This window comes from Silanimonas sp., assembly GCF_044377035.1.
GTDB lineage: Bacteria > Pseudomonadota > Gammaproteobacteria > Xanthomonadales > Xanthomonadaceae > Silanimonas.
Genome location: NZ_JBILJW010000012.1, coordinates 56,086 through 106,182, shown reverse-complemented (window position 1 = coordinate 106,182; position 50,097 = coordinate 56,086). Strand labels below are relative to the sequence as shown.

The 50,097-nt window shown below is 68.7% G+C and carries 35 protein-coding genes, 1 tRNA gene and 1 pseudogene (1 of these 37 only partly in view); 22 read left to right on the top strand and 15 right to left on the bottom strand.

Annotated elements, in window-relative coordinates:
- The 6 genes and pseudogenes from gidA to ACIQ6S_RS08650 all read left to right on the top strand — a co-directional run.
- A pseudogene (gene gidA, locus ACIQ6S_RS08675) lies at positions 1–736 on the top strand (tRNA uridine-5-carboxymethylaminomethyl(34) synthesis enzyme MnmG); the annotation flags it as partial.
- A 127-nt stretch (positions 737–863) separates the two neighbouring features.
- Positions 864–1,958 carry an HD domain-containing phosphohydrolase gene (locus ACIQ6S_RS08670; protein ID WP_397608012.1) on the top strand — a complete coding sequence of 365 codons (1,095 nt, stop codon included), beginning with the start codon at positions 864–866 and terminating at the stop codon, positions 1,956–1,958.
- Positions 1,955–3,337: a sensor histidine kinase gene (locus ACIQ6S_RS08665; protein ID WP_397608011.1), complete on the top strand. Its 1,383-nt coding sequence runs from the start codon at positions 1,955–1,957 to the stop codon at positions 3,335–3,337. Before ACIQ6S_RS08670 ends, ACIQ6S_RS08665 begins: the two co-directional genes overlap by 4 nt.
- Positions 3,338–3,451: 114 nt before the next feature.
- Positions 3,452–3,700, top strand: a complete 249-nt coding sequence (locus ACIQ6S_RS08660) for a hypothetical protein (protein ID WP_397608010.1) — start codon at positions 3,452–3,454, stop codon at positions 3,698–3,700.
- On the top strand, positions 3,697–5,613 hold the full coding sequence (locus ACIQ6S_RS08655) for a putative bifunctional diguanylate cyclase/phosphodiesterase (RefSeq protein ID WP_397608009.1): 1,917 nt from the start codon (positions 3,697–3,699) through the stop codon (positions 5,611–5,613). Before ACIQ6S_RS08660 ends, ACIQ6S_RS08655 begins: the two co-directional genes overlap by 4 nt.
- Before the next feature lie 27 nt (positions 5,614–5,640).
- The gene (locus ACIQ6S_RS08650) at positions 5,641–7,053 is read left to right on the top strand and encodes an alpha-amylase family glycosyl hydrolase (protein WP_397608008.1); all 1,413 of its coding nucleotides are present in this window, start codon (positions 5,641–5,643) and stop codon (positions 7,051–7,053) included.
- Here ACIQ6S_RS08650 and ACIQ6S_RS08645 read toward each other — a convergent pair.
- Entirely contained in the window at positions 7,016–10,636 is a 3,621-nt protein-coding gene (locus ACIQ6S_RS08645) for a hypothetical protein (RefSeq protein WP_397608007.1), read from the bottom strand. The genes ACIQ6S_RS08650 and ACIQ6S_RS08645 overlap by 38 nt on opposite strands.
- Before the next feature lie 179 nt (positions 10,637–10,815).
- Here ACIQ6S_RS08645 and ACIQ6S_RS08640 point away from each other — a divergent pair, with 179 nt between their 5' ends.
- The 3 genes from ACIQ6S_RS08640 (at position 10,816) to ACIQ6S_RS08630 (ending at position 13,359) form a co-directional block, all read left to right on the top strand.
- Complete coding sequence (locus ACIQ6S_RS08640; protein WP_397608006.1) at positions 10,816–11,982, top strand: FG-GAP-like repeat-containing protein; 1,167 nt, start codon at positions 10,816–10,818, stop codon at positions 11,980–11,982.
- A 31-nt stretch (positions 11,983–12,013) separates the two neighbouring features.
- A complete protein-coding gene (locus ACIQ6S_RS08635; protein ID WP_397608005.1) occupies positions 12,014–13,204 on the top strand; it encodes a serine hydrolase domain-containing protein in 1,191 nt (396 codons plus the stop codon).
- Positions 13,205–13,282: 78 nt separating this feature from the next.
- Positions 13,283–13,359: transfer RNA gene (locus ACIQ6S_RS08630), tRNA-Arg, on the top strand.
- A gap of 126 nt (positions 13,360–13,485) precedes the next feature.
- On the opposite strand, the gene ACIQ6S_RS08625 is transcribed toward ACIQ6S_RS08630, so the two are convergent.
- The gene (locus ACIQ6S_RS08625) at positions 13,486–14,271 is read right to left on the bottom strand and encodes a DODA-type extradiol aromatic ring-opening family dioxygenase (protein ID WP_397608004.1); all 786 of its coding nucleotides are present in this window, start codon (positions 14,269–14,271) and stop codon (positions 13,486–13,488) included.
- Between the two features lie 134 nt (positions 14,272–14,405).
- Here ACIQ6S_RS08625 and ACIQ6S_RS08620 point away from each other — a divergent pair, with 134 nt between their 5' ends.
- From ACIQ6S_RS08620 to ACIQ6S_RS08605, 4 genes are read left to right on the top strand one after another with little or no spacing between them, the layout of a single operon-like run.
- Positions 14,406–15,167: a hypothetical protein gene (locus tag ACIQ6S_RS08620; RefSeq protein WP_397608003.1), complete on the top strand. Its 762-nt coding sequence runs from the start codon at positions 14,406–14,408 to the stop codon at positions 15,165–15,167.
- 2 nt (positions 15,168–15,169) lie between these two features.
- Entirely contained in the window at positions 15,170–16,024 is an 855-nt protein-coding gene (locus ACIQ6S_RS08615; protein WP_397608002.1) for a hypothetical protein, read from the top strand.
- The gene (locus ACIQ6S_RS08610; RefSeq protein WP_397608001.1) at positions 16,021–17,256 is read left to right on the top strand and encodes an MFS transporter; all 1,236 of its coding nucleotides are present in this window, start codon (positions 16,021–16,023) and stop codon (positions 17,254–17,256) included. The genes ACIQ6S_RS08615 and ACIQ6S_RS08610 overlap by 4 nt, the downstream gene beginning before the upstream one ends.
- Before the next feature lie 25 nt (positions 17,257–17,281).
- Complete coding sequence (locus ACIQ6S_RS08605) at positions 17,282–17,959, top strand: class I SAM-dependent methyltransferase (RefSeq protein WP_397608000.1); 678 nt, start codon at positions 17,282–17,284, stop codon at positions 17,957–17,959.
- Positions 17,960–18,049: 90 nt separating this feature from the next.
- Here the strand turns inward: ACIQ6S_RS08605 and ACIQ6S_RS08600 are convergent, their stop codons facing one another.
- The 3 genes from ACIQ6S_RS08600 to ACIQ6S_RS08590 all read right to left on the bottom strand — a co-directional run bounded on the left by ACIQ6S_RS08600 (position 18,050) and on the right by ACIQ6S_RS08590 (position 20,630).
- Complete coding sequence (locus ACIQ6S_RS08600; RefSeq protein ID WP_397607999.1) at positions 18,050–18,694, bottom strand: LPXTG cell wall anchor domain-containing protein; 645 nt, start codon at positions 18,692–18,694, stop codon at positions 18,050–18,052.
- A gap of 91 nt (positions 18,695–18,785) precedes the next feature.
- A complete protein-coding gene (locus ACIQ6S_RS08595; RefSeq protein ID WP_397607998.1) occupies positions 18,786–19,511 on the bottom strand; it encodes a class D sortase in 726 nt (241 codons plus the stop codon).
- 513 nt (positions 19,512–20,024) lie between these two features.
- Positions 20,025–20,630: a TetR/AcrR family transcriptional regulator gene (locus ACIQ6S_RS08590; protein WP_397607997.1), complete on the bottom strand. Its 606-nt coding sequence runs from the start codon at positions 20,628–20,630 to the stop codon at positions 20,025–20,027.
- A 179-nt stretch (positions 20,631–20,809) separates the two neighbouring features.
- Here ACIQ6S_RS08590 and ACIQ6S_RS08585 point away from each other — a divergent pair, with 179 nt between their 5' ends.
- The 6 genes from ACIQ6S_RS08585 (at position 20,810) to ACIQ6S_RS08560 (ending at position 30,761) form a co-directional block, all read left to right on the top strand.
- Complete coding sequence (locus ACIQ6S_RS08585) at positions 20,810–22,150, top strand: flavin monoamine oxidase family protein (protein WP_397607996.1); 1,341 nt, start codon at positions 20,810–20,812, stop codon at positions 22,148–22,150.
- Positions 22,151–22,788: 638 nt separating this feature from the next.
- Complete coding sequence (locus tag ACIQ6S_RS08580) at positions 22,789–23,502, top strand: response regulator transcription factor (RefSeq protein ID WP_397607995.1); 714 nt, start codon at positions 22,789–22,791, stop codon at positions 23,500–23,502.
- Positions 23,499–25,100, top strand: coding sequence for an ATP-binding protein (locus tag ACIQ6S_RS08575; protein WP_397607994.1), 1,602 nt, complete (start codon positions 23,499–23,501; stop codon positions 25,098–25,100). The genes ACIQ6S_RS08580 and ACIQ6S_RS08575 overlap by 4 nt, the downstream gene beginning before the upstream one ends.
- Positions 25,101–25,175: 75 nt before the next feature.
- Positions 25,176–26,219, top strand: coding sequence for an efflux RND transporter periplasmic adaptor subunit (locus ACIQ6S_RS08570; protein ID WP_397607993.1), 1,044 nt, complete (start codon positions 25,176–25,178; stop codon positions 26,217–26,219).
- An 11-nt stretch (positions 26,220–26,230) separates the two neighbouring features.
- Positions 26,231–29,278: an efflux RND transporter permease subunit gene (locus ACIQ6S_RS08565; RefSeq protein ID WP_397607992.1), complete on the top strand. Its 3,048-nt coding sequence runs from the start codon at positions 26,231–26,233 to the stop codon at positions 29,276–29,278.
- 13 nt (positions 29,279–29,291) lie between these two features.
- The gene (locus tag ACIQ6S_RS08560) at positions 29,292–30,761 is read left to right on the top strand and encodes a TolC family protein (RefSeq protein WP_397607991.1); all 1,470 of its coding nucleotides are present in this window, start codon (positions 29,292–29,294) and stop codon (positions 30,759–30,761) included.
- A 326-nt stretch (positions 30,762–31,087) separates the two neighbouring features.
- On the opposite strand, the gene ACIQ6S_RS08555 is transcribed toward ACIQ6S_RS08560, so the two are convergent.
- From ACIQ6S_RS08555 to ACIQ6S_RS08540, 4 genes are read right to left on the bottom strand one after another with little or no spacing between them, the layout of a single operon-like run.
- On the bottom strand, positions 31,088–33,064 hold the full coding sequence (locus ACIQ6S_RS08555) for a SpoIIE family protein phosphatase (RefSeq protein ID WP_397607990.1): 1,977 nt from the start codon (positions 33,062–33,064) through the stop codon (positions 31,088–31,090).
- Complete coding sequence (locus ACIQ6S_RS08550; protein ID WP_297866479.1) at positions 33,064–33,399, bottom strand: STAS domain-containing protein; 336 nt, start codon at positions 33,397–33,399, stop codon at positions 33,064–33,066. Before ACIQ6S_RS08550 ends, ACIQ6S_RS08555 begins: the two co-directional genes overlap by 1 nt.
- Before the next feature lie 7 nt (positions 33,400–33,406).
- Positions 33,407–33,829, bottom strand: coding sequence for an ATP-binding protein (locus tag ACIQ6S_RS08545; protein WP_397607989.1), 423 nt, complete (start codon positions 33,827–33,829; stop codon positions 33,407–33,409).
- 58 nt (positions 33,830–33,887) lie between these two features.
- On the bottom strand, positions 33,888–34,304 hold the full coding sequence (locus ACIQ6S_RS08540; protein ID WP_397607988.1) for an NUDIX domain-containing protein: 417 nt from the start codon (positions 34,302–34,304) through the stop codon (positions 33,888–33,890).
- A gap of 93 nt (positions 34,305–34,397) precedes the next feature.
- Between ACIQ6S_RS08540 and ACIQ6S_RS08535 the strand changes: the two genes are divergently transcribed.
- Complete coding sequence (locus ACIQ6S_RS08535) at positions 34,398–36,116, top strand: cation:proton antiporter (protein ID WP_297866483.1); 1,719 nt, start codon at positions 34,398–34,400, stop codon at positions 36,114–36,116.
- Here the strand turns inward: ACIQ6S_RS08535 and recD are convergent.
- The 6 genes from recD to ACIQ6S_RS08505 form a co-directional block, all read right to left on the bottom strand.
- Positions 36,102–37,877, bottom strand: a complete 1,776-nt coding sequence (gene recD, locus ACIQ6S_RS08530) for an exodeoxyribonuclease V subunit alpha (protein WP_397607987.1) — start codon at positions 37,875–37,877, stop codon at positions 36,102–36,104. The two genes, ACIQ6S_RS08535 and recD, sit on opposite strands and share 15 nt — an antisense overlap.
- A complete protein-coding gene (locus ACIQ6S_RS08525) occupies positions 37,874–41,446 on the bottom strand; it encodes a UvrD-helicase domain-containing protein (protein ID WP_397607986.1) in 3,573 nt (1,190 codons plus the stop codon). Before ACIQ6S_RS08525 ends, recD begins: the two co-directional genes overlap by 4 nt.
- Positions 41,443–44,811 (bottom strand): exodeoxyribonuclease V subunit gamma, encoded by a 3,369-nt coding sequence (locus ACIQ6S_RS08520; protein WP_397607985.1) that lies wholly within the window; start codon positions 44,809–44,811, stop codon positions 41,443–41,445. The genes ACIQ6S_RS08525 and ACIQ6S_RS08520 overlap by 4 nt, the downstream gene beginning before the upstream one ends.
- A gap of 51 nt (positions 44,812–44,862) precedes the next feature.
- Positions 44,863–46,272 (bottom strand): HDOD domain-containing protein, encoded by a 1,410-nt coding sequence (locus tag ACIQ6S_RS08515; RefSeq protein ID WP_397607984.1) that lies wholly within the window; start codon positions 46,270–46,272, stop codon positions 44,863–44,865.
- A 134-nt stretch (positions 46,273–46,406) separates the two neighbouring features.
- Entirely contained in the window at positions 46,407–48,569 is a 2,163-nt protein-coding gene (locus tag ACIQ6S_RS08510) for a prolyl oligopeptidase family serine peptidase (protein WP_397607983.1), read from the bottom strand.
- A 45-nt stretch (positions 48,570–48,614) separates the two neighbouring features.
- Positions 48,615–48,845 (bottom strand): hypothetical protein, encoded by a 231-nt coding sequence (locus tag ACIQ6S_RS08505; RefSeq protein WP_297866489.1) that lies wholly within the window; start codon positions 48,843–48,845, stop codon positions 48,615–48,617.
- A gap of 97 nt (positions 48,846–48,942) precedes the next feature.
- Between ACIQ6S_RS08505 and ACIQ6S_RS08500 the strand changes: the two genes are divergently transcribed.
- Together ACIQ6S_RS08500 and ACIQ6S_RS08495 are read left to right on the top strand one after the other, a co-directional pair.
- Positions 48,943–49,311 carry a YkgJ family cysteine cluster protein gene (locus tag ACIQ6S_RS08500; RefSeq protein WP_397607982.1) on the top strand — a complete coding sequence of 123 codons (369 nt, stop codon included), beginning with the start codon at positions 48,943–48,945 and terminating at the stop codon, positions 49,309–49,311.
- Positions 49,312–49,358: 47 nt separating this feature from the next.
- A protein-coding gene (locus tag ACIQ6S_RS08495) for a patatin-like phospholipase family protein (RefSeq protein WP_397607981.1) crosses the window boundary here: on the top strand, positions 49,359–50,097 show its 5' portion. It continues 512 nt past the right edge of the window; the window shows 739 of its 1,251 coding nt (coding positions 1–739); its start codon is at positions 49,359–49,361; the stop codon falls past the right edge of the window.

The window sequence follows — 50,097 nt, the reverse complement described above, 5'->3', positions numbered from 1 at the left end:
GCAGGGCCTTCTGGCCGGCCTCAACGCCGCGCGTTTCGTGCAGCAGAAGGAGGCGTGGACGCCGCGCCGCGACGAGGCCTATCTCGGCGTGCTGGTCGACGACCTGATCACCCACGGCACCACCGAGCCGTACCGCATGTTCACCTCGCGCGCCGAGTACCGCCTGCAGCTGCGCGAGGACAACGCCGACTTGCGCCTCACGCCCACCGGCCGCGAGCTCGGTCTGGTCGACGACGCGCGCTGGGCAGCCTTCGAAGCCAAGCGCGAGGCCATCGAAACCGAGACCGCGCGTCTGCGTGGCATCTGGGCGGCACCGAACAACGCCCTCGGCCGCGCCTTCGAGGCCGCCACCGGCCAGCCCATCTCTCGCGAGACCCACGCCCTCGACCTGCTCAAGCGCCCCGAGATCGACTACGCCGCACTCGTGGCCGTCGACGGCCTGGGGCCGGGCGTGGCCGACGCGAAGGTCGCCGAGCAGGTGCAGATCACGGCGAAGTACGCAGGCTACCTCGACCGCCAGCGCGAAGACATCGAGCGCCAGCGCCGCCACGAGACCACCGCCATCCCGACGGGCTTCGAGTACCGGGGCATCAGCGGCCTGTCCGCCGAGGTGGTGGCCAAGCTCAGCGCCGTGCGGCCGGAGACCATCGGCCAAGCCCAGCGCATCCCCGGCATCACGCCGGCCGCAATCTCGCTCCTGCTGGTCCACCTCAAGCGGGACGGCCGGGCCGCGTAGGGCGTCTCCCCGGGCCTCGGTCGCGCACGGTCCGGGGCGGGGGTGTGACGGAAATTCGCAGGTCCCTCATTCCAATCCAACGGGGCCGTGGCATCCTCGGCATTCCCCCCTCGGTTGGGAGTGCGCCATGTCCATGCACGACGAACTGCAGTTCGCGGCGGAAGGTCCGGACGACGACCGGGACCTCGCGCCCGTCACGCCTTGGAAAGTCGCTGTCGTCGACGACGACGAATCGGTCCGCGCCATCACCCGCCTCGCGCTCGGCCAGCTGAAGGTCGACGGCCGCCCGCTCGACCTGCTCGAAGCGTCGAGCGCCGAGGAGGGCATCGCGCTCTTCGCCACCCATCCCGACATCGCGCTCGGCCTCATCGACATGGTGATGGAAGAGCCCAGCGCCGGCCTGCGCGTGATCAGCGCGGTGCGCGAGCAGCAGGGCAACCATCGCACCCGCCTCGTCGTGCGCACCGGCCAGCCGGGCCATCTGCCCGAAGACCGCGTCATCCGCGACTACGACATCAACGATTACCGCGAGAAGACCGAGCTTTCCGCGCAGAAGCTGCGCACGGTTGCGCACAGCGCCATCCGAAGCTTCCGCGACATCGTCGACGTCGAAGGCGCCTTCCACGGCATGGTCGAGCTGCTGTCGCGCGTGGTGGATGAATCGCTGGCGGAATACTTCCCGCATGCCATGGCCTCGGCGGAAGTGGCGGCCGAGCTCGGTCGGCTGGCGGGCCTGCCGGCCACGCGGGTCGAAGCCGTCCGGCACGCCGCCGTGCTCCGCGACGTCGGCCTGATGCGCCTGCCGCAAGGTGTCCGAAACGCCTTGCTGCAGTACGAATCCCTGGACGGCGAGGGTCGCCAGGCGGTGCTCGAGCACCCGCAGGTCGGATCGGGCCTGCTGGACCGCCTTGCCACCGTCGAAGGCCGCCTGGCCGCGCAGCTGGCGCGCGAGCACCACGAGCGCTGGGACGGGCAGGGCTTTCCGAAGGGCTTGCAGGGCGAGGCCATCGGCCTGGAAAGCCGCGTGCTCGCCATCGCCAACTTTTTCGACGCCCACCTGCTGCCGCAGCCGGAACGCGAGGCCCTGACGCCCGACGCCCTGCGCGCCGCGTTGCTCGCCGCAGCCGGGCAGGCCCTCGACCCCGCGCTGGTCGAACGGGCGCTGGCGAACTTCGAAGCCCTCTTGTCCGTCCGGGCGAAGGCCCGCGCCCTGGCCAAATGAGGAACGCGCGGGACGGCCTGCTGCTGGCGCTCAGCGAGGCCACGTACATCGACGACGGTGACGTGGCCCAAAGCGCGCGCGCCATCACCGCCGCCGCCCTCGAGGGTCTCGGTATCGACCGCTGCGGCGTGTGGATGCGCGCCGGCGACGGCCGGTCCATGCGCTGCCTGCACCTGTGCGACCTCGCCGACGGTGGCCACCGGGAAGGCCCGGAGATCGAACTCACGGCCACGCAGTACCCGCGCTACTTCGAGGCGCTGGGCCGCGAACGCGCCATCGTCGCCGACCACGCGGCGACCCATCCCGACACGGCCGAGTTCGCCCATGGCTACCTCGACGTGCTGGGCATCCATTCGATGCTCGACTGCCCGGTGCGCCAGCACGGCCGCATGGTCGGCATCCTGTGCGCCGAGCACCGGGGGGCGCCGCGCGCCTGGACGGACGACGAGGTGGGGTTCCTCGGCAGCCTCTCCGACCTGTTCGGCCGCGTGCTCACCGCGGCCGAGCGCCGCGACTACCAGCAGCGGCTGGAGGCACTGAACGCTTCGCTGGAGGAGCGCGTCGCCGAGCGCACGGCCGAGTTGCGCGCCGCGCTCGACTACCTCGAGAAGGCCCGCAGCCACCTCGTCGAGCGCGAGAAGATGGCCGCCCTGGGCCAGCTCGTGGCCGGGGTCGCGCACGAGATCAACACCCCGGTGGGCGTCATCGTCACCGCGGTCAGCCACTGCGCGGGGCTTCTGGCGCAGCTGCGCGAAGCGCAGGCCGGCGGCACGCTGACGCGTTCCAAGTTCGAAGCCGGCCTCGCCGAGGTCGGCGCCGGCCTCGACATGGCCCAGCGCAACGCGGTACGCGCGGCCGGGCTGGTGGAGAGCTTCAAGCGCACCGCCGCCGACCAGACGCACGACGTGCGCAGCCGTTTCGAGCTCGGCAAGACGCTGGCCGATGTCCTCACGACGCTGTCGCCGATGCTGCGCCGGCGTGGCGTCCACGCCCACCTTGCCGAGGTGGCGGCGGTCGAGTGCGACAGCTATGCCGGCAGCCTTGCGCAGGTCGTCACCAACCTCGTGGTGAATGCCTGCCTCCATGGCTACGGCGAAACGCCGCCGGCCGACGCCCGCATCGACCTCGAGGCCGGGCAGGACGGCGGCATGGCTTGGCTTCGCGTGACCGACGCCGGCGCAGGCATGCCCCCGGACGTTCTGCAGAAGGCGTTCGAGCCGTTCTACACGACGGCGCGGATGCGCGGCGGTACGGGCCTCGGCCTCAGCATCGTCCGCACGCTGGTGGAGCGCACGCTGGGCGGCGAAATCCGCATCGAGACCTCGGCGGGGGGCGGTTGCCGGGTCGACGTGCGCTTCCCCTGCCAAGCGCCGGCCTGAGCCTCCTGTGAGCCGATGCTGCGCCGCACCGCGCCGTAGTGCGGCTCGGTGCGCTTGCGCGGCGCTTCGAAGGGCCGCACCCTGCGCGCTGGACCCCTCCTCCAGGAGCCTGCAATGAGTGAAACCACCGCCACCGGACGCGGCAGCACCGGCAACGTCATCGCCGCCGTCTGCAGCTTCTTCATCCCCGGCCTGGGGCAGCTGGTGCAAGGGCGCATTTTCTGGGCGCTGGTCTGGTTCGCCTCGGCCTGTGCCATGGCCGTTCTGACCTTCATCTTCACCCTCGGGATGGCGCCGTTCGGCTGGGGCCTCGTCAGCATCCTCTCCTGCGTCCACGCGGCTCTCTACAAGCCCGCGGCGTGATCCCCCGTTCCACCCACGCTGGCGCCGTGCGCGATTCGCTGCTCGCGCTGCAGTCGCGGCGCGTGCGCCAGCTGATCCTGCTGCTGATGGCGGCGCTGGGCGTGTTCGCCGTCATCAACCTGACGCTGCTCGAGGCGCGTGTGCAGGCGCCGCTGGTGGCCGGTATCTCGCTGCTCGGCGTGGCGCTGTGGATGCAGCAGCGGGGCCGCGTCGAGCAGTCCCTGATGATGGTGCTGTGGGTGATGACCTTCGTTGCCACCGCGATGATCTGGATGCGCGGCGGCATCCGCGACCTCGTGGTGCTGGCCTATCCCTGCATCCTGGTGCTGGCGGCGATGGCGCTCAGCCCGCGGCGGCTGATGGTGCTGGGTGGCACGATGGTGCTGTCCCTCGCCCTGCTGGTGTGGAGCGAGATCAGCGGCTGGTACCAGCCCAACGTGCCGCCGGTCGGGCCGTGGAGCTTCATCAACCGTGCCTTGATCCTCGTGGTCGTCGCCGTGATCGGCCGGACCATGGCCCGCGACCTGCAGGCCGCGGTGTCGCGCGCCGAATCGGAAAGCAGTCGCGCCAAGGACAGCGCCGTGCGCCTCGCCTTCCTCGTTCAGCACGATGCGTTGACGGGCCTGCCGAACCGCCTGCTCGTGCAGGACCGCTTCGCGCAGGCGCTGGCGCGCGCGCGCCGCGACGGCAGCCCGCTGGCGATGCTGGTGATCGACCTCGACGATTTCCGCCGCGTCAACGATTCGCTGGGCCACGGCGTCGGCGACGCCGTGCTGCAGCGCATGGCCGAGCGCCTGCGCGTGCTCGCCGCCGATACCGACACCCTCGGCCGCCTTGGCGCCGACGAGTTCGTGGTGGTGAGCACCGAGCTGGCCGATGCCGAGGCGCTGGCCGTGTTCGCGCAGCGGCTGCTCGACGGCCTCGCCGAGCCCTTCGAACGCGACGGCCTGTGCATCGCCTGCGGCAGCTCGATCGGCATCGCTCGCTTCCCACACGACGGCGACACCTTCGAGACCCTGCTCAACCGCGCCGAGGCGGCGATGGCGCGTGCCAAGGCCGACGGCCGCAACGCCTTCCGCTTCGCCGACGCGGAAGTGGACCTCGACGTCGGCGAGCACCTGCGGCTCGTCTCCGAGTTGCGCGCCGGCATCGATCGCGGCGAACTCGAGCTGCACTACCAGCCCATCGTGCACCTCGCCAGCGGCCGCGTCGGCGCGGTCGAGGCGCTGATGCGTTGGCGCCATCCGGAGCGCGGGCTGGTCTCGCCGGGAGCCTTCATTCCCTTGGCCGAGCGCAGCGGCCTGATCCACCCGCTCGGCGCCTGGGCGCTCGAAGAGGCCGCGGCCCAAGCCCGTCGCTGGGAAGCGCGCGGCCTGCCGCCACTGGTGGTTTCGGTGAACGTCTCGCCGGTGCAGCTGGCGCAGGGCGAGCTCGATGTCGTGGTGCAGCGCGTGCTCGCGGCCAACGCGCTGCCGGCCAAGCAATTGCTTCTTGAACTCACCGAATCCAGCCTCGTCGGCGATGCCGAGCCGCTGCGCAACCGCATCGCCCGTCTTCGCGCGATCGGCGTCGGCCTGTCGATCGACGACTTCGGCACCGGCTATTCCAATCTCGGCTACCTGCAGCGCTTCGACGTGCAGGCGCTGAAGATCGACCAGCGCTTCGTGCGCGGCCTGGCCGACGGCCCGCAGGGCGAGGCCATCGTCCGCGCGATCGCACAGCTCGCCGCCAGCCTCGCTATCCGAACGGTTGCCGAAGGCATCGAAACCGCCGACGAGGCGCAGCGGCTGCAGGCCCTGGGTTGCGATGCCGGCCAGGGCCACTGGTGGGGCGATGCGATGCCCGCCGCCGTCTTCACCCGCTGGTATGCGGAGCGCTTCCCGGGCCACGCCGCGCAAGTCGCGCAGCGCTGAGGCCGGCACTCCTCGCACGCGCAAGCCATGGCCGACGAGCCGCTGCCCTTCGCGCCCACTGACGCGCACCGCGCGGCCAGCGCGGCGGCGGCCGATGCCGCACGCCATGCGCCGTCGCCCGCGCCGGGGCCGGCCACGCCCGAGTGGGCGAAGGATGCGGTGATCTACCAGATCAACACCCGCCAGTTCACGCCCGAAGGCACTTTCACCGCCGCACAGGGGCAGTTGCCCCGGCTGAAGGCCCTCGGCGTCGACATCCTGTGGCTGATGCCGATCCATCCCATCGGCGTCGAGCATCGCAAGGGCCCGCTCGGGAGCCCGTATTCGGTGCGCGACTACTTCGGCGTGAACCCGGAGTTCGGGACCGAGGCCGACCTGCGCGCCTTCGTCGCCGCGGCGCACGCGGAGGGCATGAAGGTGATCCTCGACTGGGTGCCCAACCACAGCGCCTGGGACAACCCGCTCCGCACCGAGCATCCCGACTGGTACAAGCGCGACTGGAAGGGCGATTTCCGCCCCACGCCGTGGTGGGACTGGAGCGACATCATCGAGCTCGACTATTCGCAGCCCGGCCTGCGCGCCTACATGCAGGCGGCGCTGCGGCACTGGGTAGTCGATGTCGGCATCGACGGCTTCCGCATGGACGTCGCCGGTTTCGTGCCGCTCGATTTCTGGGAGCAGGTGCGTCGCGAACTCGACGCCGTTCGCTCGGCGGCGCAGGGCGGTGTGTTCCTGCTCGCTGAATGGGAATCGCGCGATCTGCACGACCATGCCTTCGACGCCAGCTATGCGTGGAGCTGGTACGACGCCGTGCACCGCATTGCCCACGGCAAGGCCGACACCAACGCCCTGCACGTCTACTACTCGTGGAACGAGAACTTCTGGCCGGCGCATGCGCTGCGCATGACCTTCACCAGCAACCACGACAAGAACAGCTGGGAAGGCACCGAGTTCGAGGCCTTCGGCGAGGCGCTGCCGGCGGCAATGGTGCTGAGCTTCGTCGGCGAGGGCATCCCGCTGGTCTACAACGGGCAGGAAGCGGCCTACGACAAGCGCATCGAGTTCTTCGAGCGCGATCCGATCGTCTGGCGCGAGCATCCGATGGCGGACTTCTATCGGCGCCTGATCGACCTCCGCACGGCGAACACCGCGCTGCACGCCGGGCGTTGGGGCGCGCGCATGGTGCACGTGCCTAGCGACCGCCAGGGCAAGGTGCTGTCCTTCGTGCGGCAGAACGGCCGCGACAAGGTGTTCGCCGTCTTCAACTTCAGCGCCGAGGCGCAGACGGTGCACTTCCACGACGGCCCGCAGGCGGGCGATTACACCGACTGGGAATCCGGCAAGCGCATCACCGTGCGCGAGGGTGAACCGATGACGCTGCCGGCTTGGGGCTGGAAGGTCTTCATCGGCACTCGGCCGGCGCCGGCCCAACGCGGCTGAGCGGGATGTCGCCGGTGCGGCCGGCGAGTTCGCCGACGGTGAAGCGGTAACTCAACGTGCCGGTGGTGCAGCCGGTGAACTCGATCGTCGCTTCGCCGACCTGCCGGATGCTTGTGGCCTCGTTGCGGTCGAAGCGGCCGCCGGTCGTCTCGAAGATCGGCGCGGCGTCGATGCGAGTGGCCGCCGGATTGATGTTGCCCAGTTGCAGCGTGTACCAGCGGTAGTCCGCCGGGCCGCTGGCCGCGAAGGTGTACCAGGCGCCGAACAGCTGGCGATCCGTCGGGTTCAGTTCGAACAGCAGGCCTTGGCCGGCCGTCGCCGGCTCGTACCACGCGCCCGAGTTCAGGAAGCCGCGCGGGGCGTTCGCCACCGGCGTGGTCTCGTCGCAGGACACGTTCGAGAGCAGGCGCTGCAGCACCACCTGGCCGCTGCGCAAGCCGCCCGCCGCGTTGAATTGGTAGTCAAGCACGGCCTCGGTGCAGGAGCTGAACGTCAGCGTCGCCGTGCCGAGCTGGACAGGCGCACCGGCGGCCGCACCGTTGTCGAAGACATTAGCGTTCGGCCTGCCGATCGTGAGTGGGAACACCCGGCCGTCGACCGTGCCGGTGCCTTCCAGCGCGTACCAGTCGTGTTCCGCCACGCCGCCGATGGTGCCGGTGTAGGTGAACCAGCCGGCGAACAGGTAAGGCGCCGCGCCGCCGCGTGCGGCGCTGGTGTACATCTCCACCATCAGGCCCTGGCCGGCGGTGGCCGGTTCGAACCACGCGCCCGAAAGGTCGAACTGGTCGGCCGTCTGCGGCCGCGGGCTGGCGGCCGTGGTGGATTTGAACTCGGCGCTGACGCCACCAATGCTGAGCGTGGTCGTCGTGGTAACGCTGGCGCGCGAAGCACTGGTGTGGCGCAGGCACACGGTCTGCCCGTTGGTGATGCTGGCCGCCGCGCTGGTATAGGTGCCGGTACAGCCCACCGAATGCGTGCCCTCGCTGATGCTCAGCGGTGCTGGAACCGTAAGGCCGCTGATCGCCACCGGCGCCGAGGTCACCGTGCTCGCAGGCGGCACGCCGGCCTGCGCCGCGAAGGCGAAGGCGTCGGGAACCGTGTCGCCACCGTCGTTGCTGGCGCCGCCGGACGCCGTGGTCGAGGTGAAGGGTACGGCCAGCGTGCCGACGACCAGAGTGGTCGTGACGCTGGTGTTTCCGGTCTTCGCGCTGGTGTGGCGCACGCAGATCGCGGTGCCGTTCACCAGCGTGCCGGCCGTGGCGGTGAAGCTGCCATCGCAGCCCAGCGAGTATTCGCCGCTCTCGACGCTCACCGGCGTGGCCGTGTTGATGCCGCCGATCCGCGCGGCGCCGGAGACCACGGGCACGCCAAAGCCGATGTCGGTAACCGACGACGGTGATGAACCCCCCGGAAGCTGGAAGGCGTCCGGCGTGGTGTCGGGGATCAACGTGCCATGGTTGGTGAGGTGGAACGTGATCTCGCCGAAGGCGCCCCTCGCCGTGGCGCGAACGAGGTAGCTGCCCGGCGTGGTGCGCGCCGTCGCCGTGATGCTGCATTCGCCGTTCGCATCGGTGGTGCATTGGCCGCCATTGCCGAGCGTGGCCGACACCGTGCCCGGGGCCGCGGTGAAGGTGATCGTCTGGTTGGCGAGGGCGGCGCCGGCAGCAGCGCGCGCACGCACGCGCAGTGGTTGCGCGAAGGTGACGCCGCCGTCGGCACCCTGGTTGTCGCCCGACACGCGCTCGAGGCGCAGCGTCGGAACGGCGAAGATCCTGAACGGGCGAGCCTTCAGCAGCGGGCGCGCCGCGTTCGCGACATCGAGGTAGAACCTCAGGCTGCCGTCGGTGAAATTGGCCGGCAGCGCGAACACCAGTTCGGTGCTGGCGCTGCCACCCGGGGCCACCGACACCTCGGCGGCGGGCGACCACGACATGGCCGGCAGGCTGGTTCCGTCCAACGGTTCGACAAGCAGACGGAAAAGCGTGGCCGCGGCGCACTGCGCCGGGTCGTCAGCGTTGCTCACGTCGATGCGCAGACGCTTGCTTTGCCCGGCCATCGCGTTCGGCGTGAGGTCGGTCACCTGCACCAGCGGTCGCGTGCGGCCGCAGGGGTCCAGGTCGATGCGCACGCGCGCCTTGGCCGCGTCGGCCGACAGCAGCTGCACGCGGATGCCGGTACCGGTTTCGTCGTAGGTGTCGCCCAAGCCCAGCGAGGCGTCGTCCCAGGTGGTCGTGGCCGGCGTCAGGTCGATGAGGGTGTTGGTGTCGGTGGTCAGCTGCACGCGCGGGCCCACTCGGCTGCCCAGAGAGGCGTCGAAGCCGAACGCGGTGCGGTACTCCACGTACATTCGGCCGCTGCCGAGGCGCGGGATGCCCAGCGCCTTCACCTGCGTGGCGGCGGTGGCGTAGGGGAACACGTCGTACTCGCCGCTGTGCGTCACGGTCTGCAGGCCCTGCGTGCCGGTGCGTTCCTCGATGTAGTCGAGGTAGGTCTTCGCCCCCGGATGGAAGTGGCCCGAGCTGGCCACCCCCATCACGTCGAAGGGGCTGCCATATTCCTTGCGCTCGCAGCCGGTGGTGTCGGCGTACTGGCCGTTGGTGCAGCGGAACCCCACGGCGTGGCCGATGCCCAACACATGCCCGACTTCATGCGCGACCACCCACAGGCCGTTGTCGCCGTTGAGCCAGAAGTTGCCGCCACCCCCAAGGCCAACCCAGGCGCAGTCGATGCCCGGGAAGGCGAAGGCGACGATGTTGTAGCCCGAGAGATCGACACCCGCGGCCGTCGCCGCGGCGATGGCCTCGTTCTGGATGCGGGTGTAGGGGCAACCGGCCTTCGGGCTCGGCATGGTGTACCAGCCGAACACTTGGAACGTGGTCGTTTGCTTGCCGTGGCTCACCTCGTTGTACCAGCGCGTGTTGTCCTCCATCGCCGATTCCATCTGCGCCTTTGTCCACGGCGTGCGAGTGTCATCGCTGAAGTTCACCATCAGCAGGGCGATGCGCGCACTGGCGTAGAGGTTCGGCGCCTTGGCCTGGGCGCGCGGCAGCACTTCGACGGCGTCGAGCGCGAGGATGGCGTCATCGATGCGCACCGCATTGGCGATGCGAACGCGGCGGTTGTTGGGCAGTCCGCGAAGGACCGTCATGCCGAAAAGGTCGTAGCGCTTGCCGTCGACGGTGAGCACGTGCTCGTCCCAACTGCGGCCGCGTTCGAAAGCGTCGAAGTGGTAGACCGCGAGCTCGCCTTCGACGTCCGTCATGCGGGCCTCGACCGCGTCGCCGACCACTGCGCGTGCAGCGTCGGCCCGTGCATCGTCGAGAAGCAGAGCAGCGGCCTGCGATGGCTTCACTTCCAGCAGTGCGCGCAGGGCGCCGAGGCGCTCCAAGGCCGCTGCGCGGGCGCTGGGGTCGTCCTTCGCGGCCAGCGCGGCATCCAGTGCCGCGCCGGCCTCGCGGACTTCGATCGCGAGGGCGGCGATCGGACGGGTAGGCGCGGACGCAGGGTTCGCGCTGGCGGCGGCCGCGAGCCACAGGGCGAAGGCCGGCAGCAGGGCGGCGGCGGGTCGGAAGGTGCGGGCCATAGGGGGGGCTCCGGACAGCGAGGCGGGCAGTGGAACACACGTTTTGACAGTTCACACGGTTGGGGCGCGCTCGGGCTCTGCGGAGCGTGGTGCCGATCACAGTCCGCCGGGGCGCGCCGGTGCGCGCGAGCCTCACGGTCCGGCGCCGACACTGCGGCGTCGCTCTGCCGGAAACCGCCATGCGCCCCACCGACCCCCGCAACGCCGTTCTCGTGACCTTGCTGCTCGGCGCCAGCGTGCCCACCCTTGCGTCCCCTTGGACCCCGCGCTCGGATGCGCTGCCGCCCGGCCTGCTTGCGGGCCTGTCGATGGACGCCAAGGCCGGCGATGTCGACGGCGACGGCGATGCCGACCTGGTGGTGGCGATGGAGTGGGCCCCGGTGCAGGTGCTGTTGAACGACGGCCGCGGCCGCTTCAGCGTCGACCCCACGCGCGTGCCGCAGACCACGCACGACCACGAGGAGGCCGCACTCGCCGACCTCGACGGCGACGACGACCTCGATCTCGCCATCGTCAGCGAGGACGACCGCGCCGCCGAGCTCTGGCTCAACGATGGACGCGGCCGCTTCACCATCGCTGCCTTCGACGCGGCTTCCGGAGCCGTCGGCAACGGGATCATCGCCGTGGACGTCGATGCCGATGGCGACCGCGACCTCGTCACCGCCAATGCCGACGGCGACCGCCTGCTGCGCAACGACGGCCGTGCGGGGTTCACGCATGACCGCGATGCGCTGCCGCCTGTCGACGGCATCTCGCAGGACGTGATCGCCGGCGACGTCGACGGCGATGGCGACGCCGACCTGGTATTCGGCAAGGAGAACGGCGCACGCCTGTTGCTCAACGACGGCAACGGCCGCTTCGCGCTCGCGCCGGTGGCGCAGTGGCCCGCACTGGCGGACGAAACGCGCAAGGTGGGCCTGGGCGATGTGGATGCCGATGGTGACCTCGACGTCTACCTCGCCAACACCCGCTTCAGCCGCCCGCAGGCCGACGCGCAGGACCGCCTGCTGCTCAACGATGGCCGCGGCCGCTTCAGCGACGTCACCGCGACGCAGCTGCCCACCGACACGCAGAACGGCTTCCACGGCGACCTGCACGACCTGGACGGCGATGGCGACCTCGACCTGCTGAGCGCCGACGTGGTGTTCGGTGCGCCGCAGCCCTCGCCGGTGCGTGCGCTGCTCAATGACGGCACGGGGCGTTTCGCCGCGGCCCCCGCCAGCCTGTGGCCGACGACGATCCGCGGCCCGCTGTTCGACAGCGTGATGCTCGACGTGGATGGCGACGGCCGTGCCGAACTTTTCCTCGCGATGCGCGCCGCGCCGGACGTGTTGCTGGCACGCTGAAGCGTCCTGCGCTCCGAACCCGAGACCCTCGATGCTCCGATTGCTCTCTGCCCTGACCCTCGGCCTCGCGCTGTGGCTTCCGTCCGACGTTCGCGCCGAAGCGCCGCCCCTCGATGCCGCCTACGTGCCGCCGCGCGGCGCTTGGGCCGAGTGCCCGCCGAGTGAGTGCGGCTTCGATGCGGCGAAGCTCGCCGAGGCCGTGGCGTGGGTGCAGACGCAGGAGAACCCCGCGCCGCGCGACCAGACCGCCGCGTGGGTTCGAAGCTTCGGCCAGCGCGAGCCCTGGTTCGGCGGCATCCTCGGGCCGATGGCGCCGCGCGGGCCGGTCAGTGGCGTGGTGATCCATCGTGGCCGCGTGCTCGCGCAGTTCGGCGAGCCGGGCCGCGTCGACATGTCGCACAGCATCACCAAGAGCGCGCTCTCCGCCGTGGTGGGCTTGGCCTGGCAGGACGGCCGTATCGACCCCGACGCGCCGGTGGCCGCAGCGATGCCGCCGGGTGTCGACCTGTTCGCCGATGCGAAGAACGCGTCGATCACCTGGGAGCACCTGCTTCGGCAGACCAGCGACTGGCAGGGCACGCTGTGGGGCAGGCCGGATTGGGCCGACCGCCCGGTGGGCGACACCCCGGAAGACTGGCCGAAGGCACCGCGCGCCGCGCCGGGCACGGTGTACGAGTACAACGACGTGCGCATCAACGTGCTGGCGTTGGCGGCGCTGCACGTGCACCGCGAGCCGCTGCCGGTGGTCTTCCGCGAGCGGATCATGGACCCGATCGGCGCGTCCTCGCGCTGGCGTTGGGAGGGCTACCGCAATTCCTGGCTCGCGCTCGACGGCCAGCGGATGCAATCGGTGTCCGGCGGCGGCCACTGGGGTGGTGGGTTGTTCATCGACAGCTGGGACCTCGCGCGCTTCGGCCTGCTCTACCTTCGCGAAGGCCGCTGGGGTGAGCGGCAGCTCATCGATCCGGCGTGGATCGCGCGCTCGCGCACGCCCGGCACCGCGAACCCCGCCTATGGCTACGCCAACTGGTTCATCAACACCGGGCGCAAAACCCTGCCGTCGATGCCCGAGAGCACGGTCTACTTCGTCGGCAACGGGATGAACGCGGTGGTGATCGACCGCGAGCACGACCTCGTGGTGGTGGCGCGCTGGATCGACGGCGACCCGGCGCTCGACGGCTTCCTGAAGCGCCTGCTCGCGGCTCGAAACCCTGCGCCCTGAGGCCCGGCGGCCGGCCGGGGCCGGCCTCGGCTATACTGCGCGCCTGCCGTGGGTCGCCCGGCAGTCGCTGCACACCACGCGCCCGTAGCTCAGCCGGATAGAGTAGTGGCTTCCGAAGCCATTGGTCGGGGGTTCGAATCCCTCCGGGCGCGCCACTTCGTGGCACCCCCTTCGTGATTTCCCGCCCGCGCCAGCAGCGCGGGCGTTCGGAACCGCGCGACGCTGTGCGTCGCAAGCCGCGGTTCCTCACCCCTCCGGGCGCGCCACTTGGTGGCACCCCCTTACGCGAACACGAAGGCGTGCATCGACAGCGCGCCGTAGCGATACCCGCCCTCCAGCCGCGTGACCGTTATCGACTCGCCCGCTGCCGCGCGGGCGAAGGGCAGCGGCAGCAGGTGCTCGACGGTGGGATGGGCGCGAGCGAGGCCCGGCGTGGTCATCAACCCTTTCGCGAAGGCGGCCGCATCGCTGCCGCCCGCCAGCGCCGCGCTCACTGATTCGACGAAAGCCTGCGCTTCGGGCGATGGCCGTTCGCCGGCCGCGGGATCGAGTTCGTAAAGGTTGTGCGTGAGGCTGCCGGAGCCGATCACCAGCACGCCGTCCTCGCGCAGCGGTCGAAGCGCGGCGCCCAGCGCGGCGGCGGTGCGCGCATCGAGGTTGGCGGGCATCGAGAGCTGCACCATCGGCACGTCGGCCTGCGGGTAGAGATGCCGCATCGGCACCCAGGCGCCGTGGTCGAAGCCGCGCTGCGGGTCGATCGTCGCGGCCATCCCGTGGTCCGCCAGCAGGGCCTGCACGCGCGCGGCCAGTGCCGGCTCGCCGGGGGCGGGGTACTGCAGGGCGTACAGCGGCGCGGGGAAGCCGCCGAAATCGTGGATCGTGCGCGGGGCATCCGCACCGGTGAGCCACAGGCCGCGCGTCATCCAGTGCGGCGAGAGCAGCAGCACCGCGCGCGGCGTGGGCAGGCGAATGGCGAAATCACGCAGCGCCGCGCCGGCGGCGCCGGGCTCGAGCGCGAAGGTCGGCGCACCGTGCGAGAGGAAGAGGGTGGGGAGTCGTGTGGCCATGCGGGCAGTGTCGGTGGCCGGCCCCCGCCCCGCGAGCGCGGCAGGGCAACGCTCCGTTGCAAGCCTCCGGGGCATCGCGCAATGTGGCGGGCGCGTCGCGCACCGCCTGCCGTCGCATCCTTTGGGGGGATTCCATGCTGCTTTCCAGTGTCGATGGCACGCTGCTCTTCCTGTCGGTCGACGTGGTCGGCTCGACGCCCTTCAAGCAGGCGCACGCGGCCGATTCCGGCTGGATCCCGCCCTTCGCCCGCCTGTTCCGCGAGTTCCCGCTCGTGTTCACCGGCGAGATCGGCATGGCCTTCGCCGATGCGGAGGAGTTGGTGCCCTTCGGCGTGTGGAAGGTGATCGGCGACGAGATCGTCTTCGTGGCTGCGCCGCGCACGCGGCAGGACGCCCAGCGCGTGCTGCGCGGTTTCGCCGCCGCCGTGGCGCGCTACAGCGGCACGCTCGAAGCCGACTACGGCCTGAAGCTGCGCGGCATCGCTTGGAGCGCCGATCTCTCCGGCCGCAACATGAAGGTGGAGATCCCCGAGATGTCCGGCGGCCCCGAGGGCGGCGTGTACGTCGACGTGCTCGGCCCCGACATCGATTTCGGCTTTCGCCTCGGCAGCCATGCCGAAGGGGCCGAAGTGGCGCTCTCGTACCCGCTGGCCTTGCTGATGCTGGAGCTCGGCGACACCGAGGCCGTGCGCTGGCTGGGCCTCGGCGTGCTGAAAGGCGTGCTCGGCGGCCGCGCGCTGCCGCTCTTCCTGCTGCGCCACGACCGCGCGCCGCGCGGGCTGGCCGTGACCGCCGCGCAGATGAACGCGCATGTCGATGAATTCCTCGCCGACCTCGGCGAATTGCGCCCGCAGGCGCCGCCGCGGGTGACCCTGCCCGACGAAGCGGGCGCCTGAGCATGGCGCATCGTTCGCCGCGCGAGGGCGCCACGCCGGCCCTCGACCGCGCCACCTTGGCCGCGCTGCTGGCCAAGCACGCGCCGGGCCGCTACCGCATCCGTCCGCTGTTCGAGGCCGTGGTGGTGTTCGTGGCGGTGATGCTGGCCACCTTCATCACCGTCAGCTTCATCCACCTGCGCGCGCTCGAGGCGCAGAAGCAGGAAATCCGCCAGGGCCTGCTGCGCACCGCGAACGTGCTTTCCACGCTGGTGGACGTGGAAGCGCATCGCGGCTTCGACCGCGCCGACATCGAAACCACGCCGGGCTTCATCGCCGCCGAGCAGCAGCTCATCCGCGCCAAGCAGGCCGACCCGCAGATCGCCTTCCTCTACACCGCCGTGCTCGACGGCGACACCGTGCGCTTCGTGCTCGATGCCACGCTGCCGCCGCTCGCCGGCGAAGAGGACACGCGCGTGGCCCTGCTGCAGGCCTACGACGACCCGCCCGCGGAAATCGTCGAAGCCCTGCGCAGCGGCGAAACCCGCGCGAGTGCGGAGCCCTACACCGACGAGTGGGGCAGCTTCGTCAGCGCCTACGTGCCGCTGCGCGACGCGAACGGCCAGGCCATCGGCGTGCTCGGCCTCGACCTTGAAGTGTCGGCGTACCTGGCTCGGCTCGAACCCATCGAGCGCGCCACCCGGCGCGCGCTGGTCACCGCCTTCTTCATCGCCTTCCTGATGGGCTCGGCGGTGTGGTTCCTGCGCCGCTTCATCCTCGTGCTGCACCACCGGCGCAACGCGCTCTACGACGACCTGCGGGCCATGCAGGCGCGGCTCGACGCCGGCCACGACGACGCCACGGGCCCCTCGGCATGAGCGACGCCTCGCAGCGGGCGGCGATCGCGGCGGCGCTGATCGTCCTCGCCAGCCTGCTGCAGGCCATCTCCGTCGGCATCAATGCGGTGATCTTCCCGACCGCGCTGGAAGGCTATGGCATCGACAAGAGCGTGATCGGCGTGGTGATGGCGGTCGAGTTCGTCTCGGTCTTCATCGTCAGCGGGGCGCTGGGCCGCTTGCTGGGCCTCGCCAGCCTGTACAGCTGGCTGCTCGTTTCCACCGCCATCCGCCTGCCGGCCCTGCTGCTGCTCACGTATGTGGTCGATGTGCCGCACTGGCTGCTGTTCGTGGCGCTGCACGGCTTGGGCAACGTGCTGTTCGCCACCCTGCTGCAGACCTGGATCAACAGCATTCCCTTCGAACGCGCGCGCGGCCTGTCGATTGCGATGTACGGCACCGCCATCTCGGTGGGCCTGGCGCTGGGCCCGGTGCTGGTGAACCAGCTCGACACCGTCGGCGCGCTGCTGGTGCCCAGCGTGCAAGCCATCGATGCGCTGGCCGACACCCACCTCGGCCTGCACCCCGACGAACTGGTGACCGAAACGACGCGCATCGCGCTGATGCTGAGCGCGATGCTGAGCACGCTCGCCGCGCTGCCGCTGCTGCTGGGCCGCGTGTTCGCGCCGCGTTTCGAGCGGCCCGGCCAAGGCCGGCTGCTGCCCACGTTGCGGCAGGCGCCGGCCGCGATGTTCGCGCTGGCGCTCACCGGCGCCACCATCCTCGGCCTGCAGGGCTTCATCACCCTGTACGGCATGAACAACGGCCTCGCCTTCGAGCAGGCGGCCCTGCTGCTCTCAGCCTTCATGCTCGGCGCCATCGCGCTGGAGATGCCGGTGGCCTGGGTGTCGGACCACTTCGACCGCCGCTACGTGATGATGGCCCTCGTGCTGCTCTCGCTGGTGGCCGCCGTGGGCCTGCCCATGGCCATCTACGACCTGTGGCTGGCGCGCGGCCTGCTGTTCGTGTGGGGCGGCGTGATGGGCGGGCTGTATTCGATCTGCCTGACGGTGATCGCCGAGCGCTTCGAGGGCGACGCGCAGGTGGCCGCCAACGGCATGGCCTCGATCATGGAGGCGCTGGGCGGCATCTTCGGCATCCTCGCCATCGGCGTGGCCATGCAGGCCTTCCAGGTGGATGGTTTGCCCTATGTGCTGATGTTCGCCTGCGTGCTGTATTTCACCTTCGCGCTCACGCGCTACCCCATCCGCTGAAACCCCACTCCCGCCGAGGCCCCCGATGATCAAGCCGCAAGACGCCGTCGGCGAGAACCCGCACTACCAGACGATGCTGGACATCGGCTTTCCCGCGAAGCGCGAGGACTGGCGCGACGAGCAGGCCGTGTACAAGGACGGCAAGCTCACCATCGCCGGCCACCCGGTGATGGAGGACTGGGAAGACAACTACATGAAGGCCCTGGCCGACGTGGCCGCGCGCGGCGGCGGCCGCGTGCTGGAGCTGGGCTTCGGCATGGGCATCTCGGCCGGCCACGTGCAGGCGCACCCGCTGCGCGAGCACGTGATCATCGAAGCGAATGCCGGTGTGTTCGAGCGCCTGCAGGCCTTCGCTGCCGAGCACCCGAACGTCACCCCGATGTTCGGCTTCTGGCAGGAGGTGACCGCGCAACTGGAGCCCGGCAGCTTCGACGGCATCCTGTTCGACACCTACCCCACGCAGGGCGAGGAGGTGGCCGCGCACTGGTTCTTCTTCGCCGAGGCGCACCGCCTGCTCAAGCCCGGCGGCGTGTTCACCTACTTCTCGGATGAAGTGCGGGAGTTGTCACCGCGGCATCGGCAGGCGCTGGCGGATGCGGGTTTCACCGACGTCGTCGCGGAAGTCTGCGAGGTGGATACGCCGGAGGAGTGCTTGTACTGGAAGGACAAGACCATCGTGGTGCCGATCTGCAGGAAGCGCTGAAGGTTCGACGCCGCGCCAAGCGGCGCCATCCCGGATCCGAGCGCGGCGATGCCGGCCCGGATCGGGATAACGAAGCGCCTACTTCACACATCAGCCACGCTTGCGAAGACGCAGGCCAAGGCCGCCCAGCAACGCGCCGAAGCCAGCGACAGCGAACCACGGCAACGGTCCTGCGGTGTTCGGCAGTTGCGCGGCGTAGTAGTTCGGCGTCGGTGCGGGGTCGGCCATGCGGGGCTCTTGCGGCAATTCCTCGTAGCGAACGAAGCGGCCGTAGCGCTCGGGCGGCAGACCGATCTGGGTCGTCAGCGCGGCGGCGCCTTCCGGCACGTACAGGTTGATCCGCTGGCCGCTGCTCAGGGCCGAGAAGGGGTACTTGCGCCCGTCCAGCGTCACCTGGTCGCCCGGGTCGTTGAGTACGGTGTAGCGCCCCATCTTCGCGCCGCTGGGCCCATAGAAATCAGCGACCACCGAGCCGTCGCGGTCGAGTCGAACGAAGTCGGCCTCGAAACGGGCCCACTTGATGTCGTTGTTGGTGATCACCTCGAAGCAGGCCTCGGGGATGCGCGGGTACTGGGTGATCAGCTCGACATTCCAAGCCATGTCGACCTGGCCGCAGCTCAGCACGCGGGTCTCGGTCGGTGCGAGTTGGCGCGTCTTGAGGTCCTGTGCGGGAAGGCCGCTGGCGCAGGCCAGGCCGACCATGAGCGCGATAAGGCGGGGGGTCATCGTTTTCATTTTCACTCTCCTGTGGCGGAACAAACCTCGGCTCCCGCCGGCGGCGGGGGGCCGTCTTCGCGCACACCGCCGGGGGGCGAGAGGGCGCGCGTTACTGCATGGCCACGGCGCGCACGATGAAGCGTTGCGGCGCGTTGCCGACAAACCAGAACGGGTAGCAGGTGATCAGGGTCAGGACGGGGCCCGTGCTGGATTGCAGCGGGGAGAGGTCGTGCGGATCGACGATCGACAGCGCATCGATGCGGTAGCGGCGCTTCTGCGAGGCGCTTTCGAGCTCGATCACGTCACCGACTTCGACCCGGCGGAGCGCTCGGAAGTAGCCGTCACGATGCGCGGCGATGGCGATGTTCCCGTTGCTGTCGGGGCCGGCACCGGTATCGACCAGGCCGGCACCGCGATTGAGGTTGCGCTCGCCGACATCCGGAAACACCGGAACCTCCAGCGCAACGCGCGGGATCCGCAACAAAGCGACGGGCAGGGACGTGTCTTCGACCCTACTCTCGGCATGGTCGCGGACACGGGCGGTTGACCACTCGCTCCGATCTGGATCACCGGGTGCTGACGGCAGCGCGGCCCACCCCGATGGCGTGGCCGGCGCCATCGCCGGCGATGTGCCGACGTCGAAGCCTCCGCGGTTGCCGACCGCTGCAGTGATCGCGGCGGGCTTCGATGCCGTGAAGGCGTGGATGGCTTGGCGCCGCTCGATCTCGCCGAGGGCACGACCCCCAGCAAAGACGAGCAGCAGCAAAGCGCCCAGCGTCCACAAGGTGTATTCGATCGCAAGCCGCAGCGACACGATGCGAAAGGGTGATGGCATGCAACGCTCCAGGCGCTTCGGAGCGTGCACAGAGGGGGGATGGCCGTGACGCCGTGCGTCGACGGTGCGCTGCTTGCGCGGGTAGTGCGTTGCACGATCCGTCGCCGAAGCTAGACCTCTCGCGCCGCGCCATCTGTTCGATGACGCACCCATCGCGGAAACGAGGACGTGGCCGCGCACGGGTTCTTCTTCGCCGAGGCGCACCGCCTGCTCAAGACCGGCGGCGTGATCACTTACTTCGCGGATGGACTGTGTGGGTTCGACGTGCCGGAGTAGTGCTCGCATCTGAAATGCAAGGCGATCCTGGTGCCGAATTCCACAACGCTGTGAGGTCAGGTGAAGTGGTCAGGAGCGGGTCGGCTCATCGTCGGCTTCCGACCCAAAGCAGTCCTTCGGCTAGCGGATCAAGACAACGATGGGATTGAAGCCAAGGGGGCGCCGATAGGTCCTCATCCGTTTGCGCTCTTCAGTGTCGTCGTTTGAAGCTAGGGACCCTACCGCCGTGGTTAGCGATCAGGCCCCTTTTTGAATGGCAGAAGGGATGCCTGCGGCGATCATGACCGCATCGCTGATGACTGATTCTTCAGTCTTTCCCATCGTATCCGCGGCGAAGACAGCAGCAGGAAGGCCCTCAAGCACACTGCAGATCATGACGGCTGCTCGCTGCGCATCGGAACTGCTGATCGATGGGAATCGTCGTTCAATCGCTTCTTGCAGCATCCGAAGGTAAGCACTCATCAGATTGCGATAGCAGTCGCGCGCGACTTCATCACGGTCAATTCTCGCCTCGATCATCGAAAGGACGCCGCCCCTTGCGACGGCCATGGTCTCGTAAGCTGCAAACTGGAGACTAGATTCGAACGAGCCCGATGCTCCTCGGTCTTCCTCCAGGCGCGTTACTCGCTCTCGGTAGATTGCGACTGCGCGGTCTACAAACGCCGTGAACAACGATGCCTTTGTCGGAAAGTAGCGTTGCAGCGACGCCAATGAGATCTCAGAACGTCGAGCAACCTCACGCATCGACAGCCCGTCGATTCCCTTCTCGCTAGCCAGTTCCTCAAGGCATCGGAAGATGATTTCGACGGTTGCTGCGCCGGATTCCGATCTTCTTCTTCTCACGGATTTGCGTGCCCTTAAGGTTTTTCACAGACAGTCACTTGACAGTTAAACGGTCGCAAGGTCAAGATGCCACTTGACAGCTAAGTCCGTGAAGATCTCCTCAAGCAGGCAAGACTCAGATTCCGGGACTGCCTGAGAAGCAGGTTGAGCGCGACCACACCTAAGGCCTTGGAGCGCTTATGAGCAATAGCCGCAGCTTCGATGTGATTATCGTCGGTGCAGGGATATCGGGCCTCTCGGCCGCCGCTGCCCTGAAGCACCGCGGGCTCTCGGTTCTGGTTTTGGAAGCGCGCAGCCGATTGGGTGGGCGAATTCAGTCCACGAGGGCAGCTAACGGACTGACCATAGACCTTGGTGCACAGTTGATTGGCGACGGTCAATCACGCATCTCACGCATGGTTGATCGGTTTGGCCTAACGAGGGTGCCACTGCCTTCAAGTGGGTGGGCTGCCTACATGAATGCCAAAACCAAGCAGGTGGTCTACGACAAGGACGACGCTCTTCCGCTGTCTGCACTTGGGAAACTTGATGCGCTGCAGATGATGTGGCGTGTCGACTCTCGTCTTCGAAGCTTTCGAAATGACCTCGATACGCTGGATCGCGTATCGGCAGCCGCATTCATCGAGGACGTCGGATTCACCGACGAGGCAATTGAGGCATTCCTAGGGTATGCGGAATCAGAAATGTGTTCTTCACCGGATTTGTTCTCCGCCTACGAATTGCTCGATCAGCTCACGTCGGTCGGTGGCACAGATGGAGAGGCGGATAGCGCACAGTGGTGCCTCAAGGAGGGTATGTCTGCGGTAATCGATGGACTTGCCATCCCGGTGCTGGCGAATGTGAAGCTGAATTCACCCGTCAATGCCATCAACGCCTCGCCCGATGGCTACGTCGTCTCGACTGCGGGTGATGATTTCCGAGCAAAGCGCTTGCTGGTCACGGTGCCGCCGCAGCTCTACGGCCGTTTGGGAATGAAACACCTGCTGTCGGCTGAGCGTCGTTCAGCTATCGAAGGCTACGTCCAAGGATCGGTGGTGAAGACGATACTCGTCTTTCAGGAGCCTTGGTGGCGGGAGCGCGGCGCCTCCGGTCGTGGTCTCAGTCAGGGGGGGATGTTTGGATCAGTGATTGATGCATCGCCCGCCGACGGAAGTGCCGGCATTCTTGTGATCTTCTCGACCGCATCGTGGGCCAAACGCCTTCAAAAGATCGAGGACACGAAATCACGAGTGGAAGCCGCACTTCGCTGGCTTGCCGATCTTGCCGGCCAGGAAGTTCCGCGACCCATAGATGCCTTTTCGGTGGACTGGAGTGCCGATCCTTGGGCGCTAGGTGGCTATGCCAGCCGGCGTGGCGTCGGTGGTTGGTTGAACTCCCCTGAACTCTTCCACCCTCACAATGGCATTCACTTTGCTGGGTCAGAAACCGCCGACGAATGGCGCTCGTTTGCCGAAGGCGCGCTTCAGTCTGCCGAGCGCGCCACTCTCGAGATCGAGGGGTCCGGAGTCTTACGTGGGTGAACGAATGAGGTGAGCCCGTCTTGATCCGACGACGGCCATCCATCATCGATTCGCGCAGATCAGCCGTCATTGCTCAGGACTAGACATGCACCCAGTTCCACAGCTCGCTTTGCGCGCTTCACCTCACGAAGGAAAAGCGAAGGGAGAAAGGCAGGGTCACGTCACTGCCGCATGCGCTTCTCGGTGCTGCGGTCAGCGGGGGGATTCTCTGTCTCGCGATTCGCCAAATGTGCGGCGACTTAGCACTCGGAGCGCTCCTGTTTTTCGCCGCCCTCGCAGTGCTTGTCTGACGTCATGTCGTTCCATACGAGCTCATCAATACTGTTGCCGGTCTGCCTGATGCGGCGTCCCTCGCGATGCTCAAGGGATGGCCTTGCCAGAGCTGCCGTTCGCTCTGGACGGCCGACGCCAAGCCAAAAAGACGACGCGACTAGTCCGTGTTCTCAGTCGTTAGTGCTCCTGAGTACTGCGTGGTTCTTCAGGATCGCCAAGTGAACTTGCAATCTCAACCACAACGAAGCTTGTTGCGACACCGACCGATCTCCCAGGACCGGACCACACTCTAAGTTCTTGCGCAGCCCACTCCTTCGCGCGGGGGGTGATGAACGAAGCCATATAGCAAGGCAGTTCCACGGACAATGGCCAGAATCCTTCTCATCGATGACGACGAAGCGATCGCAGAAGCGGTTTCGAAGACGCTTTCGATGGCTTCGCATACGGTTGAAAAGGCGTTTGATGGGCAGCAGGGTATTGAGCTTTTCTCGAAGAGCGCGTTTGACCTCGTCTTGCTCGACGTCATGATGCCGAAGGTCGACGGATTCGATGTGTGTCGGTGGATTCGTTCGAAAAGCACTGTGCCCATCCTGATGCTCACCGCACGAGACGACGAGATCGACCGAGTCCTCGGTCTCGAGATCGGAGCAGACGACTATGTGGTGAAGCCATTCAGTATTCGTGAGCTAAGTGCAAGGGTAAAAGCACTGCTTCGTCGGCGGGAAATCGAATCGATCCCGGAAGCGATCTCCTCGCCGTCAAACGCTGGGAACCTTGCGATTCTGGACGCGCGGATCGATCGGTGGGCTAGAGAGGTGAGCGTGAACAATCGCCCTGTTGATCTTTCGCGCAGAGAGTTTGACCTTCTCGTTGCCTTGGTGGTGCATCCGAGGCGAGTCATGACTCGCGACTGGCTTATGAACCACGTATGGGGTCGGGATTTCGATGGCAGTGACAGGACCATCGATGTGCACGTCATGCGACTTCGAGACAAACTTGGGAGGGATTCGGAGATTTCGCGCGCGATCGTCGCGCTCAGGGGGATCGGATACCGGTTTGGCCAGGGCGCGGCAGAATGAACCTGCCGAGCGTCCATCAGCTCCTGCGCCGATCGTTTCTTCGTTTGGTGTTCGTTATCGGCGTGGTGGTGATCACACTCTTCTCCATCGGTACGGTGGCTTTGATCAACCAGATGGAGACGCCGACGCAGAATGCGCGCTTGCTCTCGAGCATCGCGATGCATGAAGACACCCTTCGGCCGATGCTGGCAAACGCCGACCCCGGGCTATTGAAGGCAGTGCTGGCAATCCTTCGCGACTCTGCATTCGTGACTCTTGCGCGGTTTGGCGGAGACGCACGATCTGGCGAATTGGTTGGATACGGGTTCTCCCTACAACTGCTGCAAAACACCCCTCCGGATCTGGTCGAGTGGATCGATGATGGCCTTCGCTACAACTCGGCAACACTGTCGAGAATCGGTCCTGTCCCACGCCACTGGCGCGAGGCACTCCGTGGCCGAACACGCTCGATCATCTTCACGGAGCCTGAGCACAGTCCGCTTTTGCGGGGATCACTCGCGGATTCCGGCCTTGAGACCCTTCTAATACCGATCACTGATCGGCGAGCAGTGGCAGTGATGAGCCCGACGCGGGCACTTGGGCATTGGTACGGAATCGGTAGCTTCGGCTGGACACTATTGATTGGCGCAGCCCTGGTGACGATGGCGTTGCTTCTCCCGGCGATGCTTCTAGCGGGTCTCGTTGTTCGCATGGACTCCGGTCGAATCGAGCAGCCGATGGCGGAGGTGGCCGCTGTGGCAGAGCGTTACCTTCGTGGCGATTTCGATGCGCGCGTTGTCGACCCTGGCGGCATGAGAGAGACCGAGGTCTTGGGGCGGGTTTTGAATGATCTCGGCGAGCGACTGGCACGAACACTCGGTGATCTTGAACAAAGAAATCAGGCCCTCGATGGATTGCTAAAGGCTCAGCAGCAGCTTTTCGCCGATGTGTCGCATGACCTTCGAACACCTCTGGCCGCGCTTCTCATCAATGCGGAGCTCGGCCAGAGCCTGCATCCATCAAGCAGGGAGCTCGAGGTTGTCGTCTCCGAAGCCATGAACTTAAGGCGGTTGGTAGGAGACATATTCTCGATTGCACGACTGGGTAGTGGACAATTACGGCTCGAGACACAGTCGCTGGACGCCGCCGCATTAGTCGAAGGGGTGGTTGTTGCAAGTCATGCTGCCGCGGAGTTTCGGGGTATCAAGGTCGCATCGTCCATCGCCGAGGGTTATTCGCCCGTGGTGTTGGCCGACCCTCATCGATTGGGGCAGATCCTAAGGAACTTGATCGGCAACGCAATTCGGCACACCAGTCAGGACGGTCAGATCAACGTGATCGTCGAGCGCACCGTCAATGCATCACTCGTTCTCTTCTCAGTGACGGACACAGGTGAGGGGATCACGGAGGAAGATCTACCGAAAGTCTTTGATCGGTTTTGGAGGGGTGAATCCTCCAGGCTTAGCATCGATGGAGAACGTCCCTCCGGCCTTGGTCTATCCATTGTGAAGATGCTTGTCGAAGCAATGGGCGGCTCTGTGGGCATCGAATCTGCGATTGGTAAGGGAACCCGGGTGTGGTTCACGTTGCCCAGTGCGTCGGTGGACGTCAGCGCGTAACCGTCCGTTTACCGTCAGAGAATTCCCGCGTTACTGCACGCATCGAAACTGACAGTGTCTCTATGGAGAACTGCCATGCGTGCAATCCTCATCCCGGCCCTCATCGGCCTCGCTGCTTGCTCGGCGGATCCGGCTGCCGAGCAGACTATCGCCCGAAACGTTGTGCTTGCGAGCACCGAACGGGGTGCGGTCATCGCGCCGACCTTTCTCGGGCGCGTGCAAGCTGCCCGCCGTGCGGAGCTAAGCTTTCAGGTCGCGGGGCGTGTTGTTGATGTGAAGGTATTGCCGGGCCATCCGGTGCGGCGTGGAGACGTTCTCGCCACGATCGACACAACGTCCTTTTCAATGCAGCTCAGCGAAGCCGAGTCCCGCCTTGCCGAGGCTGTCGCCGTGGGCAAGGAGGCATCGAGCCGGGTGGGCCGTCTACGCGGACTGGTAGAGATCGGTGCAGCGCCTGAGTCCGAGTGGGAAGCTGCCATCGCTGCCGCAGAGGCAGCGAGCGCGAGCGTCCAGGCAATGACAGCGACGCGTGATGCGCTGGCATGGCAACGGCAGCAGGGCGAATTGCGTGCACCTTTCGACGGCTTCGTCGCTGTGCGTGCGATTGAGCCTGGGCAATCCGTTTCGCCCGGTGTGCCTGCGATCATGCTGGATGGCAGTGGACGTGAAATCCGCGTTCCTGTTCCCGTAGCCCATGCTCAAGGCCTTCGGGTCGGCCACGCGGCCGTTACACACGATGGATCGCAGCAGAGTGAGGCGCGGGTTCTTCGTGTTGGACAGCGCCAAGCCGCCGGTGGCCTGGTCGAGGTCACCCTCGAGCTGCTGGAGGGGGGGGCGCCAGGGCAAGTGATGCCGCTGCGTTTCGCCAGTCCGGCGGACGCCGCGCTATGGGTGCCTGCCCGCGCCGTCGTTCCGACGGGCCGAAAGGGCGAGGGCTATGTGATGCGGTACCAGCCAGAGATCGGTCGGGTCATTCGGATTGAGGTTGCCTATGGCGATACGAAGGGAGGGTTGATCCAAGTGGTCTCCGGCCTTGAGGCCGGTGATCTTGTCGTTGCCCGAGGAACCGGCTTCGTTGAGGACGGAGCGCCCGTGAAGCCGCTCAAAGGCACGATTTAAGGCACGAACTCATGGCTTCTCTGACCCGTTCTGCTCTTCAGCGGCCCCGCTTCAGCTTGGTCGCCGCGCTCCTCCTAATGTTGGCGGGCATCGGCATCGCACTTGATTTTCCTTCGACAGAAGAGCCAGGGATCACGATTCGCGTCGCAACCGTAGTCGCGAGCTTGCCTGGTGCATCAGCCGAGCGGATGGAGACCCTTATCGCTCGCCCGATCGAGGAGCGGATTCGTGAGCTCCCGGAGGTGGACGACGTCGCGACGACCGTGCGCCCTGGCTTCCTGTTCACCTATGTGGTGCTTTACGACCGCGTGGATCCTGACCAGCTTCCAAGCGTCTGGCAACGGATGCGTGCAAAGCTTGATGGACTGCAGGGCCAGCTTCCGGACGGGACCCTCGGACCGATTGTCGATGACGAGTTTGGTCGAGTCTCTGTCCTCACTTTGGGGCTTACCGGAGAGGACTACAGCGCCGGTGAGCTGCGTGGCCAGGCGCGATTGCTTCGCGACCGCTTGAATGACGTTCCGCGCGTGGAACGCGTCTCGCTTCATGGCGTTCGTGACGAGCAAGTGTCTATTGTCTTGGACCTCCCAGCGCTCCTTGCCGCCGGGCTCCCACCCTCGGCGATCGCAGGCGCACTATCAGAGAGGAACATCGTCGCGCCCGCCGGCCAGATCGAGGCCGACGGTGCATCCTTGGCGGTTACTGTCACCGGGGACGCGCGCGAGCTGGACGAGCTTGCCCTCATCCCGATCGCGTTGCCGAACGGTGGAATGATTCCGCTTGGCAGGCTTGCCGAGATTCGACGTGAACCCGTGGATCCCGCCCAGTCCGCTGCATTCCTCAATGGGCAGCCCGGCATCGTGCTTGCCGTCTCGATGGATGCTGGTGGCAATGTGCTGAGCTTCGCGGAGACCCTCCGCGAGGAGATTAAGGTGCTCAGCTCGACGCTTCCGCCGGGAATGCAGCTCGTCCCGATCACTGATCAGGCAAAGATCGTCGGCGATCAGCTCTGGAAAGTCAGCCAAGTCTTCGTTGAGACCACGGTGATCGTACTGGGTGTCGTCGTGCTCTTCCTTGGGTGGCGCACGGGACTCATCGTAGGTGCGATTGTCCCGACAACGGTCTTGGGCACGCTACTGGTGATGCGCCTGCTGGGCATCGAACTTCATTTGATTTCGATCGGCGCGATCATCATCGCGCTGGGGCTATTCGTCGACAACGGTATTGTCGTGGCCGAGGACATGGAACGCCGCTTGGCCAACGGGGAAGATCGGGATGCTGCGGCGGAGGCAGCCGGGAGAACGATGTTTGTTCCCCTCCTCGTATCGTCGTTCGCCATCATCCTGACGTTCATGCCGCTGGTCCTTAGTCAGACAGACACGGGCGAGTACCTTCGGAGCCTTGGAATTGTCGTTGCCGTCGCCTTGCTGCTGTCGCTTGTTCTCGCCGTCACCGTTACGCCTCTGCTCTGCAAATTGTTTGCTCACCAGCATCATGAGCTGACGGCATTCGCGAAGCGCATTGAATCCCTGACCGGCTGGTATCGCGGGAAAGTGCGATGGATCATCTCGCAACCTGGAACCTACGTCGGGGCAATGCTGTTCCTGCTTGTCGGCGCGATGGGATTGTTCTCCGTTGTTCCCAGCGAGCTCATGCCGCCTTCAGAGCGACGCCAGCTCCAAATGGCGATTGAACTTCCCCCTGACAACGCTCCTGGTGAGACGATCCGTGAGGCTGAGATCCTAAGCCGTTTGCTATCCGACAACTCACGTCTCCCGGAGATCGCCTCCCATGCCTTGTATGTCGGCGAGGGTGGGCCTCGCTTCATCCTAGCGTTGGATCCTCCCGTTCCTGCTGCGCATCGGATGTACGCTGTTCTGACATTGGCTGACGGATACAGCCATGAGCAAGGAATACGTGCGCTGAGGCGCGCCGTGTCGGAGGCACTCCCCCATGCACGCGTAGAGCCGAAGCGATTCTCGATGGGGGCCTCAGAGGCAGGAGCGGCCGTTTTCCGCCTGATCGGTCCAGACCATGATGCGCTTCGTCGCGCGGCCGATGTTCTGATGGCAGAACTCGGAAAGGAGCCGGGAATGGAAGACGTCATCGACGACGCCGAGCAGCCGGTGTTCGAAGTTGAAGTTGACGTCGATGCGCCCCGTGCGGCCGCTTCTGGAACGAGCTCGGCGGGTATCGCCGAGGCTTTGGAGGCGACGCTCGTAGGAACCGCCATCAGTGCGTATCGCGATGGAGATAGCTCGCTTCCTATCGTCATGCGTGCGCCGATCGAATTGCGGAAGGATGCAGCGCTTCTCGCGGGAATCGCCATCCCCACCAGTAACGGCGGTAGCGTTCCGCTGGGCAACGTCGCAACGCTTTCTCTTCGCTCTCAACCTTCAGTGATCCAGAGGCGAAATCAGCAACGAATGATTACCGTTTCTGCACGTCATCCGGATATGACGGCTCAAGAGATCGTTGGTCTGATTCAGCCGACCATTGAATCGCTTTCGTGGCCGTATGGGCATCGCGTAGAGATCGGAGGCGAGATCGAGGAAGGAGCCGAAGCGGATGCCGCTATCGAGCGGCTCCTCCCTCTCTGCATGGTTGGCATGTTCCTCATGTTCCTGTGGCAGTTCGGTTCAATTCGAAAGAGTCTGATTGTTCTTGCGAGTGTCCCGTTCGTATGCATTGGTGCAGTAATCGCTCTGCTGATCACCGGGGAATCGCTCACTTTCCTTGGAACATTGGGTCTCCTTGCCCTCGGAGGAATTATCGTCAACAACGCTGTATTGCTTATCGATGCAATTGACGAAGAGCGCGCTTCAGGACGATCGGAGGCGGAGGCTGTCCAAGAAGCAGCTGCCAAGCGGCTCCGACCGATCGTCATGACCAAGCTTGTCTGCATTCTTGGGCTTGTCCCACTGTGGATCTTCGGGGGAACGATGTGGACGAGTCTTGCTGTCGTAATGATCGGCGGACTCGCCCTAGGAACGCTCATTACTCTCGGCCTCATTCCCGCCCTGTACGCGATTGCATTCCGAATTCGAGTCCCGGCCTGAGCGGAGCAATTCAATGAACATCAAGAAAGCGACTCGTTCAACGGCCATCGCGACTTTGATCGCAATCAGTCTCGTGGCTTGTGCAAGTGTTGAGCCCAATGCGCCGTTGAGAAGTGCATCAGAGGGCCTTGGCGTTAGGAACGATCTGCTGAATCCACCTAGCGCTGGGATGGATGTGCAGACGACCACAGAGGATTCGGGGCGGTGGTGGCTCTCGTTGGCGAACGACGAGCTAAACGCTCTTGTGGAGGAAGCCGAAGCCCGAAACAAGGGTGTTCATGCCAACGTGCTTGCTGTCGAGCAGGCACGGGCGCTGTTTTCGGAACGCCGCTGGGACGCATTCCCCCGAGGTGGAGTTGCGGCTGGCATGTCACGACAGCGCCTATCGGGACCCGACGTCGATCCGTTTGGCGGAGACGTTCGAGGCCCCACTCGGGAGCTGGCGCAGGCCGATCTTTCCGCTACTTGGGAAATCGATCTTTTTGGAAGGAACAAGGCAAGGCGCGCCATTTCCGAAGGTGCCCTAGATATTGCGGGCGCCGATCTCCTTGCGTCACGCGCTCTGCTGCAGGCCCAGGTCGTCTCTGCTTGGACGCAGTGGCGAGCGACGTCGGAACAGATGCAGATCCTCGGCGAGGAGATCGAGGCAGCCGAGCTTGCGCTTTCCGTCCAACAGAAGAGGGTCGACGCAGGAATTGACGATCAACGCTCTGTTGACGGGCCAACCGCGTTACTGGCGGAGCGTCGGGCGTTGCGATCCGAGACAGAAGCAAGGAACGCCATAGCGCGCAGTGCGCTGGCAGTGCTTCGGGGCCGCACGCCAGGCGACGACGGTCTTTTGGTTCCGGACGATGAGCCTTTGCCCATCCCGCCATCGATCGATAGTTTGGCTGGATCCGAGGGATTGCTGATCCGTCGTCCGGACGTCGTTCGAGCGAAAGCAGCTTACAAGCAATCCGTTGGAGCGGCGGCGTTGGCCAGCGCAGCATTTCTGCCAGAGCTCCGCCTGGATTTCAGCGGCGGTGTTCTGCAAAGGCCGGGGGGCTTGGATCTATCGAGCGCTGGACGTTGGGCAGCGGGTGGAATCCTGCAATGGAATCCGCTTGATTGGGCGCGCTTGCGTGCGCAGGCGAGGGCTGCGGGCGCTCAATCCGAAGCTGCGTTCGTTGCTCTCGAGGCGACGGTGTTGGAAGCTGTCAAGGATGCGGAGGATCGCGTTAGCGACGCCAAAGCATCCGTGTCAATGCTCAGCCAAGCGTCGGTCACCGCCGAAAGAACGGCGCAAAGCTTCAGGGTCGCGAGGGCGCGCCATGCCGCAGGGCTTGATGGTCGCCTGGCACTCGTCGACGCCAAGCTCGCTATGGGGGAAACGGATCGCGCCTTGCTGGATGCGAAAGCCTCCAGCATTGCTGCTTATGCGCGTGCCCATCTCGCTCTGGCCACGTGGCAGCCAAGCCATGACACCGGCCTGCCTATGCGATAGCCGCGAGATGCGTTTCTCAACTGCGGTTTGGGTGGAGATCCGCCTCCCCGCACAAAAGGCGATGGCCAAATCGGAGCTGATGACCTCGTCACGGCGAGGGGCGCAGGGTCTGCTTCTGGCCGTTCTCTGCCGGCCAGTGTCTCGCCGGCGCTGGGCAGTTGCACCGACGAGTATGGTCAGATGCCGTAGCGACGCTGGTCAATTGCTTGGCGGTTTGCAATTTGTAGCCAACCAAGCGATTGGCTGTGTTTGGCCTAGCCCAGTGAATGACTGCTTCTGGCCGACATCGGACCTCCAGCGGCGATCACGCAGTCGCCGCTACAAGATCACCGCCACCTCACCATCAACACCGCGACGTCGTCGCTCTGCTCGGTACCCGCCGCGTGCTTGCGGATCGCTGCGACCATCGCTTCATTCCTTGCCGCCATCGTTCCTTCCGTTGCAGCGAACGAAGCCTCCATCGCGGCCTGACCCCAAGGCTGCCCACGCGGGTCCATTGCTTCGTTCACGCCATCGGTGAACAGGAACAGCACGTCCCCGGCGCTGAGCGCGAGCTCCGCACTGCGGTAGTCGAGGCCTTCCATCACGCCGAGCGCCACGCCGTCGGCGCCGTCGAGGGCGCTCAAGGTGCCGGTGCTCGCGCGCAGCGGCGGGTTGTGGCCGGCATTGCTGTAGCGCAGGCGGCCGTCGCGGGTGTCGAGGATGCCGAGGAAGACGGTGACGAACATGCCGGCGTCGTTGTCGGCGGCCAGCTCGTCGTTGGCGCGGCGCAGGATCTCGTCGGGGCCGTCGATCAACAGCGCGGCGGCCTTCACCAGCGTCTTCGCCTTGGCCATGAACAGCGCAGCGGGCATGGCCTTGCCGGACACATCCGCCATCACCAGCGCGAGGCGGTGGGCGTCGAGCCAGAAGAAGTCGTAGAAGTCGCCGCCCACTTCCTTGGCCGGCAGCAGCTGCGCGTGCACCTCGACCGGCGTGGTGCCGGGCTTCGGGAACGCCTGCGGCACCATGCTCATCTGGATGGAGGCGGCGAGCTTCAGGGCCTCGTCGAGCTTTTGCTTCTCGACGTACACCTCGGTGAGCCGCGCACGATCGAAGGCCATCAGCACCAGGCCGCCGAGCGCTTCGAGCAGCACTTCATCATCGCGGTCGAAGCCCTCGTCGCCGAGCTTGTTCACCACTTCCAGCACGCCAACGGCTTGGCCGTCGCCGCGGCGGATGGGCAGGGCCAGCAGGTTGCGCGTCTGCAGGGCGGTGCCTTCGTCGGGGCGGCTGCTGAAGGCGGTGTCTTTCTTGCAATCCGGCACGTTCTGCAGCTGGCCCTCGCGCAGCGCGCGCTGCGCGATGCCTTCGCCGGGCGCGAACGCGGGCACGCTGCGGGCGTCGAGGCCCTGCGCCACGCTGTAGCGCAGCGCGCCGGTGGCGGGCTCGTGCAGCAGCAAGCCGCTGCGCTCCACGCCCATCACTTCGGTGGTCTGCGCCACGATCACCGGCAGCAGTTCGTCGAGGCGCACGCCGGTGGAGAGCGCGCGCGAAACGGCCAGCAGGGCGTTCACCGTGCGCAGCTGCCGCGCAAGTTCGCGCGCGGTGCGGTCGTTGCGGCGGCTGGCCCAGACGGCCAGCCCCACGACGAAGGCCACCACCCAGCCCACGCCGAGGGCGAGCAGTGCGGCGCGTTGCACCGGGGCGAGGCGGGCTTCGTACTGGGTGAGGCGCAGGTCGATGCCGAGCGCGGCGACGGTGCGGCCTTCGCCGTTCTTCAGCGGCTCGAAGGCGCTGATGAAGCTTCCCCACTCGTCGGTGTAGGGCTGCGACACCACGCTGCGGCCTTCGCGCAGGGCGGTGAACAGATCGGCCGGCGGGTTCTCGAACACCTCCATGATCTGCACCCAGTCCGGCGCCACCGTGGTGTCGCCCGGGCGCGGGGTGGAGCCGTCGAGCACGAAATGCAGCACGCCCTCGCGCTCCACCACCGTCCAGGCGAAGGCCACTTCCGGGTCGGCGGCGAGCACGGCGCGCAGCGGCGCGATGGCCTGCTGGTACTCGGGTGACCGATGCTGCGCGGGCGAGGTGAAATCGCCGTGCCCGCCCACATCGATGGATTGCACGGCGATCCGCGCGGTGCGCTGCAGGCCGGCGTGGATCTCGCCGATCATCGCGGCCTGCGTGCGCCAGAACAGCAGGGCCACCAGCGCGCTGAAACCGAGGCCCACCAGCAGGAAGCCGAGGCTGCCCGCCGCCCAGGGCGGCAGGCGCTGCACCCCCCGCCCGCTGATGCGACGCGTGGCCTCGGCGTTCGCCATCAGCGCAGCTGCGCGAGCGCGGCGTCGCGGTCGGCGACGAGGGTGAGGATGCGGCTGAAGCCGGCGATGTCGAACACTTCGCGCACGGCTGGAGCAAGGCCGCAGAGCACGAGGGCGCCGCCACCCTTCTGCAGCTTCTTCGCCAGCATCAGGAACACGCGCAGCCCGGCCGAGCTGACGTAGTCGACGCCGGCGAGGTCGACGGCGACGCGGGCGTCCAGCCCGACGCGCTCGCTGCAGTGGCGGTCGAAGACCGTCGAGGTGTTGGTGTCGAGGCGGCCGCTGAGCTGCAGCAGGCGCACGCCGGCGTGGTCGGTGTCTTCGATGTCGAGCATGTCGTGGTCAGCCGGTGGTGGCGGGGGCGTCGGAAAGCGGGTGGGCGAGGCGCAGGTGGTTGCGCGCGCCGTCGTGGTGCCAGTGCACTTCGTCGATGAGTTCACGCACCAGCAGCAGGCCGAGGCCGCCCGGTTCGCGTTCGTCGAGGGCGAGCGTGGTGTCGGGCGCGGCCTGCGCCAGCGGATCGAAGGGCGGGCCCGCATCGACGATCTCGGCTTCCAGACGACCGGCGTCGGCGCGCAGTTGCACCAGCAGCGGCTCGGGCGAGGCGGCCCCGTGCGAGATCGCGTTGGTCAGCAGCTCGTCGAAGGCGATCTGGAAGCGCGTGGCCACCGCCGGCGGCACGTCCGCGGCCTCGCACCATGTGGCGAAGTCATCGGCAAAGCCGCTGAGGGCATCGCGCTGGCGGGGAAGGCGGAACGTGCTCACGCGGGGACGGAGGGCGCCGTGCGGGGACGGCGCAATGTGACACACCGCGGGCGCGGCGTCAGGCGTTCCACCAAGCCCGCCACGCCGGGAGGATGTGCTCCGCGCTGAGCGGTGCTACGGGCACGGGGAAGGGGGCCTGCGGCGCGACCCACGCCAGCTCGGCGATCTCCGCCGAGGCGGCGGGAATACCATCGATGCGCACCGCGTAGGCCTCGCCGCGCACGCGGCGGCCGGGCTCGTTCACGGCATCGGCTTCGAATTCGCCAAGGCGCTCGGCGCTGCCTTCGACCAGCGCGACGCCGAGTTCTTCCTGCAACTCGCGCGCAAGGGTGCTGAGTGCCGCTTCGCCGGCTTCGCGCTTGCCACCGGGCTGGATGAAGGTGGAGGAGCCCTGCTTGCGGACCAGCAGCACGCGGCCGGCGTCATCACTGATGACGGCGGCGACGGTGCGGATCAGGGGCGGTGTGGTGGGCATGGGCGGATGATCGCGCATCAGCACCCGGCCGTTCGCATCACGTTCCGGATGGCTTCGGTAAGGTGCTGATCGAGCAAGAAAAAAGGAGCGCCCATGCCACACGACGTGACCCTCATCATCATGCTGGCCGCGGCCTTCGGCGGCGCGCTGGTACTCGGGTGGCTGGCGCACCGCTTGCGGCTTCCGGCCATCGTCGGCTTCCTTGCCGCGGGCGTGCTGATCGGTCCGGCCACGCCGGGCTACGTGGCCGACATGGCGCTGGCCAGCCAGCTCGCCGAGATCGGCGTGATGCTGCTGATGTTCGGCGTCGGCCTGCATTTCTCGCTCGACGACCTGGTGAAGGTGCGCGGCATCGCGCTGCCGGGCGCGCTGCTGCAGATGGCGGCGGCGCTGGCGATGGGCTTCGGCTTGGCCCACTGGTGGGGCTGGCCCTGGGGCGCGGGCCTGGTGTTTGGCATGACGCTTTCGGTGGCCTCGACGGTGGTGCTGCTCAAGGCGCTGGAGGCGCGCGGCCTGCTCGAAAGCAGCGACGGCAAGATCGCCGTGGGCTGGCTGGTGGTCGAAGACCTCGTGATGGTGCTGGTGCTGGTGCTGCTGCCGGTGCTGGCCCCGCTGATGTTGCCCGAGGGTGCGGGTGCGGCCGTTTCCGGCAAGGCGCTGGGCGCGGCCATCGGCCTCACGCTGCTGAAGGTGACGGCGTTCTTCGTGGTGATGCTGGTGATCGGCCGGCGCATCTATCCGAAGCTGCTGTGGGCCGTCGCCAAGACCGGCAACCGCGAACTGTTCACGCTGGCCGTCGTCAGCTCGGCCATCGGCATCGCCGTTGGTGCTGCGGCGCTGTTCGACGTCAGTTTCGCGCTCGGCGCGTTCTTCGCCGGGATGATGATGCGCGAGTCGGACTTCAGCCATCGCGCGGCGGAGGAGTCGTTGCCGCTGCGGGACGCGTTCGCGGTGCTGTTCTTCGTTTCGGTGGGCATGCTGTTCGACCCCGCCGTGCTGGTGGAGGAGCCGTTGCGCGTGCTGGCGGTGGTGGGCGTGGTGGTGGTGGGCAAGACGATCGCGGCGATCGCCGTGGTGCGCGCGCTGCGCTACCCGTGGCGCACGGCCTTGACGGTCGGCGGCAGCCTCGCGCAGATCGGCGAGTTCAGCTTCATCCTCGCGGGGCTCGGCTTGGCGCTGGGACTGCTCGGCCAGGAGGCGATGAGCCTCGTCGTCGCCGGCGCGGTGGTGTCGATCGCGATCAATCCGCTGCTCTTCGCCGCGGTCGAGCCGCTGAAGAAGCGCCTCGAGGCGAAGGGCGCCGCACAGGCCGTGCCGCAGGACCTCTCCGACCCCTTGGCGGTGTTGCCCGATGCGGTCGACGCCGAGCGCTTGCGCGACCATGCGGTGCTGGTGGGCTACGGCCGCGTGGGCCGCGTGCTCGCCGAGCAGCTCACGGCGCGTGGCCTGCCCTTCGTGGTGGTGGAGACGCAGCGCGACCTCGTCGAGGGACTGCGTGGACGCGGCCAGCCTGCGGTACTGGGTGATGCGCAGCTTCCCGAGGTGCTGGTGCAGGCGCATCTCCACCATGCCCGCCTGCTGGTGGTCGCCGCGTCGGACCTGCTGGCGGTGCGCGGAATCGCGACCACGGCGAAGGCCCTGCGTCCGGGCATCCGCATCCTTCTTCGCACGCACAGCGCCGACGAAGCCGAGCTGTTGGCCGGCGCGAGTCTCGGCGAGGTGTTCTACGCCGAGCGTGAGCTGGCCATCGGTCTCGCGGACCGGGTCAGCGAAGTGTTCAAGGACGGCGCCGCGCCCTCAGCTGGGCACTGAGCCGGCGTCGCGCGGCGCCGCGGCCGCGAGGGCCTCCGCCAGCCGCACGTGGAGGCCGCCGGCGCGTCGCACCGGGCGGTCGAGGCAGGCGTCGATCACCGCGTCGTCGGCGTGCAGGGTGAGCGCGCGCTTGGCGCGCGAGGCGGCGGTGTAGAGGAGCTCGCGCGAGAGCACGCGGTGCTGCGGGTCCGGCGGCAGCAGCACGGCCACCTCGGAGTACTCCGAGCCCTGGCTCTTGTGCACGGTGAGCGCGAAGCCGAGATCGAAGGCGGGCAGGGCGCCGATCGGCAGGGCGCGCGCTGGCGCGATGCCGCCTTCGTCGATGCGTTCGAACCAGACGTGCAGTCGCCCATCGGCGTCGGCGAGGCAGAGGCCGACGTCGCCATTGAAGAGGCCGGTGTCGGTGTCGTTGCGGGTGACCAGCACGCGGCGGCCGGGATACCACTCGCCTTGCGCGTTCGCGCCCGCGTGGCGACGCAGCGCGGCATCGAGGCGCTGGTTGGCTTCGACACTGCCGAAGGCACCGTCGCGCACGGCGCACAGCCACTGCCGCGCCTTCAGGCCGCGCAGGGCCGCTGCGGCGAGCGTGGCCGCCTGCGCGGGATCGGCCGGCAGCACCGGCATGGCGCCATCGGCGAGCAGGGCCTCGGCCCAGTCGCGCAGGGCGGCCTGCACTGTCGCGGGCGTCGTCGTGCCGAGCACGCGCACCGCGCCCTCGCTGCGGTCGATGGCCTCGGCAAGCGCGCCGCCGTCGCCTTCGCGCAGCGCTGCGTTCACCGCCGCGAGCGCCGCTTCGGCGCGGAAGCTGTGGCGCAGCCGCACGAGCGGCGAGGCGTCCCGCGCTTCGAAGGCCTGCACGAGGTCCTGCAGCGCCGAGCCCGGCCCCACGGGGCTGAGCTGGTCGGCATCGCCCACCAGCCACAGCGCCGCGTGCGGCGGCAGGGCCTCGAGCAGGGCGTGCAGGGTTTCGAGATCGAGCATCGAGGCTTCGTCGACGACGACGAGATCGGCCTCGATGGGCCGCCCGCGATGGCGGCCGAAGGCCTGCGCGTGCGGCTGGTAGTCGAGCAGGCGATGCACGGTGAGCGCCACCGGCGCCACCGGCAGGCCCTCGCCCTCGCGCAGGGATTCCGCCAGACGCTGCGCCGCCTTGCCGGTGGGCGCGGCCACGCGCACGGCGAGCGGGGTGTCTTGCAGGCGCTGTCGCGCCATCAGCATGCGGCGCACCGTGGTGGTCTTGCCGGTGCCGGGCCCGCCGGTGAGCACGAACAGCCGCGTGCCGAGGCAGCGCCGCACCGCCTCGCGCTGCGGCGTGGTCTCGGGCGTCGACGGGCCGCCGAACAGCGCGTCCAGCGTGGCCTCGTCGATCGCGGTGGCGAGCGCGGGCAGCGTCGCCTGCACGGCCTCGGCGACGGCCGCAGCGATGGCGGTTTCCGCCTGCCAGTAGCGGCGCAGGTAGACGCGGGCGTTCCCGTCGCGGACGAAGGGCGTGTCGGCCTCGGCCGGGCCCAACCACGCACCGAGCAGGGCGTCGAGGGCGTCGGGATCCAGCGTCGGGGCGCCCAAGCGCAGCGCGTCCTCGACGGCGAGCGCGCTGTGGCCTTCGCCGGTCGCAGCGCTCAATGCGCCACCCAAGCGAGCGAGGTCTTCCGAGCCACCGTGGCTGAGCACCCAGCGGTGCAGCAGGCGGTCGATGGGTCGCCATGCCTCGGGCAGGCCGGTGGCGGAGCGGGCCATCAGCGGATGCGGCTGCGTCGTCATGCCGACGCTCCGGCGAAGAGGCGGTCGGCGCCGAGGACCAGCGGCTCCGCGAAGTGTTGCGACCACAGGCCGAGCCCGGGTGCGAGGCCGGCGGCGCGCACGAACAGGTAGATCGCCGGCCCCACGTGGGTGGCGTAGGCGTAGCGGTCGCGAAGGCGCTGGCGCAGGTAGCGATGCACGGCGAGCGTGTAGAGGAAGGCCTGGAAGCGGTAGTGGTGTGCGTCCATCGCGGCCACGAGGGCGCTCGACGTGTAGTCGGCGAGCTCGGGCAGCGCATTGGTCTTGTAGTCGAGCACGTGGAAGCGGCCCGCGTGTTCGAACACGAGGTCGATGGCGCCCACCATCGCGCCGCGCAGCCGGTCGATCGGGCCCTCGGGAATCAGCGCCGCTTCGCCGTGCGCGACGGCGAGGCGACGCAGGTCCGCCATCGAGGCTTGGTCGATGTGGAACTGGAAGGCGAGCTCGAGGGCCTGCTGCCCGGGTGCGAGCCCGCCGAGCGTGCAGGGCACGGTACTGCCGGTGGGCAGCGGCACCGCGAGGCAGCGGTCGAGCATGGCGGCGACGCGCGGCACCGCCGTGCTGAGCGGGCTGCCGTCCGAGGTGCGCACCGCGTGCTGCTCCAGCGCGCGCTGCGCGCCGGCGAGGTCGGCGGCGAAGCCCCGGCCGGGCTCGCGGGCTTCGAACAGGTCGTGGACGGCTTGGCCGAAACCGGTGCCGCGCACCGTCGCGAGCGCCTGCCAGGTCGCGAGGGCGTCGTCGTCGAAGGCAGGCGTCGGCTCGGGCGCGGGCGCGGTGTCGCGTGTCGTGTCGGTCTCGGGCGTGGTGCTGCGCTCATCGTCCGCGGCGCTGGCTTCGACGTGGCGCCGTTCACCGTGCCCGCTCAGGTTGGAGAAGCTGTAGCGGCCGGGCAGGGCGAAGCCGGCGGGCGCGGCCGGTATCGATTCGGCCGCCGTGCCGACCGCCTCGCGGGCGACATAGGGTGAATCGGGCGGCAGCGGCCAATGCGGACGCCACGCGATGCCGGGGCCCTCGCGCTCAGCCTCGGGCCAACGAGACAGCAGCGCGTCCAGCGCGGAGCGGTCGGGGTCGACTTTCGCTGGGGGTGCGTTCTTCTTCTTGCCCTGCCGCTGCGACGGCCGCTCCGGCGGCAGCGTGAACACGTGGCAGGCGTGCTCGGCGCGGGTGAGCGCGACATACAGCAAGCGGAAGCGTTCGTCCTGCAGCGCCTCCCTCGCGTCGCGGAGCGCCGAGGCCTCGAACACCGCGGCGCGGCGGCCGTCAGCGTCCTGCGAGGCGATGGCCGGCCCTTTCGGCGGACGATGCTCATGTGCCCACAGCGTGGGCAGCAGCACTACCGGGAATTCGAGGCCCTTGCTGGCGTGCAGGGTCATTAGCCGCACGCGCTTCGCATCGGACTCGAGGCGCAGGCTGCGCTCGCCGCCCGCAATCGCTTCCTCGTCCTCGCGCTGCGCCCGCATCCAATCCAGCAGCGCATCGGGCGAATGGCCCGCTTCCGCTTCCTGCTGCAGCAATTCGCCCAGATGGCGAAGGTCGGTGAGGGCGCGCTCGCCGTCCTTCTCGTCGCGGTTCGCCAGCACGGGCAAGGCGAGTTCGATCAGCGCCTGCACCACGGCCAGCACGCCGGCGCGCGACCAGCGCTGCCGAAGCGCGATGAAGCGCTCGCGCCAGGCGTCGAGCCCGCCGCTCGCTTCGAGTACGGGCAACGCTGGCGGCGTCAGGCCGAACAGCGGCGTGAGCAGGGCGGCACGCAGGGCGCCGGCGTCGCCCGGATGGCGGACGGCATACAGGGCGAGCAACAGGTCGCGCGCCCACTCGGAATCGAACACCGTCTGCCGGCCTTGCCCCGCGCAGGGCACGCCGTGGCGCTGCAGCGCGCGGCGTAGGGCCGAGACCTCGGCGTTCGACACCAGCAGCACGGCGAGGTCGCCCGGCTGTAGCGGACGGTCGCCCAAGCGATGGCGGCCCGAGGCGAGCAGATCGACCACGAGTGCGGCGCAGGCGTCGATCGCCTTCGGGCGCATCACGCTGTTGGGCAGCGCGAGATCGAGGCGGTGGAACACCAGCGGCGCCGCGATGGGCTGGCCGTTCTCGAGCAGCGGCCTCGCGTCGGCGCGGCCGGCGGCGTGCACCGGCGCGTAGGTGATCGGCGTCGTGCCGGTGCCGAGGCGCGCGCGTGCGCCGTCGAACAGCGTGTTGCAGGCGCTGACGTAGGTCGTGGACGAACGCTGGTTGGTGTCGAGCGTCAGCGTGGCATCGGCATCACGGCAGGCCGCGAGGTAGGCGGCGATATCGCCGCCGCGGAAGCTGTAGATCGCCTGCTTCGGGTCGCCCACCATCGCCAACAGGCCGCGCTTCGCGCCGGTGTTGTCGCGGTAGAGGCGGTCGAGCAGGGCGTACTGCGCGCCGTCGGTGTCCTGGAATTCGTCCACCAGCGCGATGGGCCAGCGCGCGAACACCGCGTCGGGCAGCGGCGAATCGTGCTCGCGCATCGCGCCGCTGACCTGCTCGATCAGGCGGTCGAAGCCCATCTCGCCGATCTCGAGGCTGCGGGCCTTCTGCATCGCGCGCAGCTCCGGCCACCACCACGCCCAGAACGCGCGCTCGGGGCTGGTGGCCTGTTCGATCGCGGTGACAAGGGATGCCATGCCGCATTGAAACTGGGCGTCGCGCAGCAAGCTCTCCGCCGCAGGGAGCACCCAGGCACCGAAGTCGTCCTTGGCGAGGAGAGCCGACGCATTGGCAGGCGGTTCGCCGCCGGCATCCAGGAAAGCGCACAGCGCGATCGCGGCTTTGTGCTGCGCCGATCGTGCGTCCTTGAAGTGGCCTGCCTTGACCGTCAGCGCGCGCAGCGTGGTTTCGATGGCGGGAGAGATCAGTGCTCTCAGGGCCTCGTGCGTCGGCGCTGGCGTCACCACCACACCGGGCTGCAGCAGCGCGGCAATGGCTTTCGTCAGCCCGTCGAGGGTGCTGCAGCCCTTGGGCAGCGTGCGCGCAAGCTCCGGCGGCTCGCCCGCACCGATGCGGCGCAGCAGGTCGCGGGCCATCGCCTCGAGGACGCCTCGCCCATCGCCGAGCGCCAGTGGCTGGAAGCCCTGCCGGCTCTCCAGCGGATGCGCCGAGAGGATGCGGTGGCAGAGCCCGTGCAAGGTGCCGATCGGCGCGCGGTCGAGCTGCGCGAGCGCTGCCAGCAGGTGCGTGCGGTCGGCCTCGCGTTGGCTCGGCGCGCTGGCCCAGCGCTGGCGCACCCAGGCCCGCACCGGATCTTCCGCGGCGACACCCGTGGTGGGCGCGGCCAACGGCGCCCGCGACCAGCGCAGGGCTTCTTCGACACGCTGTCGCAGGCGGGCGCCCAATTCCTGCGCGGCGGCCTCGGTGAAGGTGCTCACCACGATCTGTTCGGGCAGGGCGCGCGGGCGGCCGTCGGCGTCGTCGAGCAGCAGGCGCAGGTACAGCGCGGCCATCGTCCAGGTCTTGCCGGTGCCGGCGCTGGCGTCGATCTGCAGCCGGCCTTGCAGTGGCGCGTTGGTCCAGTCGAGGGCGACGCTCATTCGGCGTCCTCCTTGGCGCCGGTCGCGCCTGCGTCCTTGGGAAGGCACGCCACGAGCGCGCGGGCATCGTCGCGGAATCGGTCGAGGGACTCGCTGCCGGGATGCAGGTGCCAGTCGCGACCGAGCAGGCCGGCGTAGCCCGGCGCGTAGTCGCGCTCACCGGTGCTGAAGTCGGCGCCTTCCCAAGCCTTGACGATGGCTTCGTCGTCATCGGCGTCGGCGTTCGCTGCCGCCCAGCTGGTGCCCGGGCTGTAGCGACGTTCTCCAGCGAGCACGGCGGCGCGGTAAGCGACGAGGGCCTGCACCTGCGAAGTGCGCTGGGTGGCGTCCCCGGCTGCCAAGGCCTCACCCCAAGGCGCGAGGCCTTTCGCCGTCACCAGTGCAACGCGCACGGGAGCGTCGCTGCTGGCGCGCAGCGCGGCCCAGCGCAGGAAGGCGGGCACGCGCAGGCCGAAGTGCAGGTCGTTCGGGCTCTTGCCGGGCGCGGCATCCATGAGCCAGAGCGTGCCGTCCGCGGCCTCGTGCACGGCCACTTGGCCGCGCAGCTCGCCGTTCTGCAGCGCGAGGCGCACGGGACGCGATTGCGCGGGCGGCAGCGGCCAAGGCAGGGGGCCTTCGCTGGGGCGCAAGGCGGCGAGGGCTTTCTGTGCCTTCTCGGCCTCCTTCTCCCACGCCGCCTCGCCCAGTGCGCCGGGCGGCAGGCGGCCGTCGAGCCGCCACGCTTCCGGCGGCTGGTCGCTGATCGTGGTCGTGCCCTTCGCCAGCGCGTCGAGCAGCATCCGTTTCGCCCAGGCCTCGCGCGGGTCACTGCGCGGCAGCAGGGGCTCGTTCTCGTCGAGACGTTCGTCGTCGAGGGCGTCGAGACGCACGCCATACACATGTTGGAGCACCTGCTGCGCCGGTTGCTGGAAGAACCGGCAGAGCGTGTCGAGATCGAGCGCCGACGTCGGAGGCGTCGCGCCCGCGGGGGCCGCGTCATTCGTCATGGATGGCGTCTCGCTCGCGAGCGCCGCGACCAGCGCCGTCGGCTGCAGCGGCGCGCGGCGCTGCCAGGGCCACAGCCCGCTGTCCTTGTCGAACAGGGTGTGCGCTTCGTCGTCGGCAGACGCATCGCCGAAGCGTGCCAAGGTGTCGAGCAGTTCGGCCAGCGGTGCGGCCGGGTTGCGCGGCCGACCGTCGTTCGCGCCGATTCCGACGTGGCTCAGGTGCAGGCGCTCGCGCGCGGCCATCACGGTTTCGAGGAACAGGTAGCGGTCGTCGCTGGCGAGGTCGCGGTCGCCGCGCTGTGGCTTCAGGCGGCGAAGGTCGAGCCCACCGTCCTCGACGTGGCGCGGCAGCGCGCCTTCGTCCAGCCCCAGCACCGCGACCACGCGGAAGGGGATCGCACGCTGCGGCACCATGCCGCAGAAGGTGATGCCGCCGATCAGGAAGCGCTGCCGTTCGGGCACCGCCTCCAGTTTCGCCAGCAGGGCCTCGCGCACCGCGGCCCAGCGCAGCGGCGTGACGAGTCCGGCATCGCGCCATTCCTCGCGCAAGGCGACGACGAGGCCCTTCGCGGTGTCGAGCGCTTCGCGGCCTTCGGCGTCGAGTGCGGGCGCGCCGAGCAGCGCCTCGAAGCGCCGTTGCAGCGCCGCCGCCCAGTCGTCGCCGCCCTGCGCGCTGCGCCCCAGCGCCACCCACTCGCGCAACTCCAGCAGCAGGGCGTGGGCTCGGCCCAGCGCCTCGGCCACGCCCGCGTCCACGCCGTCCAAGGGCAGCACGGGCTGGCCGTCCGGCAGTGCGCGAACGCCGGGTTCGCGCCCGCCGTACACGTGCCCGGCCATCGCGCGGTCGAGGCCCCAGGCGAGGCTGTGCGTGTCGTCGTCCGGCGCGCCGAAGCGTGCGCGATCGGCGCCGTCCAGGCCCCAGGCGACGCGGGCGCGTTCGAGCGCATGGCGCAGCGTGTCGCGGTGGCCGCCGTCGAGGCCGAAGCGCATCGCCACGGCGTCGATGTCGAGCAGGTCGAGCACGCCCTGGGCCGTCAGCCGGCGCGTGGGCAGGGCCAGGGCCATATCGAGCGCGCGGTAGATCGGGTGCGTGGCCGAGAGCGGGATGTCGGCCAAGTGGTAGGGCCAGGGCCCGTCGCGACGGCCGGGCTCGCCGAACACGGCAGGAATCAGCGCGCGGTAGCGCTCGATGCGCGGCGAGACCACCACCACTTCGGCGGGCTGCAAGCCCTTGATGTCGGCGAACGCGGCGCACAGGGCGTCGTGCAGGACTTCCAGCTCGCGCAGCGGCGTGGCGCAGGCGTGGATGCGCAGGCTGGCGTCGGCGCGGGCTTCCTCGCGCGGCAGCCCCAGCGGGGGCGCGAGCGCCGCCATGTCGTTCAACAGCACGCTGCGCTGCAGACGCTGCAGCAGGGCACGCGGGGCGGGGTCGTCGGCGCGCTCTTCCCAGTCCTTCCCGCTGCGCTCTTCCAGCGCCAACTCGGCGCTTTCGAGCTCCAGCAGGAAGTGCTGGCCCAGCCGCCCCCACGCCGCCAGGAGCGGATGGTCGAGGGCGAGGAATTCACTCTCGCCGCGGTCGTCGCGGTTGAGCGCGCGTTGCATGGCTTCGCGGCCCGAGGGCAGGCCCACCCAGTGCTCGCGGCAGGGGTCGGCCACGTGGAAGACCACCGGCCGGTGCCGCGCCAGGGCGCTCAGCACGTCCAACTCCAGCGGCGGCAGATGGTTGAGGCCGAACACGTGCAGCGGGCCGTCGTCGAGCCCCGCGGGCGGCGGGCCTTCGCGCAAGCGCCGGGCCAGCGCGACGAGGCGCTCGCCGCGATGGCGGGAGGCCGGGCCGCGGCGCAGCGCACGCCACGCGCTCCGCAGCAGGGCATCGCCGGCGATGGCTTCGCGGCCTTCATCCCAGCGGCGCAGCCAGCCTTCGCGGTAGACCATCAGCGGCGACAGCGCGGCGGCGAGACGATCAGCCAGCGCGAAGGCCTCGCGGCCGTCATCGTCGCCGGCAAAGGCGGCCACCACGCGCGGGTCGTCCAGTTGCGGCAGCAGCGGCAGCAGGCGCCAGCGCAAGACCTCGCGCTGCCAGGCGCGGATGCCCAGCAGCGGCTCGCCGAGCACTCGCCGCGCGAGGCCATCCAGCCACGGGCTGGGCAGCACGATGTCGAGGTGGGCGACGATGCCGTCGCGGCGCTTGCGGGCCAGACCATCGCGCAGCCAATGGCGCAGGCCCGGATGCCCCACCAGCACGGTCTGTGGCGCCAGCAACGACGCCGGCGGCAGGTGCGACAGCAGGGCCTCGAGGGGATCGAGCAGGGCTTCCAGCCGACTGGCCCGGAACAGCCAGAGGCCGCGTTCCGGGTCGATGGTCCATTCGTTGCGCATAGGGCCGAACGATACCCGATGGGATTCGCACGGCCTGAGACGTCGGCGCGCCTACTTCACGTGGCCGAGGGCGAGATTGGCCTGCTGCAGCAGCAGCGCGAACAGCGTGCGCGCGTCGTGCTCGATGGCATCGCCGCTGACGGCGCGGTCGGCATGCAGCAGGCCGAGCACGCGGCCATCGACCACCAGCGGCCCGAGCAAGGCCTCCCGGGCGCCGAGGCGAGGCAGCCAGCGGCCGGTGTCGGGCGCCGTTGCGGTGAGGTGCTGCACGCGCGGCTGGGCCAGCAGATCGAGCAGGTGGCCGCAGTCGCGCAGTGCCACCGGGAATGGGGCCGCGAAGGCTTGGCGCTGCGCGGCCAGTGCCGAGCGCAAGCGCAGTTCGGTGCGGTCCGGGGAGAGCAGGGCGAACAGCACGCGGTCGAAGCCGGCAGCGCGCTGCAGGCCTTCCATCACCATCGACAAAGCGACGCCCGGATCCACGCGGCCACTGGCCTGAAGCTCGGCGAGGTCGCGCAGCACGTCCAGCCCGAGCGCGGCATCGGCGCGGGCCGGTGCGGCCGGCGCGTCGCTGCCGGGCTCGTCGAGGCGCCGCGGCACCGGCAACAGGGCGCGCACCGCGGGATCGAACAGCTCGTCGACGAGGGTGTCGCCCTGTTTGGCCTGGGCGGCCACCTGCTCGCGCAACATCGCGGCATCGAGGTCGAAGGCCTTGGCGGCTTCCGCGAGCGCGTGGTCGAAGTCCTCGCGGCGTCCGCCCGGTTCGAGGGCATCCACCCAGCGCCGCGCGAGGCCGGCGGCGAGCCGACCCGGCGTGTCGGCATCGCCCACCAGCAGGGGTGAGAGGCGAAGCTCGGCGTTCAGCACCAGCGAGAGGTCGTCGAGATCGAGGTCGATGTCGGTCCGCACGCGCTGCGCGGCCTGAAGCGGCGACTCCGCCGCATCCTGCCGCCACGCGGGCAGCCACTGCGGCACGACGCTCCAGAAGGCGAGGTGGCCGATGTCCTGCAGCAGTGCGGCGATGAACACTTCCTCCGGCGCGTCGATGCCCGCCGTCTCGGCAAGCGCACGGGCCTGCACCGCGGTCCGCAGGGCGCGTGCGGCCTCGGCGGCGGCCTGTGCGCAGCCGGCGTGCCGGCCGCCGAGCACATCGAGCACGGCAATGCCGAGCGCGATCTCGCGCACCACGTCGAAGCCCAGCAGGGCGACCGCGCGGCTCACGGTGCGGATGCGCTGGCCGTGCGGGTTGTGCAGGCGGCTGGAGGCGAGCCGCAGCACGCGCGTGGTCATGCCGGCATCGCGCAGGATCAGCGCGGCGAGGTCGGTGCCCGAGGTGTCGTCATCGCGCGCGCACTCGCTGATGCCCTGCGCCGTGCGCGCCAAGGCGGGCAACTGCTGCGCGAGCAGCGCTTTGGCCCAGCCGGCCGTGCCTTGCGGGAGTCCGCTGCGTTCCGAACCGGCCATGGGAGGGTCCTGCGGGCGGCACCCGCGCGAGGGGAGGACGCCCCGAGACTAGCCCTCCGAACGGCGCCCGACAGCGGCGACCTGTCAACCTCGGTGACAGGCCGCCGAAACGCCGATCGCGTCGCGTCCCGGCCTCAGGGGGCCGGTGTCCGCGGGTGCTTGATCTCGAACGGCGGCACCGCGTCGTCCGGGCTGAAGCCGAACACCGCGCCGTAGAACGCCAGCTCGGCCTCCTGAGCGCGGATGATGTTCTCCGCCTTGCGGAAGCCGTGCTGCTCGCCCTCGAACTCGAAGTAGGCGTGCATCACGCCCTTGGCGTCGAGCGCCTCGACGATCTTGCGGCTCTGGTCGGGCGTGACGATGCGATCCTCGGAGCCTTGGAACGTGATCAGCGGTTCGCTGAAACCGTCGAGGTGGAAGATCGGCGAGCGCGCGCGGTACAGCGCTTCGTCCGGCGGGCCGACCAGTGAGACGTCGTACTTGCTCTCGAACTTGTGGCTGGTGGCGGCGAGCCCGGCGATGTCGCTGACGCCGAAGTAGTTGGCGCCCGCCTTGAAGCGGTCGGTGAAGGCCAGTGCCGCGAGCGTGGTGAAGCCGCCGGCGCTGCCGCCGCGGATGGCCACCTTGTCCGCGTCGACCTTGCCCTGCGCCACGAGGAAATCCACGGCCGCCACGGCGTCCTGCACGTCGACCACGCCCCACTGCCCGTTGAGGCGCTTGCGGTAGTCGCGGCCGTAGCTGGTGGAGCCACCGTAGTTGACGTCGACGATGGCGAAGCCGCGGCTGGTCCAGTACTGGCGCGACAGCGAGAACGTCGGCTTCGACACCGAGGTGGGGCCGCCGTGGATGGTGACGATCAGCGGCGGCTTCTCGCCGTCCGGCCCGCGGAAGCCCGGGTTGGTCGGCGGGTAGTAGGTGGCGTGCGCGGTACGCGCCGCGCCGTCCGGGCCAGCGGCGGTCGGGAACTCGATGCGCTCGCCTACCGAGACGAGTTCGCGCGGGATGCCGAGTGCGTTCGGCTGGTGCAGGCGTTCGACCGCGCCGGTGGCCGGCGTCACCGCGAGGATGGCGCCTTCATCGGCGGCGGCCGCCGCGCTGGTGATGATCCGGCCTTGCGCATCGAGCGACACATCGCCGAAAGCGACGAAGGGCAGGTCGATCGCGCGGTAGGCGCCGCTGGCGAGGTCGAGTTCACCGAGTTCGTCGACGGCGTTGAGGCTGGTGCGCACATAGGCCTTGCCATCGCCGGCGAGCACGTAGGTCTGCATGCCGAGCGACCACAGCGCGCCGCCGAACTCGCGTTCCATCGGGGCCACGGCGCGCGCGGCGCTGCCGTCCCAGGCGTAGAGGTTCCACCAGCCGCTGGTCTCGTCGATGAAGTACAGCGTGCCGTCTGCGTCCCACTGCGGCTCGAGCACGGCGGTCTCGCCGCCGGCCACGCGCTGCGGTTCGCCCAGGGAGCCGTCGGCGGCCACCGCGGCCACGTGCAGCGTCGTGCGGTCCCACGGCATGTCCGGGTGGTTCCAGACGATGAAGGCGAGCTTCGCGCCGTCGGCGGAGAGCCGCGGATAACCGACGAAATCGGTGCCGGTGAACAGCACGGTGCCGGCCGCCGCCGTCGAGGCGGCATCGTGTGCGGCCAGCGCGTCGGCATCGGGGACGGTCACGCGCACGATCTCGTTGCGCTCCTCGCCGTTGGCCTGCTTCGTGGCCTCGGTGTGGTCCTCGCGCACGCAGACGAGCGCGCCGCGCGCGGCATCGACCACGCAATCGCTGTACTGGTACTTCTCCGGCGTGATCGCCACCGGCGCGGCCTCGCCCTGCTGCAGGTAGAGGCGCTGGTCGGCGAAGTTCGCGAAGACGATGCGTTCGCCCATCACCCAGTAGCTGCTGCCGCCGTACTCCTGCACGCGGGTGCGGACGCTGAAGCCCTCGGGCGTCAGCGTGGCGGGCTGGCCGTCGGCGCCGAGGGTGCGCAGCACCTGGCGGCCGCCCTCGTCCGGGCGGCTCTCACGCCAAAACACCTTGCCGTCGAAAACCCGCACGTCGCTGGTGCCGACCGCGGCGTTGGCGAGGTCGCCGGCGGCGATCGGGCTGGCCCAGCTGCCGAAGGGCGCCGCGGTGACGGGCAAGGGGCTGCCGCCTGCGGTGTCAGCGCCGCCCGCGCTGTCGCCACCCCCGCCCACGACACCGGTGCAGCCGGTGGCGAAGAGCCCGGTGCCCAGCGCCAAGGCGAGCGCGCGACGCGCGGGCAATGAACGCGGGAAGGACGAAGGCGAGGGGCGATGGGGTGACATGGAGGGTCCTCGGTAGTGAGGACCCCACTGTGCCAGAGCCGGGCCTCAGAGCCGCGTGCGCGAACGCAGCCAGCGCACCGCTTCCTCGCGGCAGCCCAACAGCTGCGCGGCCATGAACACCGACTCCACGCCGCCGCGGGCGCGCAGCCAGGTGTCGCGGTCCTCCCACACCCGACGCGCCCAGATCAGGGCGTCCTCGCCATCGAGGCGCGGCGCGGTGTCGCGCTCGCCGTCGAGGCGGGGCAGGGGGTTGGCGGCGGAGGTCCGGAAGTTCATGGATCCAGACTGCGCGCCCTCGGCCGACCCCACAGTCAGCCGTCGTCGGACGCTCGTGTACGAAAATGCTGACCCAGCCTCGCGACATCCACCGCTCATGGCCGCCCCGATCCACCCTTGCCAACGCTGTGGTGCCTGCTGCGCGGCGTTTCGCGTGGCCTTCCACTGGAGCGAGTCGGCGCCGCACTCCCCCTCGGGCCCCGACGAGGCGCTGACGGTGCAGGTGCGTCCTTTCGAGGTCGCCATGCGCGGCACCGAGGCCGGCACGGCCCTGCGCTGCGTGGCCTTGCAGGGCGACGTGGGGCGCGCCGTCACCTGCGCGATCTACGACCGTCGCCCTTCGCCCTGCCGGGCGCTGCAGGCCGCATGGGAGAACGGCGAGCCCAGCCCGCAATGCGACCGGGCACGGGCCCGCCACGGACTGCCACCGCTGACGCCGGCCGACTTCACGACGGGCGCGGGCTGAGCGCACACTCCGGCGACGCCGCCCCGTCGTGTGGCCGAGGAGCTGTGATGGCCGAGACGCCGACCCGCCGCCCGCCCATCACGGGACTCGTCCTCACCGGCGGCGGCGCGCGCGCGGCCTACCAGGCCGGCGTGCTGCGCGGCATCGAACGCATCCGCACGGAGTGCGGCGCCTCCCACGGCCCGACCGGCAACCCCTTCGCGGTGATGACCGGCACCTCCGCGGGTGCGATCAACGCCGCGGCCTTGGCGAGCTATGCCGACGAGTATCCGAAGGCGGTCGAACGCCTGCATCGCATCTGGCACGGCTTCCAAGCGCACCACGTGTACCGCGCCGACGCTTTCGGCGTGGTCCGCAGCGGCGCACGCTGGCTGACGCTGTTCACCGTCGGCTGGGCGGTGGCGCGCTGGCGGCGCGCCAAGCCGAAGTCGCTGCTCGACAACACGCCCTTGGCCGAGCTGCTGGCCGAGCTGCTGCCGCTGGAGCGCATCCCCTCGCTGGTGCAGCGCGGCGTGCTGCGAGCCTTCGCGGTCACCGCCTCGAGCTACACGGCCGGCACCCACGTCACGTTCTACGACGCGGCAGACGCGCAGAAGCCGTGGGTGCGCTCGCAGCGTGTCGCCGTGCCGGGGCGCATCACACTGCCGCACCTGCTGGCCTCGTCCGCGATCCCCTTCGTGTTCCCCGCGCAGTCCTTGCCGTTCGACGGCCAGGACCACTGGTTCGGCGACGGCTCGATGCGGCAAACGGCGCCGCTTTCGTCGGCCATCCATCTCGGCGCCGATC

What these genes read in the sequence shown, in the direction of transcription:
- ACIQ6S_RS08580 (WP_397607995.1), top strand. Translation starts at nt 22,789, where the DNA reads ATGGCCAGAATCCTTCTCATCGATGACGACGAAGCGATCGCAGAAGCG.
- ACIQ6S_RS08605 (WP_397608000.1), top strand. Translation starts at nt 17,282, where the DNA reads ATGATCAAGCCGCAAGACGCCGTCGGCGAGAACCCGCACTACCAGACG.
- ACIQ6S_RS08535 (WP_297866483.1), top strand. Translation starts at nt 34,398, where the DNA reads ATGCCACACGACGTGACCCTCATCATCATGCTGGCCGCGGCCTTCGGC.
- ACIQ6S_RS08615 (WP_397608002.1), top strand. Translation starts at nt 15,170, where the DNA reads ATGGCGCATCGTTCGCCGCGCGAGGGCGCCACGCCGGCCCTCGACCGC.
- ACIQ6S_RS08620 (WP_397608003.1), top strand. Translation starts at nt 14,406, where the DNA reads ATGCTGCTTTCCAGTGTCGATGGCACGCTGCTCTTCCTGTCGGTCGAC.
- ACIQ6S_RS08510 (WP_397607983.1), bottom strand. Translation starts at nt 48,569, where the DNA reads ATGTCACCCCATCGCCCCTCGCCTTCGTCCTTCCCGCGTTCATTGCCC.
- ACIQ6S_RS08645 (WP_397608007.1), bottom strand. Translation starts at nt 10,636, where the DNA reads ATGGCCCGCACCTTCCGACCCGCCGCCGCCCTGCTGCCGGCCTTCGCC.
- ACIQ6S_RS08515 (WP_397607984.1), bottom strand. Translation starts at nt 46,272, where the DNA reads ATGGCCGGTTCGGAACGCAGCGGACTCCCGCAAGGCACGGCCGGCTGG.
- ACIQ6S_RS08500 (WP_397607982.1), top strand. Translation starts at nt 48,943, where the DNA reads ATGGCCGCCCCGATCCACCCTTGCCAACGCTGTGGTGCCTGCTGCGCG.
- ACIQ6S_RS08520 (WP_397607985.1), bottom strand. Translation starts at nt 44,811, where the DNA reads ATGCGCAACGAATGGACCATCGACCCGGAACGCGGCCTCTGGCTGTTC.
- ACIQ6S_RS08570 (WP_397607993.1), top strand. Translation starts at nt 25,176, where the DNA reads ATGCGTGCAATCCTCATCCCGGCCCTCATCGGCCTCGCTGCTTGCTCG.
- recD (WP_397607987.1), bottom strand. Translation starts at nt 37,877, where the DNA reads ATGACGACGCAGCCGCATCCGCTGATGGCCCGCTCCGCCACCGGCCTG.
- ACIQ6S_RS08585 (WP_397607996.1), top strand. Translation starts at nt 20,810, where the DNA reads ATGAGCAATAGCCGCAGCTTCGATGTGATTATCGTCGGTGCAGGGATA.
- ACIQ6S_RS08550 (WP_297866479.1), bottom strand. Translation starts at nt 33,399, where the DNA reads ATGCTCGACATCGAAGACACCGACCACGCCGGCGTGCGCCTGCTGCAG.
- ACIQ6S_RS08565 (WP_397607992.1), top strand. Translation starts at nt 26,231, where the DNA reads ATGGCTTCTCTGACCCGTTCTGCTCTTCAGCGGCCCCGCTTCAGCTTG.
- ACIQ6S_RS08505 (WP_297866489.1), bottom strand. Translation starts at nt 48,845, where the DNA reads ATGAACTTCCGGACCTCCGCCGCCAACCCCCTGCCCCGCCTCGACGGC.
- ACIQ6S_RS08670 (WP_397608012.1), top strand. Translation starts at nt 864, where the DNA reads ATGTCCATGCACGACGAACTGCAGTTCGCGGCGGAAGGTCCGGACGAC.
- ACIQ6S_RS08650 (WP_397608008.1), top strand. Translation starts at nt 5,641, where the DNA reads ATGGCCGACGAGCCGCTGCCCTTCGCGCCCACTGACGCGCACCGCGCG.
- ACIQ6S_RS08610 (WP_397608001.1), top strand. Translation starts at nt 16,021, where the DNA reads ATGAGCGACGCCTCGCAGCGGGCGGCGATCGCGGCGGCGCTGATCGTC.
- ACIQ6S_RS08555 (WP_397607990.1), bottom strand. Translation starts at nt 33,064, where the DNA reads ATGGCGAACGCCGAGGCCACGCGTCGCATCAGCGGGCGGGGGGTGCAG.
- ACIQ6S_RS08525 (WP_397607986.1), bottom strand. Translation starts at nt 41,446, where the DNA reads ATGAGCGTCGCCCTCGACTGGACCAACGCGCCACTGCAAGGCCGGCTG.
- ACIQ6S_RS08560 (WP_397607991.1), top strand. Translation starts at nt 29,292, where the DNA reads ATGAACATCAAGAAAGCGACTCGTTCAACGGCCATCGCGACTTTGATC.
- ACIQ6S_RS08640 (WP_397608006.1), top strand. Translation starts at nt 10,816, where the DNA reads ATGCGCCCCACCGACCCCCGCAACGCCGTTCTCGTGACCTTGCTGCTC.
- ACIQ6S_RS08575 (WP_397607994.1), top strand. Translation starts at nt 23,499, where the DNA reads ATGAACCTGCCGAGCGTCCATCAGCTCCTGCGCCGATCGTTTCTTCGT.
- ACIQ6S_RS08625 (WP_397608004.1), bottom strand. Translation starts at nt 14,271, where the DNA reads ATGGCCACACGACTCCCCACCCTCTTCCTCTCGCACGGTGCGCCGACC.
- ACIQ6S_RS08595 (WP_397607998.1), bottom strand. Translation starts at nt 19,511, where the DNA reads ATGCCATCACCCTTTCGCATCGTGTCGCTGCGGCTTGCGATCGAATAC.
- ACIQ6S_RS08665 (WP_397608011.1), top strand. Translation starts at nt 1,955, where the DNA reads ATGAGGAACGCGCGGGACGGCCTGCTGCTGGCGCTCAGCGAGGCCACG.
- ACIQ6S_RS08540 (WP_397607988.1), bottom strand. Translation starts at nt 34,304, where the DNA reads ATGCCCACCACACCGCCCCTGATCCGCACCGTCGCCGCCGTCATCAGT.
- ACIQ6S_RS08635 (WP_397608005.1), top strand. Translation starts at nt 12,014, where the DNA reads ATGCTCCGATTGCTCTCTGCCCTGACCCTCGGCCTCGCGCTGTGGCTT.
- ACIQ6S_RS08660 (WP_397608010.1), top strand. Translation starts at nt 3,452, where the DNA reads ATGAGTGAAACCACCGCCACCGGACGCGGCAGCACCGGCAACGTCATC.
- ACIQ6S_RS08600 (WP_397607999.1), bottom strand. Translation starts at nt 18,694, where the DNA reads ATGAAAACGATGACCCCCCGCCTTATCGCGCTCATGGTCGGCCTGGCC.